We start from the raw sequence: 42,647 nt of genomic DNA, 5'->3' as shown, positions 1-42,647 counted from the left end.
CCGGGGTCGTCGGCGTAGCCGGGGCCTCCGGCGCGGCCGGGGTCGTCGGCGTAGCCGGGGCCTCCGGCGCGGCCGGGGTCGTCGGCGTAGCCGGGGCTTCCGGTGCGGCCTGGCTCGCCGAGCCGTCGGCCGCCGAGCGGGTCCGGCGGGCCGGGCGCGGAGCTTCGCCTTCCGGCGCGGCCGGGGCCTCCGGCGCGGCTGGGGTCGCTGGCGTCGCCGGGGCCTCCGGCGCGGTCTGGCTCGCCGAGCCGTCCGCGACCGAGCGGGTGCGGCGGGCCGGGCGGGGCGGGGCCTCCGTCGCCGAGGCGTCCGTCGGCTGGGTGGCCGAGCCGTCCGCGACCGAGCGGGTCCGGCGCGCCGGGGCGCCCTCGCGTGGGGTCCGTGCGGCCGCGCCCGCGGCGCGCGGGGTGCGGGCCGGGCGGGCGGGGGCCGGCGGGAGCTGGCCCTTCATCGGGCCCCAGTCGTTGGGGTCCGGGACGCCCGGCGGGAGCATCTGGCGGCGCTTGGGCGCATCCGGATCGTGGGCCTCGCCCGGCTCCTTGGCACCGGGCCAGGCCTTGGCGACCCGCGCGGCCAGGACGAAGTCCTTGCGCAGCGGGTGGCCCTCGAAGTCCTCCGGGAGGAGGAGGTGGACCAGGTGCGGGTGGTCGGTGAAGACGACCCCGAACATCTCGAAGGTCTCGCGCTCGTGCCATTCCGCGCCCGCGTACACGGCGACCGCCGAGGGGAGGGAGGGAACGGCGTGCGGGACGGTCGTGCGCAGCAGGAGGCGGCGTACCCGGTGGTTCTCCAGCGAGACGACGTGCGCGCAGATCCGGAAGCCGGTGCCCGGCTCGTCCACCGCGCTCAGCCAGTCGAAGTACGTGCAGCCCAGCTTGTCCCGGGCGATCTCCAGGGAGGAGATCCAGGAGCCGACCGGGACGTCCACCGTCAGGACGTCGTACGAGGACGAGCCCACGGCCTCTTCGCCGAAGACCGCCGGCGCCGCGTCGGGAAGGGAGTCGTAGAGGTTCACGCGCCGGCCCCAGGGGGTGTGACCAGGCCGCTCGTCAGCTGGGCCACGGACGGACCCGCCGCGTAGCGGTCCGCCAGCGACTCGCGGGCGATCTTCTCCTGGAGCTTGAGGATGCCCTGGAGGAGCGCCTCCGGGCGCGGCGGGCAGCCCGGCACGTAGACGTCGACGGGGATGATCTGGTCGACGCCCTTCGTGACCGAGTACGAGTCCCAGTACGGGCCGCCGCAGTTGGAGCAGGCGCCGAAGGAGATGACGTACTTCGGCTCCGGCATCTGTTCGTAGAGCCGCTTCACGGCCGGGGCCATCTTGTCCGTGACCGTGCCCGAGACGATCATCAGGTCGGCCTGCCGGGGCCCGGGCGCGAAGGGGATGACGCCGAGGCGGATGAAGTCGTGGCGGGCCATCGACGCGGCGATGAACTCGATCGCGCAGCAGGCGAGGCCGAAGTTGAAGACCCACAGGCTGTACCGGCGGCCCCAGTTCAGGACCACCTTCATCGGTTCCGGGGCGAGGCGGGAGAGCACTCCCAGGCGCTTGGGCTCCGGGAGCATCACGGGCTCCGGTGTCACGTCCATTCGAGGACGCCCTTCTTGTACGCATAGAGCAGGCCGACGGCCAGGAAGCCCAGGAAGATGAACATCTCCACCAGCGTCGTGGCGCCGTAACCGGCGGCGCCGAACACCGTCGCCCACGGGAACAGGAAGATCGAGTCGACGGCGAAGATGACGTAGAGGAAGGCGTAGACGTAGTAGCGGACCTGGGTGTGCGCCCAGCCCTCGCCGACCGGGTCCACGCCGCACTCGTAGGTCAGCAGCTTCTCGGGGGTCGGGACCGCGGGCCGCAGCAGGCGGCCGGCGCCGAAGGCCACGGCCACGAAGAGCACCCCGATGAGCGCCAGCAGGCCGACGACCGAATAACTCCGGAAGTAGTCCGCCGCGAGCACGGTTACGGTCGATACCGTTGGTTCAGGCACGTCCGTTCCTCGCTCCTCGGTCACTGTCGACGATCTGTTACACGCGGGAGTCTAGGGCCTGCCTCACACGGGGTGGGGTTATCCCCCGTTCACAGCACCCCGGCCACCCCATGGCATGAGCGGACGGTACTTGGCAGGCTGTCCCGCATGACCACCAGCCAGGCCATCCCCGACAACGACCGGCCTCCGCCCGTCCGCGCCGTCTTCAGCGCCGTGACGTGGAAGGAGATCGCCTATCTGGTCAGCAATTTGCCGCTGGCGATCGTCGGATTCGTTTACGCAGTTGTCATGGTTGCGGGCACGGGCGTGCTGTCCGTGACCGCTGTCGGACTTCCGCTGCTCGCATGTGGTCTCTATCTGTCTCGGCAGTTGGGACGGCTGGACCGGGCGCGGGCCCGGGTGCTGTTGGGCGTACGGGTGGACGAGCCGACGCCGATTCCCGGCCCGCGGCGGGCCGGCGGGTTCTTCCCCTGGTTGTGGACGAGCATCAAGGACCCGGTCGGCTGGCGGACGGTGCTGTACCAGCTGGTCCGGCTCCCGTGGGGGCTGCTCACTTTCACGGTAGCGCTGAGCGGGCTGTTCGTGCTGTGGCCGGTGCTGCCGTACGTGGTGCGGCTGCTGGCGAACGCGGACCGCGCGATGGTGCGGGGGCTGCTGTCGCCGTCCGACGAGCTGGAGCGGCGGATCGCGGAGCTGGAGTCCGACCGGGGCGTGGTCGTCGACACCGCCGCCGCGGACCTGCGGCGCATCGAGCGGGATCTGCACGACGGCGCGCAGGCCCGGCTGGTGGCGCTCGCGATGGGGCTGGGCCTGGCGAAGGAGAAGCTGCTGGAGGACCCGGAGGGCGCGGCGGCGATGGTCGACGAGGCCCACGGGGAGGTCAAGCTGGCGCTCCAGGAGCTACGGGACCTCGCGCGCGGGATCCATCCGGCGGTGCTGACCGACCGGGGGCTGGACGCGGCGCTGTCGTCGGTGGCGGCGCGGTGCGTGGTGCCGGTGAAGGTGGCGGTGGACCTGCCGGCGCGGCCGGCGGAGGCGATCGAGGGCATCGCGTACTTCGTGGTGTCGGAACTGCTGCAGAACGTGAGCAAGCACGCGCGGGCGCAGGGCGCGAGCGTGGAGGTGTGGCGGGCGGGGCCGCGGCTGCTGATCCGTGTGTCGGACGACGGGCGGGGCGGGGCCAGTACCTCCGGCGGGAGCGGGCTGGCGGGGCTGGCCGAACGGCTGGGCGCCGTGGACGGGATCTTCGTCGTGAACTCTCCCGAGGGGGAGGGGACCGTGGTCACGGCGGAGCTGCCGTGGCGCGACCGCGCGTAGCCGGGCCTTCGCTTTCAGGTAGCCGGGCCCCTCGTTTCAGATCGGGACCCCCGTCCGGGTGGGCGGGGGTCCCGTCGCACGTCCGGGTGCGGCGCCGTTTCCGGGGGCTGCGCCCCCAGCCCCTCCCCAGGCCCTCCCCAGCCCCTCCCCCAGGCGAGGCCGAAACGCCCCGGGGCCCCGGGGTGGGGTTAACCCCCCTTCCGGGAGACCGACCCGCCGCATGGTTCGCGTCGGGAGCAGGCGACAGGGTGGTGGGGTAACGAGGAGACGGGAAGGGCGGGTCGGGATCATGGGCAACGGCATGGACACGGGCGGTGGGATCGGCGCGGTGCTGCGGGCCCCTGTCGAACGGCGGACCTGGCGCGAGTTCGGGTACCTGCTGATCGGGCTGCCGCTGAGCATCCTGTACTTCGCGCTCGCCCTCACGGGCCTGAGCCTCGGCGCCGGGCTGCTCGTCACCTTCCTCGGGGTCCCGGTCCTCGCCGGCGTGCTCGCCATGTGCCGCGGGTTCGGCCACCTGGAGCGGGCCCGGGTGCGCGGCCTGCTCGGGACCGCCATCGCCGATCCGGCGCCGATCCGGGCCAGGAAGAGCGGCCCCCTCTCCGCGATGGGGGCGCTGCTCAAGAGCGGGAGCGCCTGGCGGCACGCGCTGTACTCGGTGATCCACTTCCCGTGGGCGGTGTTCAGCTTCTGTGTGGCACTGACGTTCTGGGCGGCAGGGTGGGCCTACCTCCTGTACCCGGTCTGGTTCTGGGTCTTCCCCGCCTTCACCGACCAGCCCGGCCTCCAGCTCTTCCAGAACGACGGCTACTCCTTCTTCCTGGACTCGCCCGTGGAGATCGCCCTCACCTGTCTTGTCGGACTCGCCTTCACGCTCGCCACCCCCTGGGTGATCCGGGCCCTGACCACAGTCGACCGGGTCATGGTCGGCGGGCTGCTCGGGCCGTCCCGGCTGGACAGCCGCGTGAGCGAGCTGGAGTCCGACCGGGGCGTGGTCGTGGACACCGCAGCCGCCGATCTGCGGCGCATCGAGCGCGATCTGCACGACGGGGCGCAGGCCCGGCTGGTGTCCCTCGCGATGGATCTGGGGCTGGCCAAGGAGAAGGCCACGGAGGATCCGCGGGCCGCCGCGCGCATGGTGGACGAGGCCCACGGTGAGGTGAAGATCGCCCTCCAGGAGCTGCGCGACCTGGCCCGGGGCATCCACCCGGCGGTACTGACCGACCGGGGTCTGGACGCGGCGCTGTCCTCGGTGGCCTCGCGGTGCGCCGTTCCGGTACGGGTGACCGTGGATCTCCCGGCCCGGCCGGCGGCGTCGATCGAGGGGATCGCGTACTTCACGGTCTCCGAGCTGCTGCAGAACATCAGCAAGCACGCGCGGGCGCGGGTCGCGAGCGTGGAGGTGTGGAAGTCCGGGGAGCGGCTGCTGGTCCAGGTCGCCGACGACGGCCGGGGCGGGGCGAGCGCCGGGGCGGCCGGGGCCGGGACGGGGCTGGCGGGGCTGGCCGAGCGGCTGGACGCCGTGGACGGGGTGCTGGTCGTCGACTCCCCCGTCGGGGTGGGGACCACGGTGACCGCCGAGCTCCCTTGGCGGTCCTAGCGAGCCTCCGGACGCCTGCCGGAAGACGCCCCGGCACCCGGCAGGCGTCCCCGTACGTCCCCGGCAGGCGCCCCGGTACGTCCCCGACAAGCGCACCGGCACGTCCCGACAGGCGTCCCGGTACGCTCCCCGACAGGCGTCCCCGGCACGTCCCCGGCAGGCGTCCGGGTACGTCCCCGGCACGTCCCCGACAGGCGTCCCCGGCACGTCCCGGCGGGCGCCCCCGTACGTCCCCGACAGGCGTCCCCGGCAGGCGCCCCGGCACGTCCCCGTACGTCCCCGGCAGGCGCCCCCGTCCATCCCCGGAAGACGTCCCCGGCACGTCCCGGCGGGCGCCCCGGCACGTCCCGACAGGCGCCCCGGCACGTCCCGGTGGGCGTGCCCGACGCCCCCGGCGGGCGCCCCGGCACGTCCCCGGCACGTCCCGGTGGGCGTGTCCGTACGCCCCGGCGGGCGCCCCGGCATCTCCCGGCTCCCCTCCCGTGTTCGAAAACTCCCCCCGTACGCCCACTCGTTGGTCCGGCCCTGCCTTGATCCGGCCTTGAGGCTGGGATGCTTGGCTGTGCCAGGGAGTGCGGTAACGAGTGGACGCGGGAGCTGCTGAATCGTGAACGACAGGGTGCGGGTGGTCATCGCCGAGGACTCGGTGCTGCTACGTGAGGGCCTGACCCGGCTGCTGACCGACCGGGGGCATGACGTCGTGGCCGGCGTCGGGGACGCGGAAGCCCTGATCAAGACGGTGGCGGAGCTGGCGGCGCAGGACGCGCTGCCGGATGTGGTGGTGGCCGACGTGCGGATGCCGCCGACGCACACCGACGAAGGAGTACGTGCCGCCGTACAGCTGCGGCGCGACCACCCCGGGATAGGCGTGCTCGTGCTGTCCCAGTACGTGGAGGAGCAGTACGCCACCGAACTGCTGGCCGGTTCCAGCACGGGGGTGGGGTATCTGCTCAAGGACCGGGTGGCCGAGGTCCGGGAGTTCCTGGACGCGGTGGTACGGGTGGCCCGGGGCGGTACCGCCCTGGACCCCGAGGTCGTCGCCCAGCTGCTCGGCCGCAGCCGCAAGCAGGACGTGCTGGCGGGTCTGACCCCGCGCGAGCGCGAGGTGCTCGGCCTGATGGCCGAAGGCCGTACCAATTCCGCCGTCGCGAAGCAGTTGGTCGTGAGTGACGGAGCGGTGGAGAAGCACGTCAGCAACATCTTCATGAAGCTGGGCCTGTCGCCGAGTGACGGGGATCACCGGCGTGTACTGGCCGTTCTCACCTACCTGAAATCTTGATCGACTGACACTCTGTCAGATATGGCATACCGGTCGGGCCGTCTCGATGGGCGGTCCAACGGTCCAGAATGTGGCCGCCCCCTGAGCGCCGACCGACGTAGGGTTGGTTCTGGGGGTGCCCACGCCTCGAAGGAGGTCCAGTTCAGTGACCAGCCAGGTCAGTAGCCCGGCCGAGCAGGCCGACGGGGCTGGGGGTGCGGTTGTCGGTGGACAGCGCACCCCGGCGAGTCCGGGTGGCAAGGAAATCCGTCGGCTCGATCGCGTGATCATCAGATTCGCCGGCGACTCCGGTGACGGTATGCAGCTCACCGGTGACCGCTTCACCTCGGAGACGGCGTCGTTCGGCAACGATCTGTCCACGCTCCCGAACTTCCCCGCCGAGATCCGCGCCCCTGCCGGAACCCTGCCGGGCGTGTCGTCCTTCCAGCTGCATTTCGCGGACCACGACATCCTCACGCCCGGTGACGCCCCGAACGTGCTGGTCGCGATGAACCCGGCCGCCCTGAAGGCGAACATCGACGACGTTCCGCGCGGCGCGGAGATCATCATCAACACCGATGAGTTCACCAAGCGCCCCATGGCCAAGGTCGGCTACCAGACCTCTCCGCTGGAGGACGGCTCCCTCGCCGCGTACAACCTCCACCCGGTCCCGCTGACCACCCTCACCGTCGAGGCGCTGAAGGATTTCGGGCTGTCCCGCAAGGAGGCCGAGCGCAGCAAGAACATGTTCGCGCTGGGCCTGCTGAGCTGGATGTACCACCGGCCGACGGAGGGTACGGAGAAGTTCCTGCGGCAGAAGTTCGCGAAGAAGCCGCAGATCGCGGAGGCGAACGTGGCCGCGTTCCGGGCGGGCTGGAACTTCGGGGAGACGACAGAGGACTTCGCGGTCTCCTACGAGGTCGCCCCCGCCAGCCAGGCCTTCCCGACCGGCACCTACCGCAACATCTCGGGGAACCTGGCCCTGTCCTACGGGCTGATCACCGCCGCCCAGCAGGCCGACCTGCCGCTCTACCTGGGCTCGTACCCGATCACCCCGGCCTCGGACATCCTGCACGAACTGTCGAAGCACAAGAACTTCGGGGTACGGACCTTCCAGGCCGAGGACGAGATCGCCGGCATCGGAGCCGCCCTCGGAGCCGCCTTCGGCGGGTCCCTGGGCGTGACCACCACCTCCGGCCCGGGTGTGGCGCTGAAGTCCGAGACGATCGGCCTGGCCGTCTCCCTGGAGCTGCCGCTGCTGATCGTGGACATCCAGCGCGGCGGGCCCTCCACCGGACTGCCCACCAAGACCGAGCAGGCCGACCTGCTGCAGGCGATGTACGGGCGCAACGGCGAGGCCCCCGTCCCCATCGTCGCGCCGCGCACCCCCGCGGACTGCTTCGACGCGGCGCTGGACGCGGCCCGGATCGCGCTCACCTACCGGACCCCGGTCTTCCTGCTCTCCGACGGCTACCTCGCCAACGGATCCGAGCCCTGGAAGATCCCCGACGTCGCCGACCTGCCCGACCTCAAGGTCAAGTTCGCGACCGGGCCCAACCAAGCCCTCGCCGACGGCACCGAGGTGTTCTGGCCGTACAAGCGCGACCCGGAAACCCTGGCCCGCCCGTGGGCGGTCCCCGGCACCCCGGGCCTCGAACACCGCATCGGCGGGATCGAGAAGCAGGACGGCACCGGAAACATCTCGTACGACCCCGCCAACCACGACCTCATGGTCCGCACCCGGCAGGCCAAGATCGACGGCATCGAGGTCCCCGACCTCGACGTCGACGACCCGGACGGCGCGCGCACCCTCGTCATCGGCTGGGGCTCCACGTACGGCCCCGTCACCGCCGCGGTGCGCCGTCTGCGCGCGGCCGGACACCCCATCGCGCAGGCGCACCTGCGCCACCTCAACCCCTTCCCGGGGAATCTCGGAGAGGTCCTGAAGCGTTACGAAAAGGTAGTGGTGCCGGAGATGAACCTCGGGCAGCTCGCAACCCTGATCCGGGCGAAATACCTGGTCGACGCCGAGTCGTACAACCAGGTCAACGGAATGCCGTTCAAGGCGGAGCAGCTCGCGAATGTTCTCGAGGAGGCCATCAATGACTGAGGTGACCGACGCCCCCACCCTGCTGTCGCTGGTGCCGAAGGCCGAGGGCGTGCAGTCGGCGAAGGACTTCAAGTCGGACCAGGAGGTCCGCTGGTGTCCCGGCTGCGGTGACTACGCCGTGCTCGCGGCCGTCCAGGGCTTCATGCCCGAGCTCGGCCTCGCGAAGGAGAACATCGTCTTCGTCTCCGGCATCGGCTGCTCCTCCCGTTTTCCGTACTACATGAACACCTACGGGATGCACTCCATCCACGGCCGCGCCCCGGCCATCGCCACCGGCCTGGCCACGTCCCGGCGCGACCTCTCCGTGTGGGTCGTCACGGGTGACGGCGACGCCCTCTCCATCGGCGGAAACCACCTCATCCACGCCCTGCGGCGGAACGTCAACCTCAAGATCCTGCTCTTCAACAACCGGATCTACGGTCTGACCAAGGGGCAGTACTCCCCCACCTCCGAGATCGGCAAGATCACCAAGTCGACGCCGATGGGCTCCCTGGACGCGCCCTTCAACCCGGTGTCCCTGGCGATCGGCGCGGAGGCCTCCTTCGTGGCGCGGGCGGTGGACAGCGACCGCAAGCACCTCACCGAGGTGCTGCGCGCGGCCGCCGACCACCAGGGGACGGCGCTGGTGGAGATCTACCAGAACTGCAACATCTTCAACGACGGGGCCTTCGACGCCCTGAAGGACAAGGACCAGGCGCAAGAGGCCGTGATCCCGCTGCAGCACGGGCAGCCGATCCGCTTCGGGGCGGACGGGAACAAGGGCGTCGTACGGGACCCCGCCACCGGCGACCTGCAGGTCGTCGCGGTCACTCCGGAGAACGAGTCGCGGATCCTGGTCCACGACGCGCACGGCGCCAGCCCGACGACCGCTTTCGCGCTGTCCCGCCTCGCCGACCCCGACACCCTGCACCACACGCCCATCGGTGTCTTCCGCGACGTCGAACGGCCCGTCTACGACACGCTCATGTCCGAGCAGCTCGACACGGCCATCGACCGCAACGGCAAGGGTGACCTCGCGACCCTGCTGACCGGCAACGACACCTGGACGATCGTCGGCTGACACCAGGCGGCGCCACCGCTCTCCCGCACGAAGCGAAGCCCGGATCTCCCAGGAGATCCGGGCTTCGGCATACCCCCCGACAGCTAGCGCTTTCAAAAAGTTAGCGCTTACCGTAGGGTGGCGATACCGTCCAGCGAGGAGAGCACTCATGAGCATCGTCATCACCGGAGCCACCGGAGCCCTCGGCCGCCTCGTCGTCGAGGAACTGCTGGCCCGCGTCGACGCCGACCGCGTCGCCGTCGTCGTCCGCGACGAGGAGAAGGCCGCCGACCTGGCCGAGCGCGGGGTCGAGGTACGCGTGGCCGACTACGACGACCGGGCCGCGCTGTCCGCCGCCTTCCGGGCCGGCGACCGGGTCCTGCTGATCTCCGGCAACGAGATCGGCCGCCGCGTCGCACAGCACACCGCCGTACTGGAGGCCGCGCAGGCAGCGGGCGTGGCGCAGCTCGCCTACACCGGCATCCTCGGCGGCCCCGAGGCCGATTTCGACCTGGCCGCCGAGCACCGGGCCACCGAGCAGGCCATCCTCGACTCCGGGATCCCGTACACCTTCCTGCGCAACGGCTGGTACCACGAGAACTACACCGGGAACCTGTCCAGCGTCCTGGAGCACGGCGCGGTCGTCGGCAGCGCGGGTGAGGGCCGGGTCGCCTCCGCGGCGCGGGCCGACTACGCGGCCGCCGCTGCCGTGGTGCTCACCGGCGAGGGACACCTGAACCGGGTCTACGAGCTTTCCGGCGACACCGCGTGGAGCCTGGCGGAGTACACGGCCGAGCTGTCGGCGCAGACCGGCAAGGAGATCGCGTACGCGCAGGTGCCGGCGGCGGAGCACCTGTCGGTCCTGACCGGCGCCGGGGTCCCCGAGGGCTTCGCGGCGATCATCGTCGACGTTGACGCGGCGATCGCGCGCGGCCGGCTGGCGGGGACCAGCGGCGACCTGGCGCGCCTGATCGGGCGGCCGACGACCCCGGTGGCCGAGGCGATCGCCGCCGCGCTGGCCTGAGGCCGCCACGCAACCCCCAGCAGATGTCATGAGTATCTCCCGGAAACGGGCATGACATCCGGCCCCTCCGGCGATACCGTCGTCAAGTTGGCTTGAAGTCGTACAGGAGGCCCCGTGAAGGCGGAGAACGAGCAGCGCACGGGTTTGCTCTACGGATTCGGCGCATACGGGATGTGGGGGCTCGTCCCCCTCTTCTGGCCGCTGCTCAAGCCTTCCGGGGCCGTCGAGATCCTCGCCCACCGCATGGTGTGGTCCCTGGCCGTGGTCGGGGTGGCCCTGCTCGCGCTGCGCCGCTGGGGCTGGGTGCGGGAGCTGCTCCACCAGCCGCGCAAGCTCGGCCTTACCGCCCTGGCCGCCTCGGTGATCAGCGTGAACTGGGGCCTGTACATCTGGGCCGTCAACAACGGCCAGGTCGTCGAGGCGAGCCTCGGCTACTTCATCAATCCCCTGGTCAGCATCGCGATCGGCGTACTGGTCCTCGGTGAGCGGCTGCGCCGCGCACAGTGGGCGGCGGTCGGCATCAGCTTCATCGCCGTGCTGGTGCTCGCCATCGGCTACGGGCGGCCGCCGTGGATCTCGCTGATCCTGGCCTTCTCCTTCGCGACGTACGGGCTGATCAAGAAGAAGCTCAACATGGGCGGGCTGGAGTCGCTGACCGCCGAGACGGCGGTACTCTTCCTGCCCGCCCTCGGCTACCTGCTGTGGCTGGGCGCGCAGGGCCAGTCCAGCTTCGCCTCGCACGGCGTCGGCCACTCGCTCCTGCTGGCCGCGACCGGGCTGGTCACCGCGATCCCGCTGGTGTTCTTCGGGGCCGCGGCGATCCGGGTCCCGCTGTCCACCCTCGGGCTCCTCCAGTACATGGCCCCGGTCTTCCAGTTCGGGCTCGGCGTCCTCTACTTCCACGAGGCGATGCCGCCCGAGCGCTGGGCCGGATTCTCCCTGGTGTGGGCCGCCCTCGCCGTCCTGACCTGGGACGCGCTGCGTACGTCCCGTCGCTCCCGGGCAGCGCTCGCCATGGCGCCGGCCCCCGCCGTGACACCGGCGCGCGAGCCCGCGTAGGACTCCCGGGCAGCGCTCACCCGGCTCCCACGATCCCCGGTACGGAAACCCGTACCGGGGATCGTCCGTTTTCCGAACTCCCCTGACCGAAATCTGGTCTTGACGGACAGTCATACTCTCGCTGAACATCAGGCTCGCACAGACGCACTATCGCTCACCTGCTCTATACCGCCAGTTCCGTCAAATCCCCGCGGAATCCCCGGAGCCCCCACATGAGCCTGTCCGTCTCACGGCGCCTTGCTGCCGTGACCGCTTTCGCGGTCGCCGGCCTGTTCGCCGCCACCACTCCTGCCGCGCTCGCCACCCCCACGGCGGCCCCCGCGGCACCGACACCGCCCGACATCCCGCTGGCCAACGTCAAGGCCCACCTCACGCAGCTCTCCACCATTGCCGCCAACAACGGCGGCAACCGCGCCCACGGCCGGACCGGCTACAAGGCCTCGATCGACTACGTGAAGGCCAAGCTCGACGCGGCGGGCTTCACCACCACCCTGCAGACCTTCACCTCCAGCGGCGCCACGGGCTACAACCTGATCGCCGACTGGCCGGGCGGCGACCCCAACTCGGTCCTGATGTCCGGTTCACACCTGGACTCGGTGACCGCCGGCGCCGGCATCAACGACAACGGCTCCGGTTCCGCAGCCGTCCTGGAGACCGCGCTCGCCGTCTCCCGTGCGGGCCTGCAGCCGACGAAGCACCTGCGCTTCGGCTGGTGGGGCGCGGAGGAGCTGGGCCTGATCGGCTCGAAGTACTACGTCAACAACCTGCCGGCCGCCGAGAAGGCGAAGATCTCCGGCTACCTGAACTTCGACATGATCGGCTCGCCGAACCCGGGCTACTTCGTCTACGACGACGACCCGACCATCGAGCAGACCTTCAAGAACTACTACGCCGGCCTCGGCATCGCGACCGAGATCGAGACCGAGGGCGACGGCCGCTCCGACCACGCCCCCTTCAAGAACGCGGGCATCCCGGTCGGCGGCCTGTTCTCCGGCGCCGACTACACCAAGACGGCGGCCCAGGCACAGAAGTGGGGCGGCACCTCCGGTCAGGCCTTCGACCGGTGCTACCACTCCTCCTGCGACTCGCTGGCTAACATCAACGACACGGCTCTGGACCGCAACGCCGACGCGATCGCCTACGCGGTCTGGACCCTCGGGGCGGCCACGACGGTCCCGCCGGGCCCGTCCTTCGAGAACACGGCGGACGTGTCGATCCCGGACTCCCCCGCCGCCGCGGTGACCTCGCCGATCACGGTGTCCGGCGTCACCGGCAACGCGCCCGCCACCACCAAGGTCGACGTGAACATCGTCCACACCTACCGCGGTGACCTGGTGATCGACCTGCTCGCGCCCGACGGGACGGCCTACCGGCTGAAGAACTCCTCCAGCTCGGACTCGGCCGACAACGTCATCGCCTCGTACACGGTCAACGCGTCGAGCGAGGTCGCCAACGGGATCTGGAAGCTCCAGGTCAAGGACGTGGCCGGGCAGGACGTCGGCTACATCAACAGCTGGAAGATCACTTTCTGACCGTCTCGTCGGGCAGCTGCGGGTCCTGGATACGGGCCCGCAGCTCCTCGGCGACCGCCCCGATGTCCGCGCGCCCCAGCTTCGCCGCCTCGACCAGATCGCCGAGCTCCTCCGGCGAGGGCAGCTGCTTGGCCCCGGCCACGCGCAGGTACGAGCGGGTCGCGGCGGCGGCGTAGAACTCGTTCATCGGGGATTCCAGCGCCGGGCACACCGCAAGGGTGTGCAGGAACGCGGCGGCCCGCCACGCGGTGTCCGGGGCGGGCTGCTCGGGCACCAGCACGAGGTCGTTCTGGTGCCGGGCGACCGCGGCGGCCACCCCGGAGGGGTCCCACACGGCGGGATCGGACGGGAGATGGTGGGCCAGAGCGGTCCAGGCCCACTCCATGGTGATCTTCAATTGCCGAACCGCTCCTGGAAGTAGCCCCAGTGGTCCGCGAACTCCTCTATGCCGGAAAGGAAGTTCTTCCGGTCGTCGTCGAGTTCGCGTTCCGTGACCTCGGTGATCAGCGCGGTGACCGTCGTTCCCAGCGCCGCCGCGCGCGCCTTGAGGCGTTCGTGGAACTCTTCGTCCAGGCGGATGGTGACGTGTCTCGACATGCACACCACCGTACAGCGGGCCCGCTGTACGCAGGAGGGGAACGACGCAAGGGTGGCCCGGGACACAGGTCCCTGGCCACCCTTGCGCCGTCGGCCGCTACTTCACGGCTACTTCGCGGCGTTCGCCGTCTTCACCAGCTGGTCCTTGGTGACCGCGCCGACGTAGACCTTGCCGTCGTCCGTGATCAGGGCGTTGACCACGCGGGTGGAGAAGATCCGGCCCTCTCCGAACTTCCCGGTGACCTTGTCCCCGAGGGAGCTCATGAACTGCTTGGCCTCCTTGGGCGCGTTCTTGTCGTTCTCCAGATCCTTCAGATTCCGGCCCGCCCCGGTGTCGATCTGCGCGACGGTGGCCCAGCCCTCGCCGAGGACCTTCGTCTCGCCCTTGCCGTTCGCACCGCCGGTCAGGGCGTCCAGACCCGGGAAGGACTCCAGAGCCTTCCAGTGCTTGCCTTCCTGGGCCTTCCCCTTCTCATCACGGCCGTGCCCGTCCGAACCCTCGGTCACCTTGGCGCCCTTGGGCGCGGTGAAGTTGAAGGTGTCGGCGGACGGCTTGGCGAAGTCCACCTTGGTGAAGCCTGCGTCCACGATCGGCTTGCCGCCCTGGGAGGAGAGCAGCTGCACGCGCAGCGGCACGCCGTTCTTGGCGTCGACCGCGATCTGGATCGCGCCGACCGTGGATCCGGCCTGCTTGGGCTTGAGCACCAGCTGGTAGGCGTCGCGCCCGGCCACCTGCGCCGTGTCGCCGACGCCGACGTCCGTGGTCGGGCCCGCGGCCTTCAGGACCTCCTCGGCCAGCTGCTGGGGCGAGGCGGCGAGCCGGTCGGCCGTCCTCTTGTGGTCGGCGCCGCCGTCCTTGCCGGCCTCGGGGGCCGCCTTCTCGTGGAAGACCTCGTTCGACTTGGAGTCGTAGCCCCACACGTCGTTGCCGTTGTGGACGAGGCTGTACTCGTCCTTGCCGTCCAGGAAGGTCAGCTTCTGGCGGTCCGGGCCGTCGGCCGCGACGCGGAAGGTGTGCGTCCCGTTCGCCAGCTGCGCGACCTTGTCCTCCGGAGCCGCGGAGCCCCCCGTGACGCCCGCGCCGCCGAGCAGACCGCTCGCGATCTTCGGCAGGCCCAGGTCGGTGGTGATCCGGGCGGTGCCGGACAGCTCCTGTACGTCGGAAGCCGCGATCTTCTCGATGAGCTGCTGCGCCGTCACCTTCGGCAGGTCGGGTCCGCCGGCGGTGGCGAAGGCCGGGACCATCGCTACGGTCGCCGCGGCCACACCCGCCACCGCGACCGGTACGGCGTACCGGGCGACCTTGCGAGAAGTCTTCGTGTTCGCTGCCATTTCAGTGCCCTGCCCTCTGTGTCGACGGCGGCGAGGCCCGTGTCGCCGCGCTCACCCGATCTGGTGGGGTTGATGACTCCATCTGACCAAATGGGGGACGCGGCGGCGTCAGCCCCCGGACGCAACTGTGTGTACGCCCGTGGGATGACACGCGAAGGCCCCTCCTCCTACGACCCGTAGGGGTCGGCAGGACGGAAGGGCCGTTCCTCTGCTGCGTGCGCCAGGGGTGCTACCCCGGGCGGCCGTTCGGGTGCTGTCCCGCCCGGTGCTATCCCGCCCGGTGCACCACCGCGTCGCACAGTTCCTCCAGCGCCGACTTGGAGGAGCACTCCCGCAGCGGCGCCAGCATGGCCCGCGCGTCCTCGGCGTAGCGGACGGTGTCGCGGCGGGCCTGCTCCAGCGCGGGGTGCGCGCGGAGCCGGGTCAGCACCTCGGCGTGTCGGGCGTCGTCCGTCAGGTCGCCGTCCAGGAGGCTCACGAGTTCCAGGTCGTCCGGGTTGCCGTCGCGGGCCGCCATCTCGCGCAGCCGCAGCACGGGCAGGGTCGGGATGCCCTCGCGCAGGTCGGTGCCCGGGGTCTTGCCGGACTCGTGCGCGTCGGAGGCGATGTCGAGGACGTCGTCGGCCAGCTGGAAGGCCAGGCCCAGCCGCTCGCCGTACTGCGTGAGGATGTCGACGACCATGTCGTCGGCGCCGGACATCATCGCGCCGAAGCGGCAGGAGACGGCGACGAGCGAGCTGGTCTTGCCGGCCATGACGTCGAGGTAGTGGGCGACCGGGTCGCGGCCGTCGCGCGGGCCGGCCGTCTCCAGGATCTGACCCGTCACCAGCCGCTCGAAGGCCTCGGCCTGGATGCGGACCGCCTCCGGCCCGAGGTCGGCCAGGATGTGCGAGGCGCGGGCGAACAGGAAGTCACCCGTCAGGACCGCCACCGAGTTGCCCCAGCGGGTGTTCGCGCTGTCCACCCCGCGGCGTACGTCCGCCTCGTCCATGACGTCGTCGTGGTAGAGCGTCGCCAGGTGCGTGAGCTCCACCACGACGGCGGAGGGCACGATTCCGGGCGCGTACGGATCGCCGAATCGGGAGGCGAGCATCACGAGCAGCGGCCGGAAGCGCTTGCCTCCGGCCCGCACCAGATGCTGTGCGGCCTCGGTGATGAAGGGGACTTCGCTCTTGGTGGCCTCCAGCAGACCCGCCTCGACGGCGGCCAGTCCGGCCTGGACATCGGTCTCAAGAGCCTGGTCCCGCACGCTCAGTCCGAACGGCCCGACGACGGTCACGAGGGGTACTCCTGTCTGCTGACGATCACGCTGACGATCACCTGGATTGTCGATGTGTCGCTGCCATCACTCAAGCCAGCGTATCGGGTCTGTTTTCGATCACCGAGAGCGCCTGTCCGGACGCCACCCGCGCACCGCCCGAACCGCACCGGTATGTTCTTGAGGAGACGAATCAACCGGAGAATGCGTTTTGTCCAGAACCGTCACCGATATAGAGGAACCCGCGGATCCTGCGGCCGGCCGGCCGCCGCCCCGTGACGACCACGCCTTCCTCGGCCGCCCCCGGGGCCTGGCGGCTGAAGGTATGGGAGCGCTTCTCGTTCCTGGGCATGCAGGGCATCCTCGTCCTCTACTTCGCGGACCCGGTGGCGAACGGCGGCCCGGGGATGAACCCGGGCGCCGCGGCCTCGGTCTCGGCGGCGTACGGGACCATGGTCTACCTCGTCTCCGTCGCAGGCGGGTGGCTCGCCGACCGCATCCTCGGTTCGTACCGGGCCGTGCCCTGGGGCGGCATCCTGATCGCCTGCGGCCACTACGCCATGGCCGTGCCGACCGCCGCCATGACCTGGGCGGGCCTCGTCCTGATCGGCGCGGGCACCGGCCTGCTCAAGCGCGGAACGACCGCCGGCCTGATCCAGTACGTCCTGGGCCGCCGCCACCCGGCCGGACGAAATCACTCCGCCGATCACCCACTCGCACCCGCCGCGATGCGCTCAGCCGTGACGAAGATCATCGGCGACTGCCTCGCCTTCGCCGCGCTCGCCACCCTGCCGGCGGACCTCGGACGGCTGACCATGGGCCGCTTCGTCGACCTGCTCTGCGGCGCACCATGCACCCGGTTCACTAAGGCGGTTCGCGCATGATCATCCGTACCGACTTCCCGTACGGGACCACCCGCGAGGACGTGCGGATCCCGATGCCCGACGGCGTCGAGCTCTACGCCCGCGTCTGGCGCCCGGTCACCGACGAGCCCGTTCCGGCGCTGCTGGAGTACCTCCCGTACCGGCTCACCGACTGGACCGCGCCGCGCGACTGGCAGCGCCACCCCTGGTACGCGGGGCACGGCTACGCCTCGGTGCGCGTGGACGTACGCGGCCACGGCTGCAGCGGCGGCCGCCCCGGCGACGAGTACGACGCCCGCGAGCTGGCCGACGGGGTCGCGGTGGTGGAGTGGCTGGCGGCGCAACCGTGGTGCACGGGGGCGGTGGGGATGTTCGGCATCTCCTGGGGCGGCTTCAACAGCCTGCAGATCGCGGCGCTCGCACCCGAGGCCCTCAAAGCGGTCGTCACCGTCTGCTCGACCGACGACCGGTACGACAACGACGTGCACTACGCGGGCGGCTCGGTACTGGCCGTCGACATGCACGCGTGGGCGGCCACCATGCTGGCCTTCGCCTCCCGCCCGCCGGACCCGCAGTTCGTCGGCGACGGCTGGCGGGAGCAGTGGCTGGAACGCCTGGAGGGCGTCGAACCGCTCATCCACACCTGGCTCTCGCACCAGACCCGCGACGGCTACTGGCGCCACGGCAGCGTCTGCGAGGACTACTCGGCCATCCGCGCGGCGGTCCTCGCGGTGGGCGGCTGGCACGACCCCTACCGGGACACGGTCCTGCGCCTGGTCTCGGCCCTCCCCGCGTCCCGGGTACGGGGCCTGATCGGCCCGTGGTCCCACCAGTACCCGGACCGCGGGCTGCCGCCGGGCCCGGCCATCGGCTTCCTCCAGGAGACCCTGCGCTGGTGGGACCACTGGCTGAAGGGCGAGGACAACGACGTGATGGACGAGCCGCTGCTCCGTGCCTGGATCGGCGACACACACCCGCCCGCGACGGTGTACGACGAACTCCCGGGCCGCTGGGTCGGGGAGAAGTCCTGGCCCTCGGCCTCGGTCATCCCGGTCCCGTACGGGTTCCAGGGCGCGCCGGTTGCCGTCGCCTCACCGCAGCACACCGGGATGGACGCGGGCCGGTTCTTCCCGTTCGGCAACGACGCCGACCTGCCGCCGGACCAGCGGGAGGAGGACGCGAAGTCGGCCTGCTTCGAGTTCCCGGTGGCCGCCGGGGAGCCGGTGGAGATCCTGGGCCGGCCCTCGGTGACCCTGCGGCTGCGCCTGGACGTGCCGTACGGGCAGGTCGTGGCCCGGCTGTGCGACGTTGCTCCGGACGGCTCCTCGACGCTGATCACGCGGGGCGCGCTGAACCTGTCCGCCCGCCGGGGCCGGGACCAGGCCGTGCCGTGGCCGGTGGGCTCGTACGAGGACGTCACCTTCGAGCTGAACGGCATCGGTCACGCCTTCCCGCCGGGGCACCGCATCCGCCTCGCGGTGTCCTCGGCGTACTGGCCGTGGATCTGGCCGCGGGCCGGCTCCGAGGCGGGCTGGACCCTGGACCCGGCGGGCAGCGCGCTGACCCTCCCGGTGCGGGCCGCGTCGCCCGGCGGGGAGGGGATCGTCTTCGAGGCGCCGGAGCAGGCGGAGCCGCTGGGAGTGGTGTACCCGGCCACGCTGGACGAGCCGCGGCCGGAACGGCTGGTCGTACGGGACGTCGCGCGCGGGACCTGGCGGCTGGAGGTGGACCCGCGGTACGGGGGCACCCGGGTGTACCCGGACGGCCTGGAGTACGGCGAGGACGCGCTGGAGGTGTACGAGATCCAGGACGCCGACCCGCTGTCCGCCCGGACGCGGTCGGACTGGCGGATCCGGCTCCACCGGCCGGAACTGGGCTGGGACGCGCGGATCGAGACCCGGTCGGAGATCAGTTGCGACGAGGGCGGCTTCCTGACCTCGAACGAGGTGGTGTGCCGGGAGGGGGACGAGGTGGTCTTCCACCGGACGTGGGAACGCCGTCTTCCGCGCGCCGCGGGCTGACCTGCCGTCAGCCGAACAACCGCTCAAGCACCACCGCGATGCCGTCGTCCTCGTTCGAAAGGGTGATCTCGTCGGCGACGGCCACCAGCTCCCGGTGGGAGTTGGCCATGGCCACCCCGTGGGCGGACCACGCGAACATCGGGACGTCGTTCGGCATGTCCCCGAACGCGATCGTCGCCGACGCGGGCAGCCCCAGGACCTCCGCCGCCCGCGCGAGGCCGCTGGCCTTGTCGATGCCCGGTGGCTGGAGTTCCACCGTGTGCTCCCCCGCCATCGTCACGTTCACCAGGTCGCCGACCACCGACCGGGCCACGCGCGTCAGCTCGTCGTCGTTCAGCCGGGGGTGCTGGAGCAGCACCTTGTTGATCGGGGCCGGCCACAGGTCCGACCGCCTCGGCACGCGCACCGTCGGCAGGTGCGGGTGCCACATCCGGTAGCCCGGCCCTATCAGCATCTCCGCGTCCACCCCCTCCTGGTTGACCGCCGCGTAGACCTCGCCGATCTCCGCCTCGATCTTGCCGAGGGCCACCTCGGCCAGCCCCCGGTCCATGCAGACGGAGTGCAACAGGCGCCCGCGCGCCGCGTCGTACACCTGCGCGCCCTGCCCGCACACCGCGAGCCCCGTATATCCAAGGCCGTCCAGGACGTGCCGTACCTGCGGGACCGGGCGGCCGGTGACGATGATGTGCTGGGCGCCGGCCGCGCGGGCCGTCGCGAGCGCCGCGGACGAACGGGCGGAGACGGCGTCCCCGGCACGCAGCAGAGTCCCGTCCAGGTCGGTGGCGATCAAGGCATAGGGGAGGGCGGAAGTCACGGCGTCAAGGATACGGACCCTGTTGGACAAGTCCTACAAATAGCGCCCGAATCCGCCCTCCCGCAGCCCCCACCAGCCACGTAACGTGTCAACAAGCCCCCGGGACACCCCCGGACCGCGTCGAAAGCGAGGCAGCACCCCATGCCCCAGCAGAGCCCCCTCGATGTACCCGAGGGCGACCCGTTCGGGCCGCACAACCTCCCGTACGGCGTCTTCTCGACCGCCGGGGAGAGCCGGCGCCGGATCGGTGTGCGGATCGGCGGACACGTGCTCGACGCGGGGGCGGCCGCGGCCGCGCTCGGTTCCCCGTACGCCGGGCTGCTCGGGCAGTCCTCCCTCAACCCGCTGCTCGCCGCCGGTCGCACCGCCTGGCGCGACGTGCGCCGCGCGCTGACCGCCTGGGTCACCGACCCCGGGCACCGGCCCACGGTCGAGCCGCACCTGCTGCCGCTGGACGAGGTCGAGCTGCACCTGCCGTACGAGGTCGCCGACTACGTCGACTTCTACGCGAGCGAGCACCACGCCACCAACGTCGGGCGGATGTTCCGCCCGGACGGGGACGCGCTGACCCCCAACTGGAAGCACCTGCCCATCGGTTACCACGGCCGTTCCGGCACGATCGTGGTCTCCGGGACCGACGTCGTACGGCCCAGCGGGCAGCGCAAGGCGCCCACCGACCCGGCGCCCGTGTTCGGCCCGTCCGTCAAGCTCGACATCGAGGCCGAGGTCGGCTTCGTCGTCGGCACCCCGTCCGAGCTGGGCAGCCCGGTGGCGCTGGGCGAGTTCGAGGACCACGTCTTCGGGCTCTTCCTCCTCAACGACTGGTCGGCGCGCGACATCCAGGCCTGGGAGTACGTGCCGCTCGGCCCCTTCCTCGGCAAGTCCTTCGCCACCTCCGTCTCCGCCTGGGTGACCCCGCTGGAGGCCCTGGACGCGGCCCGCGTCGCCCCGCCCGCCCGGGACTTCCCGCTGCTGCCCTACCTCGACGACTCCGCCGTCGAGGTCCCCGGCGGCTTCGACCTGCGCATCACCGTGTCCATCAACGGGCAGGAGGTGGCGCAGCCGCCGTTCTCGTCGATGTACTGGACCGCCGCCCAGCAGCTCGCGCACATGACCGTCAACGGCGCCTCCCTGCGCACGGGCGACGTGTACGGCTCCGGCACCGTCAGCGGCCCCGAGACGGGCCAGCGCGGCTCGCTGCTGGAGCTGACCTGGAACGGGCGCGACGCGATCGAGCTCGCCGACGGCAAGCGGACCTTCCTGGAGGACGGGGACACCGTCACCCTCACCGCCTGGGCTCCCGGCACGGACGGTACGCGCGTGGGTCTCGGCGAGGTCACCGGCCGCATCGTGGGATCCCGCTAGTCCGGATCCCGGGACGGACGGCTTCGGCGCGGTGGCGGATCTTCTCCCCGCCCCGCCGAAGCCGCAGCTCAGAGCCGTGCGGATGCGCCGCCCGGTGGCGCAACACTGCGGCAACACCATCACCGCCCCACCCCCGGTACGTTCCCTGCCATGCCAGCCGAACGCACCGTCACGCACACCGTCCCGGTCGCCGCCGCGCGCCGTCGGCGACTGCGCGCGGACCAGGCGCGACAGCTCGCCGACCTGCTGCGCCACCAGATCCTGGCGGGCGGCTACCCCGGCGGGGTCCTCCCCCTGGAGGACACCCTCGCCGCCGACTACGGCGCCGGCCGCAACACCGTCCGCCAGGCCCTCGATTTGCTGCGCGGCGAGCGGCTGGTGGAACGCCGGCCCGGTGTGGGCACCGTCGTCGTCTGCGAGAAGTACCCGCACGGCCTGGACCGCCTCCAGGGCCTCGCCGAAACCCTGCACGAGCACGGCCGGGTGACGAACGAGGTCCGCACCGCCGGCCCCGTGCGCGCTCCCGCCCCGGTCGCCGGCCGCCTCGGCCTGCCCGAGCACGAGGACGTGCTCTACATCGAACGGCTGCGCCGCCTGAACGGGCTGCCGCTCTCCCTCGACCTCACCTACGTCCCGATGGACATCGGCGCCGGACTGCTGGGCTGCGACCTGGAGAACACCGACGTCTTCCGGCTCCTGGAACAGCTGACCGGGCAGCCGCTCGGCCACGCCGAGATCACCCTTGAGGCCGTCAACGCCGACGCGCACTCCGCCGCCGTCCTCCAGGCCCCGCGCGGGGCCGCCGTCCTGATGCTGGAACGCCTCACCCACCTGGGCAACGGCCGGCCCGTGGACCTGGAGTTCATTCGCTTCCGCGGGGACCGCATCACGATGAGCGGCCTGCTGCGCCGCTCGCTCTGAGCCACCGCTCACCCCCTTGCCCTCCTGCCCTCCTGCCCTCCTGCCCTCCTGGAGACAGCCATGCCTCTGGTCCCCCAGCGCGGCGACGTGCCCGTGACCATCGACGAGTCCCTGTGCATCGACGGCTGCACCCTCTGCGTCGACATGTGTCCGCTCGACTCGCTCGCGATCCGCGAGGACAACGGCAAGGCGTACATGCACGTGGACGAGTGCTGGTACTGCGGCCCGTGCGCCGCCCGCTGTCCCACCGGCGCGGTCACCGTCAACATGCCCTACCTGCTCCGGTGAAAGGTCCCGCCCCCATGCGTGCCATCCCCTCGAAGGCGCTCGCGCCCGCGCTCGTCCTGCTCCTCGCCCCGCTCGCCACCGCCTGCGGCGACGCGTCCGGGGCGTCCGGCCCGAAGACGGTCACCGTGACCGTCGGCTACCAGTCCAAGACCATCAACACCGTCACCGCCGGCACCCTGCTGCGCTCCCTCGGCTACTTCGAGCAGGAGCTCGCGGCGCGCGGCAAGAAGGACGGCGTCACGTACAAGGTGGACTGGCAGGACTACGCCACCGGCGCCCCGATCACCGCCCAGATGACCGCCGGGAAGATCGACATCGGCTCGATGGGCGACTTCCCGCTGCTGATCAACGCGGTGCGCGGCCGGGAGCTGAAGCAGCCCACCCGCCTCGTGTCAGTGACCGGCTACAACCTGCGCGGCGGCCTCAACACCGTGGTCACCGCGCCGGATTCGAAGCTGGAGTCCCTCACCGACCTGCGCGGCAAGAAGGTGTCGACCAGCGTCGGCTCCGCCGCCGACGGCACCCTCGTACGGGCACTGCAACGAGCCGGGATCGACCCTTCGAGCGGCATCGAGAAGCTCAACCAGCAGCCCAGCGTGGGCGCTTCGGCACTCCAGGCGGGCAGTGTCGACGCGCTGTCGCAGTTCGTGGCGTGGCCGGGGCAGCTGGCCTACGAGGGGCGGGCGAAGGCCTTGTACGACGGCGCCGAGCTGAACCTGCCGACCTTCCACGGAGTCACCGTCCGGGAGAAGTTCGCGCGCGAGCGGGCCGGTCTGCTGGAGGACTTCCTGCGGGCGCAGCGCAAGGCGACCGACCACCTGCGCGCGGAACCGGTGGCGGCCGCCGAGTCAGTGGCCAAGGAGACCGGCCTGCCGGCGGAGGTGGTGTACCTCTACAACGGTGCGGGCGGCATCGCGACCTTCGACCCGGCCCTGCGCCCGGAGCTGGTCGAGGCGCTGAAGGCGGACGTGCCGGTGCTGAAGGAAGCCAAGCTGGTCGGCGACGTGGACGTGGACGGCTTCCTTGACCCGGAGCCGCTGAAGCGGGCCGTGGGCGGCGCACCCGAGTACCCGCAGGCGACGGCCGCCCGTCCCGAGCTGTGGCTCAAGGGGCAGGCCCGTACGCAGAGCTTCGCCACCCCGCGCGAGCTGCTCAGGGCCGCGCGCGGCGCGGACGTCCGGGCGGCGTACGTACCGGACGCGGTGACGGGCACCCTCTGGTTCGCCGACAAGGCGGTGTGGGTGGCGGAGGGGCCGGAGCTGCGCGCCTTCGTAACGGGCGCGGGCGCGAAGTCGTACGTCGACCGGCACAGGGGATCCGGGGCGCGGATCGTGAGCTTCGCCGAAGCCGGGGCCCTGGCCTCATGACGGCCGGTCGTTGGGCGCTGCGGGCGGCTTCGCTCGGCGCGGCCCTGCTGGTGTGGCAGGCGCTGACGTCGCTGGACGTGAACCTGTGGCTGCGCTTCGAGCAGTTCCCGACGGTGGGCGAGGTGGCATCGACGTTCGCGGAGCGGGCCGGGGCCGCGGCCTACTGGCAGGACCTGGGATTCAGCCTGCGCCGGATCGTGGCGGGCTTCGCGCTCGCGGCGGTCCTGGGGATCGCGGTGGGCACGGCGGTCGCCCGGTCACGGATCGCGGAGGACCTGCTGGGCCCGCTGCTGGAGGTGCTGCGGCCGATCCCGGCGATCGCCCTCGTGCCGGTGGCGATCCTCCTCTTCCCCTCCAACGAGCAGGGGATCGTGTTCATCACCTTCACGGCCGCCTTCTTCCCGGTGCTGGTCTCGACGCGGCACGCGGTGCGGGCGCTGACGCCGGTGTGGGAGGAAGCGGTGCTCACGATGGGCGGCGGCCGCGGACGGATCCTCTTCTCCGTGGTCCTGCCCGGCGCCCTGCCGGGCATCTTCGGGGGCCTGTCGGTGGGCATCGGGGTGTCGTGGATCTGCGTGATCTCGGCGGAGATGATCTCGGGCGAGTACGGGGTCGGCTACCGCACCTGGCAGGACTACACGGTGGTGGACTACCCCGGCGTGTTGGTCGGCATGGTCACGATCGGCGCGCTGGGCTGGCTGACGTCCACGGCTGTGGAGCGGGCGGGTCGCCGCCTGACGCGCTGGCTCCCCTCGCGCGACTCCTCCGGCCCCGCACCGTCCTCCGCCGCCCGGACCCGGGCGGGGCGGGGCCCGAAGCGCCCGCCCCGGAGGGCACTCCCGTCCCCGGGACCGGTGAAGCCGGGCGGCCCGCGTGATCACGCCGTGGCGGCCGGTGCGGCTGGTGCGACCGGTGCGGCCTCAGGGCAACGGTCCGGCGCAGCCGTCCCGGTTTCCGGGCCGGACTCCTTCCCGAAGCGGACCCGAGAGGTGGCCCCATGAGCCTGACCCAGACCGATGCACGAACCGGTACCGGCGGCGCGGCGCACGCCGGGCCGCCCGGGGCCCGGCTCGTACTGAGCGGGGTGCGGCTGGGGCACCGCGGGAACGTGGTGCTCGACGAGGTCGGCCTGACGGTCGAGGCCGGCGAGGTGCTGACCGTCGTGGGCCCCTCCGGCTGCGGGAAGTCCACGCTGCTGCGCACCCTGGCCGGGCTGCTCCCGCCGCTCGGCGGCGCCGTCGAGCAGGACGGCGCCCCGGTGACCGGGCCCGACGCCGACCGAGCCCTGGTGTTCCAGGACGACGCCCTGCTCCCCTGGCGCACGGTCCGGGCCAATGTCGAACTCCCGCTCGCCATCGGGCGCTCGTGGGGCCGGACCGGGCGGGCCGGGCGGCGGCTCGTCGCCGAGGAGTGGCTGGAGCGCGTGGGCTTGGCCGGGCACGAGCACAAGCTCCCGCACCAGCTCTCCGGCGGGCAGCGCCAGCGCGTCCAGCTGGCCCGCGCACTCGCCGCGCGCCCCCGGGCCGTCCTCATGGACGAACCCTTCGGCGCACTGGACGCCCAGACCCGCGCCGAGATGCAGGACCTCCTCGTGGACGTCCTCGCGGGCACGGGCGCGACCGTCGTCTTCGTCACCCACGACGTGGACGAGGCGCTCTTCCTGGGCGACCGCGTCGCCCTGCTCGGTACGGGCACGGTCGTGCCCGTACCGGCCCCGCGGGATCGCGGCGCCTCGCCCGCCGGACTCCGGCAGCAGATCATCAACTCACTCTGAAGGGCCGCACCATGGACATCCCCGCGATCTGCGACGCCGAGGAACTCTCCTGCGACGTCCTCGTCATCGGCGGCGGCACCGCCGGCACGATGGCGGCGCTCACCGCCGCCGAGCGCGGCGCGCGGGTCCTGCTCCTTGAGAAGGCCCACGTACGCCACTCCGGTGCCCTCGCCATGGGCATGGACGGGGTCAACAACGCCGTCGTCCCCGGCCGCGCCGAGCCCGACGACTACGTCGCCGAGATCACCCGCGCCAACGACGGGATCGTCGACCAGTCCACGGTCCGCCAGACCGCCACCCGCGGGTTCGCGATGGTGCAGCGCCTGGAGTCGTACGGTGTGAAGTTCGAGAAGGACGAGCACGGCGAGTACGCCGTCCGGCAGGTCCACCGCTCCGGCTCCTACGTCCTGCCGATGCCCGAGGGCAAGGACGTCAAGAAGGTCCTCTACCGGCAGCTGCGGCGCCGCGAGATGCGCGAGCGGATCCGGATCGAGAACCGGGTGATGCCGGTACGGGTCCTCACCTCGCCCGACGACGGCCGGGCGATCGGCGCGGCCGGCTTCAACACCCGTACCGGCGCCTTCGTCACCGTCCGCTCGGGGGCGGTGATCCTGGCGACCGGCCCGTGCGGGCGCCTCGGACTGCCGGCCTCGGGATACCTCTACGGCACGTACGAGAACCCGACCAACGCGGGCGACGGCTACGCCATGGCGTACCACGCGGGCGCCGCGCTGACCGGGATCGAGTGCTTCCAGATCAATCCGCTGATCAAGGACTACAACGGGCCGGCGTGCGCGTACGTCGCCAACCCCTTCGGCGGCTACCAGGTCAACCGGCACGGCGAGCGCTTCGTGGACTGCGACTACTGGTCGGGGCAGATGATGTCGGAGTTCGCGACCGAACTCGCCTCGGACCGGGGGCCGGTGTACCTGAAGCTGAGCCACCTCCCGGAGGAGTCGGTGGCCTCCCTCGAATCGATCCTGCACACGACGGAACGGCCGACGCGCGGCACCTTCCACGCGGGGCGCGGCCACGACTACCGCACGCACGACGTCGAGATGCACATCTCGGAGATCGGACTGTGCGGGGGCCACTCCGCCTCCGGCGTCCGCGTCGACGACCACGCACGCACCACGGTCCCGCGCCTGTACGCGGCCGGTGACCTGGCCTCCGTACCGCACAACTACATGATCGGGGCGTTCGTCTTCGGCGACCTGGCGGGCGCGGACGCCGCCCGGTACACCGCGTACGAGGGGGAGCTGCCGCAGCGGCAGCTGGCGGAGGCGCACGAGCTGGTCTACCGGCCGCTGCGCAACCCGGACGGGCCGCCGCAGCCGCAAGTGGAGTACAAGCTGCGGCGGTTCGTGAACGACTACGTGGCGCCGCCGAAGACGGGCGCGAAGCTGTCGCTCGCCGTGGCGGCCTTCGACCGCATGACCGGCGAGATCGCGCAGATGGGCGCGACCACCGCGCACGAGCTGATGCGGTGCGCGGAGGTGTCCTTCATCCGGGACTGCGCGGAGATGGCGGCCCGGTCCTCGCTGGCCCGGACGGAGTCCCGCTGGGGCCTCTACCACGAGCGCCTCGACCATCCGGAGCGGGACGACGCGGGCTGGCTGCACCACCTGGACCTGCGCAAGTCGGCCTCGGGGACGATGGAGTTCACCGCCCGGCCCGTGGAGCCGTACCTGGTCCCCGTGGACGGGTTCACCCCGGCGGGCGGCCCCGAACGGCATCTCGGCGAGGTCGGACTGGTCCCGGTGGCGACGGCCGGCCCGCGCCGGACGCCTCCGGCGGCGCGTACGGCAGCGCCTCTCGCCCCGGAGGAGGCCGCGGCCGCCGGTCCCGCCCGCGCCACCGGACCCGCCCGCGCCACCGGACCCGCCCGCGCCGCCGGACACTCCCCGCGGATCCTCGAACTGCTCGCCCTCGCCGAGGAGTCGCCCGACCTGCCCGCCCTGCTCCCCTACCTCGGCGACCCCGACCCGGCGGTCCGGGCCGCCGCCGTGGCCGCGCTCGGCGAGACGGTCCCGGCGGGCGCCGGGCCCGCGCTGGCGCTCCGGCTCGCGGACGCGGACCGCGCCGTACGGGCGGCCGCGGCGGGCGCGCTGCGGGAGCTGGTGGAGGTCCTGCCGGGCGGTCCCGACCTGGCGGCCGGGTTGCGGGCGGCCCTGGCGGTGGGCGACCCGGCGGTGCGCTCGGCCGCGCTGGAGGTCCTGCGGGCGCTGCGCCTCGGCGACGCGGAGCTGTACGCGGCCGCGCTGGCCGACGCCGAGGTGGACGTACGGATCCACGCGATACGGGGACTGGTGTCCGTGGACGCGGCGACGGAGCTGGCCGCGGCCGCCGGGGACCCGGCCCGTGAGGTCCGGGTCGCCGTCGCCAAGGGCCTGGCCGCGATCCGCGATCCGGCACCGGCGCCGCTGGACCCGCTGCTCTCGGACACCGACCCGCTGGTGCGGGGTGCGGCGCTGGGCGCGCTGGCCTCGGCCGGCTGCCCGGACGGGTACGCCCGTACCGCGGTGGCGGCGCTGGACGACACGGCCTGGCAGGTCCGCGCGGGGGCGGCGGCCGGGCTGTCGGCGGCCGTCGCGGAGGCGGCCGTGCCGGCTCTGGCCAAGGCCCTGGCCGACGCCGACGCGGACGTCCGCAAGGCCGCGGTGTTGTCCCTGCTGGCCCACCGGGCCTGCGCGGAGGCCCGGGCGGCACTCGCCACGGCGGTCGGCGACCCCGACGCGGACGTCAGGGCGTACGCGGCCCGCGCCTAGGGGCCCCGTTCGGAGGCGCGCCGCGTGCGGCGCAGGGTGGGGGCCGGGATGGTGGACGGACGAATGGAAGCAGGAGCCCGTACCCCGTACCCCCATCACGAGGAGCCGCAGCCATGACCGTGCGCAGCCTGAAGACCGTCCTCACCTGCGCGGCCGCCGTGTCGCTCGGCCTGGCCGCCGTGGCCCCGGCCCACGGGGTCGAGGGGCCCGCGCCCGACCCGCACGACCGCAAGGCCATGAGGGACATGGCGACGGCGATCGCGGTGACGGCCAGGTACGCGGACGAGCGGGAGGCCCTCAAGGACGGGTACGTCCCCCACGGCCATGAATGCATGAGCAACCCGTTCGGGGTGGGCGCCATGGGCTACCACTACGTCAAGGAGGCCAACTGGGGTTCGAAGGACCCCAGCAGGCCGACAGCGCTCCTCTACAGCACGGCGAAGGACCGCAACGGCCGTCGCATGCTCCAGACGGTGGAGTGGATGTCCACCGACCGGGACCAGGACCTTAAGACCACCGATGACAGGCCGAGCATGTTCGGGCTGCCTTTCGACGGACCCATGCCGGGCCACTGGGCGGGCATGCCCAAGCACTACGACCTGCACATGTGGGCCTACAAGGAGAACCCGGCGGGGCGTTTCCACAACTGGAACCCCGCGTTGACCTGCCCGGGCAAGGCGGCTGCCCCGGCGAAGCCCGGGCACGCGCACGGCCGCTAGGCCCTGTCGACCCGGCCCGCGCCGTCCGTTCATGCCGAAGGGCCCGGCTCCCCCTTGAGGGGGCCGGGCCCTTCCGTGTGCCGTGCGGACCGGGTCAGCGGACGAACGTGCTCGCTTGCCCCGCCAGGTCCAGGAAGTACTGCGGCGCCACGCCCAGGACCAGGGTGACCGCGACGCCCACCGCGATGGTCGTCATGGTCAGCGGCGAGGGGACGGCCACGGTGGGGCCGTCGGCCTTCGGCTCGCTGAAGAACATCAGGACGATCACCCGGATGTAGAAGAACGCGGCGATCGCGGACGAGATGACACCGATCACGACCAGCGCGCCCGCGCCGCCCTCCGCCGCCGCCGTGAACACGGCGAACTTGCCCGAGAAGCCCGAGGTCAGCGGAATGCCGGCGAAGGCCAGGAGGAACACCGCGAAGACGGCCGCGGTCAGAGGCGAACGCCGTCCCAGACCGGCCCACTTGGACAGGTGCGTCGCCTCGCCGCCCGCATCGCGCACCAGGGTGATCACCGCGAAGGCGCCGATCGTCACGAAGGAGTACGCGGCGAGGTAGAAGAGGACCGACTGGACGCCCTCCGCCGAGGTCGCGATCACACCGGCCAGGATGAAGCCCGCGTGTGCGATCGAGGAGTACGCCAGCAGCCGCTTGACATCCGTCTGGGTCACGGCGATCACCGCGCCCGCGAGCATCGTGACGATCGCGACGCCCCACATCACCGGCCGCCAGTCCCACCGCATGCCCGGCAGGACCACGTAGAGGAGACGCAGGAGGGCGCCGAACGCGGCCACCTTCGTCGCCGCCGCCATGAAGCCCGTGACCGGAGTCGGGGCGCCCTGGTAGACGTCCGGGGTCCACATGTGGAAGGGGACCGCGCCGACCTTGAAGAGCAGGCCCATCAGGATCATCGCCATGCCGATGAGCAGCAGGGCGTCGTTGCCCATGGTGGAGGCCAGCGCCGGGTCGACCTTCGAGAGCGTGCCGTCGACCACGTCGGAGATCACCGCGTAGGAGACCGAGCCCGCGTACCCGTAGAGCAGCGCGATGCCGAAGAGGAGGAAGGCGGAGGAGAAGGCTCCCAGCAGGAAGTACTTCACCGCGGCTTCCTGCGACATCAGCCGCTGGCGGCGGGCGACGGCGCAGAGCAGGTACAGCGGGAGGGAGAAGACCTCCAGCGCGATGAACAGCGTCAGCAGGTCGTTGGCCGCCGGGAAGATCAGCATCCCGGCGATCGCGAACAGGGCCAGCGGGAAGACCTCGGTGGTGGTGAAGCCGGCCTTGACGGCGGCCTTCTCGCTGTCGCTGCCCGGTACGGACGCCGCCTGCGCGGCGAAGGAGTCCACCCGGTTGCCGTGTGCGGCCGGGTCGAGCCTGCGCTCGGCGAAGGTGAACACCGCGATGATCGAGGCCAGCAGGATGGTGCCCTGCAGGAACAGCGCCGGGCCGTCCACCGCGATGGCGCCCATCGCCGCGATGTGCGCCTTGGTGCTCCCGTACCCGCCGGCCGCGAGGCCGACGACCGCCGCGAAGGCCGAGGCCAGCGCGGCGACGGTGAGGAACACCTGTACGTAGTAGCGGGACTTGCGGGGCACGAAGGCCTCGACGAGGATCCCGAGGACCGCCGCGCCCACCACGATCAGCGTGGGCGCGAGCTGCGCGTACTCGATGACCGGCGCCGGGATCCGGTCGACCGGTCCGTCGGCCGCCAGTGTCCACAGGCTGTGGGCGGAAGTCAGTGTGCTCACTTCGCCGCCTCCCCGTTCTTGGCGTGCTCGGCTTCGACGTTGACCTCGGGCTTGGGGTCCGTCTGCTGGACATCCGACATGGTGTGCTCCACTGCCGGGTTGACGATGTCGGTGAGCACCTTCGGGTAGACGCCCAGTCCGATCAGCAGTGCGATCAGCGGGGCGACCACCAGCACCTCCCGCAGGCGCAGGTCCGGCATCGTGCGGACCTGCTCCTTCACGGGGCCGGTCATCGTGCGCTGGTAGAGCACCAGCGTGTAGAGCGCCGCCAGCACGATGCCGATGGTGGCGATGATGCCGATCACCGGGTACCGGGCGAACGTGCCGACCAGGACCAGGAATTCACTGACGAAGGGCGCGAGCCCCGGCAGTGAGAGGGTGGCGAGGCCGCCGATCAGGAAGGTGCCGGCGAGGACCGGGGCCACCTTCTGGACGCCGCCGTAGTCGGCGATGAGCCGCGAGCCGCGCCGCGAGATCAGGAAGCCGGCCACCAGCATCAGCGCCGCCGTCGAGATCCCGTGGTTGACCATGTAGAGCGTCGCACCGGACTGGCCCTGGGAGGTCATCGCGAAGATGCCCAGGATGATGAAGCCGAAGTGCGAGATGGAGGCGTAGGCGACCAGCCGCTTGATGTCGCGCTGCCCGACCGCGACCAGCGCGCCGTAGACGATGCTGATCAGGGCCAGGACGAGGATCACCGGCGTGGCCCACTTGCTGGCGTCGGGGAAGAGGCCGAGGCAGAAGCGGAGCATCGCGAAGGTGCCGACCTTGTCGACGACCGCGGTGATCAGTACGGCGACCGGGGCGGTGGACTCGCCCATCGCGTTCGGCAGCCAGGTGTGCAGCGGCCACAGCGGGGCCTTCACCGCGAAGGCGAAGAAGAAGCCGAGGAACAGCAGCCGCTCGGTGTTGGTCGCCATGTCGAGCGTGCCCGCGGCGCGGGCGGCGGTGATCTCCTGGAGCGAGAAGTTCCCGGCGACCACATACAGCCCGATGACGGCGGCCAGCATGATCAGGCCGCCGACCAGGTTGTAGAGGAGGAACTTGACCGCCGCGTACGAGCGCTGCGCGGTCGCGTTCTCGTCGGAACCCGAGTGCGCCCGGTCCCCGAAGCCGCCGATGAGGAAGTACATCGGGATGAGCATGGCTTCGAAGAAGATGTAGAAGAGGAAGACGTCGGTGGCCTCGAAGGAGATGATCACCATCGCCTCGACCAGCAGGATCAGGGCGAAGAAGCCCTGCGTCGGCCGCCATCGGGAGGATTGGGTTTCGAGGGGGTCGGCGTCGTGCCAGCCGGCCGCGATCACGAAGGGGATCAGGAGCGCGGTGAGGCCGATGAGCACCACCCCGATCCCGTCCACCCCCAGCTCGTAGCGGACGCCGAAGTCGGCGATCCAGGGGCGGGATTCGGTGAGCTGGTAGCGGTCGCCACCGGGCTCGAAGCGGATCGCGACGAGCGCGGCCAGGGCCAGGGTCGCCAGTGAGAAGAGCAGGGCGAGCCATTTGGCGGCGGTTCTGCGGGCGGCCGGGACGGCCGCCGTCAGGATCGCACCGGCCGCGGGGACCGCGGCCGTCACCGTCAGAAGCGGGAAACTCATCTCACACCGCCCTCATCAGCAGGGTCGCGGCGATCAGGATCGCCGCGCCCCCGAACATCGAGACCGCGTAGCTGCGGGCGTAGCCGTTCTGCAGCTTGCGCAGCCGGCCCGAGAGCCCGCCGACCGAGGCGGCCGTCCCGTTGACCACCCCGTCGACCAGGCTGTGGTCGACGTACACGAGCGAGCGGGTCAGGTGCTCCCCGCCGCGCACCAGCACGACGTGGTTGAAGTCGTCCTGGTACAGGTCCCGCCGGGCCGCCCGGGTGAGGAGCGAGCCGCGCGGGGCGACGACCGGGACGGGCCTGCGGCCGTACATCGACCAGGCGATGGCGACGCCGACGACCAGGATCGCCATGGTGGCCAGCGTCACCGTCATGGCGCTGACCGGCGAGTGGCCGTGCGCGTACCCGGTGACGGGCTCCAGCCAGTTCAGGAAGCGGTCGCCGATCTCGAAGAAGGCGCCGGCGAAGACTGAGCCGAACGCCAGGATGACCATCGGGACGGTCATGGACTTCGGGGACTCGTGCGGGTGCGGCAGCTCGCCGGGGTGCACCTCGACGCCGGGCTCGATGCCAGGAGTCGTGTCCGGGTCCGGGGCGGGCTGCCAGCGCTTCTCGCCGAAGAAGGTGAGGAGCATGACGCGGGTCATGTAGAAGGCGGTGATGCCGGCGCCCAGCAGGGCGACCCCGCCGAGGATCCAGCCCTCGGTGCCGCCCTTCGCGAAGGCCGCCTCGATGATCATGTCCTTGGAGAAGAAGCCGGACAGGCCCGGGAATCCGATGATCGCGAGGTAGCCGAGGCCGAAGGTGACGAAGGTGACCGGCATGTACTTCCTGAGCCCGCCGTACTTGCGCATGTCGACCTCGTCGTTCATCCCGTGCATCACGGAACCGGCGCCGAGGAAGAGGCCCGCCTTGAAGAAGCCGTGCGTCACCAGGTGCATGATCGCGAAGACGTAGCCGATCGGACCGAGGCCCGCGGCGAGGATCATGTAGCCGATCTGCGACATCGTCGACCCGGCGAGGGCCTTCTTGATGTCGTCCTTCGCGCAACCGACGATCGCACCGAAGAGCAGCGTGACCGCGCCCACGACCGTGACCACCAGCTGCGCGTCCGGCGCCCCGTTGAAGATGGCGCCCGAGCGGACGATCAGGTACACGCCCGCCGTCACCATCGTCGCCGCGTGGATCAGGGCCGAGACCGGGGTCGGGCCCTCCATCGCGTCACCGAGCCAGGACTGCAGCGGTACCTGGGCCGACTTGCCGCAGGCGGCCAGCAGCAGCATCAGGCCGATCGCCGTCAGCTTGCCTTCCGACGCCTCGCCGACCGCGCCGAACACCGGCCCGAAGGTGAACGTACCGAAGGTGGTGAACATCAGCATGATCGCGATCGACAGGCCCATGTCGCCGACGCGGTTGACCAGGAAGGCCTTCTTCGCGGCCGTGGCCGCGCTGGGCTTGTGCTGCCAGAAGCCGATCAGGAGGTACGAGGCGAGGCCCACGCCCTCCCAGCCGAAGTACAGCAGCAGGTAGTTGTCGGCGAGGACCAGCAGCAGCATGGCCGCGACGAACAGGTTGAGGTAGCCGAAGAAGCGGCGGCGGCGCTCGTCGTGCTCCATGTACCCGATCGAGTACACGTGGATGAGCGTGCCCACCCCGGAGATCAGCAGGACGAAGGTCATCGACAGCTGGTCGAGCTGGAAGGCCATGTCCGCCTGGAAGCCCTCGACGGGGATCCAGGTGTACAGGTTCTGGGTCAGCGTGCGGTCGTCGGCGCTGCGCCCCAGCATGTCGGCGAACAGAGCGACGCCGATGCCGAATGAGACGGCCGCGAGCAGGGTGCCGATCCAGTGGCCGGTCTTGTCGAGGCGCCGGCCGCCGCAGAGCAGCACCACCGCTCCGAGCAGGGGCGCCGCGATCAGCAGCGCAATCAGGTTATCCACAGCGACCCCTTACAGCTTCATCAGGCTGGCGTCGTCGACCGAGGCCGAGTGGCGGGTACGGAACAGCGACACGATGATCGCGAGGCCCACCACGACCTCCGCGGCGGCGACGACCATCGTGAAGAACGCGAAGATCTGGCCGTCGAGGTTGCCGTGCATCCGCGAGAAGGTGACGAAGGCGAGGTTGCAGGCGTTGAGCATCAGCTCGATGCACATGAACAGCACGATCGCGTTCTTGCGGATCAGCACACCGGCCGCGCCGATGGTGAACAGCAGGGCCGCCAGGTACAGGTAGTTGACCGGATTCACTTCGAGGCCTCCTCTCGGCCGAGGCGCTCCGCCGACCGCTGCTCCAGCGCCTTCAGGTCGTCCAGCGCCTCGCCGGAGACGTCCCGGATCTGGCCGCGGGCGCGCAGCGTCTTGCTGACCGTCAGCTCGGAGGGGGTGCCGTCCGGCAGCAGGCCGGCCACGTCCACCGCGTTGTGCCGGGCGTAGACGCCGGGCGCGGGCAGCGGCGGGAGCTGGACGCCCTCGCGGACGCGGCGCTCGGCCAGTTCGCGCTGGGTGGCGGCCCGCTCGGTGCGCTCGCGGTGGGTGAGCACCATCGCGCCGACGGCCGCGGTGATCAGCAGCGCACCGGTGATCTCGAAGGCGAAGACGTACTTGGTGAAGATCAACTGGGCCAGGCCCTCGACGTGCCCGGCCGAGTTGATCCGGCCGAGCCCGTTGAAGTGGGTGAGGTTGGCGTGGCCGATGCCGGCGATCAGCAGGATGCCGAAGCCGAGACCGCACAGGACCGCCAGCCAGCGCTGCCCCTTGATGGTCTCCTTCAGGGAGTCGGCGGCGGTGACGCCGACGAGCATGACCACGAAGAGGAAGAGCATCATGATGGCGCCGGTGTAGACGATGACCTGGACGACGCCCAGGAAGTACGCCCCGTTGGCGAGGTAGAAGACCGCCAGGACGATCATCGTTCCGGCCAGGCTGAGGGCGCTGTGCACGGCCTTCTTCATCAGGATCGTCGCGAGTGCGCCGATGACGGCGACCGTGCCGAGGACCCAGAACTGGACCGCCTCGCCCGTCGAGGTCAGGGTGGCGGCGGCGATGGCGCTCATGCCTGCACCTCCTCGTCGTCTTCCGCGGCCTCGCCCTTGGCCACCTCGCCCTTGGAGACGGCCACTTGCCGGACCGTGCCGGGAGCGGCCCCCGTCACCAGTCCGCGGTAGTAGTCCGTGTCCTCGGTGCCGGGGAACATCGGGTGCGGTGCCTCGACCATGCCCTCGGTGAGACCGGCGAGCAGCTGCTCCTTGGTGTAGATGAGTGACTCGCGGCTGGCATCGGCCAGTTCGAACTCGTTCGTCATGGTCAGCGCCCTGGTCGGGCACGCCTCGACGCACAGCCCGCACAGGATGCAGCGGGCGTAGTTGATCTGGTAGACCGCTCCGTACCGCTCTCCCGGGGAGTAGCGCTCCTCCTCGGTGTTGTCCGCGCCCTCCACGTAGATGGCGTCGGCGGGGCAGGCCCAGGCGCACAGTTCGCACCCGATGCACTTCTCCAGACCGTCCGGGTGCCGGTTGAGCTGGTGCCGTCCGTGGAAGCGCGGGGCGGTGGTCTTGTGCGTCTCCGGGTACTGCTCGGTGAGGCGCTTCTTGAACATGGCCTTGAAGGTCACGCCGAAGCCGGCCACCGGGTTCTGCCACTTTTCGTCAGACATGTCTCAACCCTCCTCTCGGTCACTGTCAGTATTCGCTCCGCCACTGACAATCAGCTCTCGCTCTCCGCGAGGCCGTCGGCGCGGTACGGGTGCCAGGTGCTGGCCCGGCTTGGGCGGTACGGGGAATCCGCCCGCCAGCGGGTCGAAGGGCTCGGCCGCGGCGGCCTTGCCGGCCTCCTCGGCGGAGGCCTTCTCGCGCTTGTCGCGGAAGATGTCCGCGACGAAGGAGACGAGCAGCACCGCCACGACGGCGCCGCCGACGTACAGGACGATCTCGCTGAAGTCGTACGACTCGTTGCGCAGCGCCCGGACGGTGGCGACCATCATCAGCCAGACCACGGAGACCGGGATCAGGACCTTCCAGCCGAGCTTCATCAGCTGGTCGTAGCGCACGCGCGGCAGCGTGCCGCGCAGCCAGATGAAGAAGAACAGCAGCAGCTGGACCTTGATGACGAACCAGAGCAACGGCCACCAGCCGTGGTTCGCGCCCTCCCAGAAGTGGCTGATCGGGTAGGGGGCACGCCAGCCGCCCAGGAAGAGCGTGACCGAGACCGCCGAGACGGTGACCATGTTGACGTACTCGGCGAGCATGAACAGCGCGAACTTGATGGACGAGTACTCGGTGTTGAAACCGCCGACCAGGTCGCCCTCGGACTCCGGCATGTCGAAGGGGGCGCGGTTCGTCTCGCCGACCATCGTGACGACGTAGATGATGAAGGACACCGGCAGCAGGACGATGTACCAGCGGTCCGCCTGGGCTTCCACGATCGCCGAGGTCGACATCGACCCGGAGTAGAGGAAGACCGAGGCGAAGGCCACGCCCATCGCGATCTCGTAGGAGATCATCTGCGCGCAGGAGCGCAGGCCGCCGAGGAGCGGGTACGTCGAGCCGGAGGACCAGCCCGCCAGCACGATGCCGTAGATGCCGACCGAGGCCACCGCGAGGATGTAGAGCATCGCGATGGGCAGGTCGGTCAGCTGCATCGTGGTGCGCTGGCCGAAGATGGAGACCTCGTCGCCGGGCGGGCCGAAGGGGATCACCGCGATGGCCATGAAGGCCGGGATCGCCGCGATGATCGGGGCCAGGACGTAGACGACCTTGTCGGCCCGCTTGACGATGACGTCTTCCTTGAGCATCAGCTTGACGCCGTCGGCGAGCGACTGGAGCAGGCCCCAGGGTCCGTGCCGGTTGGGGCCGATGCGCAGCTGCATCCAGGCGACGACCTTGCGCTCCCACACGATGGAGAAGAGCACGGTCACCATCAGGAAGGCGAAGCAGAACACCGCCTTGAGGACGACCAGCCACCAGACGTCCTTGCCGAACAGGGACAGGTCCTCGGCGGCAAGTTGTACGAGATCACCGTGTACCGCGTTCACGCGCCCACCTCCGCAGTGGTGTCGCCCGCTCCGGCCGGTGTCGCCGGGCCGATGCGTACGAGGGTGCCCGGGCGGGCACCGGTGTCGGCGAGGACGCCCGAGCCGGTGGAGTTCAGCGGGAGCCAGACCACCCGGTCGGGCATCTCGGTGATCCGGAGCGGGAGTTCCACGGAGCCGGCCGGGCCCGTGACCGCGAGGACGTCCCCGTTCTTGACGCCCGTCTCGGCGGCCGTGGCCGCCGAGAGCCGGGCGTTCGCCTCGTGCCGGGTACCGGCCAGGGCGTCGTCGCCCTCCTGGAGCCTGCCCTGGTCGAGGAGGAGCCGGTGGCCCGCGAGGACCGCCTCGCCCGCTCCCGGGCGGGGCAGCGTCGCGGTGTCCGCGGACTGCTCGGCGGCGCGCTCCCCGGTCCACGGACCGAGGCCGTCGAGCTCCCGGCGTACGGCGTGTACGTCGGGCAGCGCGATCGGCCGGTCGGCCGCGTCGGCCAGCATGTGCAGCACGCGCCCGTCGGCGGGGGCGAGCCGGCGGGTCATCTGGTCGGGCTTGAGCGCGGCCTCGAACGGCCGGACCCTGCCCTCCCAGTTGATGAAGGTGCCCGCCTTCTCGGCCACCGCGGCGACCGGGAGGACCACGTCGGCGTGGTCGGTGACCTCGCCGGGCCGCAGTTCCAGGGAGACCACGAAGGCCTCCTGGAGCGCGATCCGGGCGCGGGCCGGGTCCGGCAGGTCCGCGACCTCGACGCCCGCCACCAGCAGGGCGGACAGTTCGCGCCCGGCGGCGGCCTCGACGATCTGGCCGGTGTCGCGGCCGTAGCGGTGCGGGAGTTCGTCCAGGCCCCAGGCGGTGGCGACCTCGTCACGCGCCCGCGGGTCGGTGGCCGGACGGGCGCCTGGCAGCAGCGACGGCAGCGCACCGGCCTCGACTGCGGCGCGCTCACCGGCCCGGCGCGGGATCCACACCAGGGCGGCCCCGGTCGCGGTGGCCGCCCGTACGGCGGCGGTCAGCGCACCGGGCACCCCGGCGAGGCGCTCCCCGACGACGATGACGGCGCCCTGCGCCCGCAGCGCGTCGGCGGCCTCCCCGCCGCCGGCCTCCAGGCCGGTACGGGAGGCGAGTGCGTCGAGCCACTCGGGCTCGGTGCCGGGAGCGGCGGCCAGCAGGGTGCCGCCCGCCTTCTCCAGGCCGCGGGTGGCGAAGGGCGCGAGGGCGAAGGTCCGCTGCTTGTGCTTGCGGTGGGCCTTGCGCAGCCGCAGGAAGACCCCCGGGGCCTCCTCCTCGGCCTCGATGCCGACGAGCAGCACCGCGGGCGCCGCCTCCAGCGAGGAGTACGTGACCCCGTCGCCGCCGAGGTCCTTGCCGGTGCCGGCCACGGTGGCGGCCAGGAAGTCGGCCTCCTCCGCGCTGTGCACGCGGGCCCGGAAGTCGATGTCGTTGGTGTCGAGCACCACCCGGGCGAACTTGGAGTACGCGTAGGCGTCCTCGACGGTGAGCCGGCCGCCGGTCAGCACTCCGGCCCGGCCGCGGGCGGCGGTCAGGCCGTTCGCCGCGGCCTCCAGGGCCTCGGGCCAGCTCGCCGGCTCCAGGACCCCGGCGGCGTTGCGCACCAGGGGGGTGGTGAGCCGGTCCCGCTGCTGCGCGTACCGGAAGCCGAAGCGGCCCTTGTCGCAGACCCATTCCTCGTTGACCTCGGGGTCCTCCGCGGCCAGCCGGCGCAGCACCTTGCCGCGGCGGTGGTCGGTCCGGGTCGCGCAGCCGCCCGCGCAGTGCTCGCACACGCTCGGGGAGGAGACGAGGTCGAAGGGGCGGGAGCGGAAGCGGTACGCGGCGGAGGTGAGCGCGCCGACGGGGCAGATCTGGATGGTGTTGCCGGAGAAGTACGACTCGAACGGGTCGCCCTCGCCGATGCCGACCTGCTGGAGCGCGCCGCGCTCCAGCAGCTCGATCATCGGGTCACCGGCGATCTCGTTGGAGAAGCGGGTGCAGCGCGCGCAGAGCACGCACCGCTCGCGGTCCAGCAGCACCTGCGTGGAGATCGGGACGGGCTTCTCGTAGGTGCGCTTCTTGCCCTCGAAACGCGATTCCGCGTTGCCGTGGGACATCGCCTGGTTCTGCAGGGGGCACTCGCCGCCCTTGTCGCAGACCGGGCAGTCCAGCGGGTGGTTGATGAGCAGCAGCTCCATCACCCCGCGCTGGGACTTGTCGGCGACCTCGGAGGTGAGCTGCGTCTTGACCACCATGCCGTCGGTGCAGGTGATCGTGCAGGAGGCCATCGGCTTGCGCTGGCCCTCGACCTCGACGATGCACTGGCGGCAGGCGCCGGCCGGGGAGAGGAGGGGGTGGTCGCAGAACCGGGGGATCTCGATGCCGAGCTGCTCGGCCGCCCGGATGACGAGGGTGCCCTTGGGGACCGACAGCTCGACGCCGTCGATGGTGAGGGACACCAGGTTCTCGGGCGGTACCGCAGCCCCTCCGCCACCGGCGGGAGCGTTACTGGCGACGGTCATGCGTTCACCTCCGTGTCAGCCCAGAGGGTCGACTTCTTGGGGTCGAAGGGGCAGCCCCTGCCCGTGATGTGCCGCTCGTACTCCTCGCGGAAGTACTTGAGCGAGGAGAAGATCGGGCTGGCCGCGCCGTCGCCCAGCGCGCAGAAGGACTTGCCGTTGATGTTGTCGGCGATGTCGTTCAGCTTGTCGAGGTCGGACATGACGCCCTTGCCGGCCTCGATGTCGCGGAGCAGCTGGACCAGCCAGTACGTGCCTTCGCGGCACGGGGTGCACTTGCCGCAGGACTCGTGGGCGTAGAACTCGGTCCACCGGGTGACGGCCCGCACCACGCAGGTCGTCTCGTCGAAGCACTGGAGGGCCTTGGTGCCGAGCATCGAGCCGGCCGCGCCGACGCCCTCGTAGTCGAGCGGGACGTCCAGGTGCTCGTCCGTGAACATCGGGGTGGAGGAGCCGCCCGGGGTCCAGAACTTCAGCCGGTGTCCGGGCCGCATCCCGCCGCTCATGTCGAGCAGCTGGCGCAGGGTGATCCCGAGCGGGGCCTCGTACTGGCCGGGCCCGGCGACGTGCCCGGAGAGCGAGTACAGCGTGAAGCCGGGGGACTTCTCCGTCCCCATCGACTTGAACCAGTCCTTGCCCTTGTTCAGGATCGCGGGAACCGAGGCGATGGACTCGACGTTGTTGACGACAGTGGGGCACGCGTAGAGCCCCTCGACGGCAGGGAAGGGAGGACGCAGCCGGGGCTGACCGCGCCGGCCTTCGAGGGAGTCGAGCAGAGCCGTCTCCTCGCCGCAGATGTACGCGCCCGCCCCCGCGTGCACCGTGATGTCGAGGTCGAGCCCGCTCCCCAGGATGTCCTTCCCGAGGTAACCGGCCTCGTACGCCTCGCGCACCGCCTCGTGCAGGCGCCGCAGGACCGGGACCACCTCGCCGCGCAGGTAGATGAAGGCGTGCTGCGACCGGATCGCGTAGCAGGCGATGATCATTCCCTCGATGAGGGAGTGCGGGTTGGCGAAGAGAAGGGGGATGTCCTTGCAGGTTCCCGGTTCCGACTCGTCCGCGTTCACGACGAGGTAGTGCGGCTTTCCGTCGCCCTGCGGGATGAACTGCCACTTCATTCCGGTGGGGAAGCCCGCGCCGCCGCGTCCGCGCAGACCCGAGTCCTTCACGTAGGCGATGAGGTCGTCCGGGGTCATCGCGAGGGCTTTGCGCAGGCCTTCGTAGCCCTCGTGGCGCCGGTACGTCTCCAGCGTCCACGACCGGGGCTCGTCCCAGAACGCCGACAGGACGGGTGCGAGGAGCTTGTCCGGGCTCGAGCCTCCGCCGGACTGTGGCCGGGAGGCACCCCCATTGCTCAGTTCAGACGACACCGTCATCACTCCCCTCCCTCGGTGGTGGTCTCGCCAGGGGCTTCGCCACGCGGGTGGACGATCGGGGTGTGGGGGGATTCCCCACGGGCGATGCGCAGCCCGATCAGGGAGGCGGGGCCGGCGCCGCCGGTTGCCTCGACCGCGCCCTCGCGCTCGTCCGGGAAGCCGGCCAGGATCCGGGCCGTCTCCTTGTACGTGCACAGCGGCGCGCCCCGGGTCGGCGAGACCTCGCGGCCCGCCAGCAGGTCGTCGACCATGGCCTTGGCGGACTCGGGCGTCTGGTTGTCGAAGAACTCCCAGTTGACCATCACCACGGGGGCGAAGTCGCAGGCCGCGTTGCACTCGATGTGCTCCAGGGTGACCTTGCCGTCCGGGGTGGTCTCGTTGTTGCCGACCCCGAGGTGCTCCTTGAGCTCCTCGAAGATGGCGTCGCCGCCCATCACCGCGCACAGGGTGTTCGTACAGACGCCGACCTGGTAGTCCCCGGAGGGCCTGCGCCGGTACATCGTGTAGAAGGTGGCCACGGCCGTGACCTCGGCCGTGGTCAGGCCCAGTACGTCGGCGCAGAAGCGGATGCCGGTGCGCGAGACGTGGCCCTCCTCCGACTGGCACAGGTGCAGCAGGGGCAGCAGCGCGGAGCGGCTGTCGGGGTAGCGGGCGACGACTTCCCGCGCGTCCGCTTCGAGCCGGGCGCGCACCTCGGCCGGGAAGTCGGGGGCGGGAAGCTGGGGCATCCCCAACTGGATGTCGGTCATCGGTCGACGCCTCCCATCACGGGGTCGATGGAGGCGACGGCGACGATGACGTCGGCGACCTGGCCGCCCTCGCACATCGCGGCCATGGCCTGCAGGTTGGTGAAGGACGGGTCGCGGAAGTGGACCCGGTAGGGGCGGGTGCCGCCGTCGGAGACGACGTGCACGCCGAGCTCGCCCTTCGGCGACTCGACGGCGCTGTACGCCTGCCCGGCCGGTACCCGGAAGCCCTCGGTCACCAGCTTGAAGTGGTGGATGAGGGCCTCCATGGAGGTGCCCATGATGTTCTTGATGTGGTCGAGCGAGTTGCCGAGGCCGTCCGGGCCCATCGCCAGCTGCGCCGGCCAGGCGATCTTCTTGTCGGCGACCATGACCGGTCCCGGCGCCAGCCGGTCCAGGCACTGCTCGACGATCCGCAGCGACTGGCGCATCTCCTCCAGGCGGATCAAGAACCGCCCGTAGGAGTCGCAGGTGTCGGTGGTCGGCACGTCGAACTCGTAGTTCTCGTAGCCGCAGTACGGGTCCGACTTGCGCAGGTCGTGGGGCAGGCCCGCGGAGCGCAGGATCGGTCCGGTGGCGCCGAGCGCCATGCAGCCGGTGAGGTCGAGGTAGCCGACGTCCTGCATGCG

36 protein-coding genes and 1 pseudogene (1 of these 37 cut by a window edge) are annotated in these 42,647 nt (G+C 71.3%); 18 read left to right on the top strand and 19 right to left on the bottom strand.

Annotated elements, in window-relative coordinates; all coding sequences use genetic code 11:
• The 3 genes from ACFYOB_RS29905 to ACFYOB_RS29895 form a co-directional block, all read right to left on the bottom strand.
• The coding region (locus tag ACFYOB_RS29905; protein ID WP_388564864.1) for an NADH-quinone oxidoreductase subunit C at positions 1-1,015 on the bottom strand (1,015 nt) is incomplete at its 3' end.
• Entirely contained in the window at positions 1,012-1,590 is a 579-nt protein-coding gene (locus tag ACFYOB_RS29900) for an NADH-quinone oxidoreductase subunit B (RefSeq protein ID WP_388564861.1), read from the bottom strand. The genes ACFYOB_RS29900 and ACFYOB_RS29905, both read right to left, overlap by 4 nt.
• The gene (locus tag ACFYOB_RS29895) at positions 1,581-1,988 is read right to left on the bottom strand and encodes an NADH-quinone oxidoreductase subunit A (protein WP_388564858.1); all 408 of its coding nucleotides are present in this window, start codon (positions 1,986-1,988) and stop codon (positions 1,581-1,583) included. The genes ACFYOB_RS29900 and ACFYOB_RS29895 overlap by 10 nt, the downstream gene beginning before the upstream one ends.
• Positions 1,989-2,135: 147 nt before the next feature.
• Between ACFYOB_RS29895 and ACFYOB_RS29890 the strand changes: the two genes are divergently transcribed.
• The 8 genes from ACFYOB_RS29890 (at position 2,136) to ACFYOB_RS29855 (ending at position 12,927) form a co-directional block, all read left to right on the top strand.
• The gene (locus ACFYOB_RS29890) at positions 2,136-3,305 is read left to right on the top strand and encodes a sensor histidine kinase (RefSeq protein WP_388564856.1); all 1,170 of its coding nucleotides are present in this window, start codon (positions 2,136-2,138) and stop codon (positions 3,303-3,305) included.
• Positions 3,306-3,606: 301 nt separating this feature from the next.
• The gene (locus tag ACFYOB_RS29885; RefSeq protein WP_388564853.1) at positions 3,607-4,905 is read left to right on the top strand and encodes a sensor histidine kinase; all 1,299 of its coding nucleotides are present in this window, start codon (positions 3,607-3,609) and stop codon (positions 4,903-4,905) included.
• 619 nt (positions 4,906-5,524) lie between these two features.
• A complete protein-coding gene (locus ACFYOB_RS29880; protein ID WP_388564925.1) occupies positions 5,525-6,184 on the top strand; it encodes a LuxR C-terminal-related transcriptional regulator in 660 nt (219 codons plus the stop codon).
• A gap of 145 nt (positions 6,185-6,329) precedes the next feature.
• On the top strand, positions 6,330-8,273 hold the full coding sequence (locus ACFYOB_RS29875; RefSeq protein ID WP_388564851.1) for a 2-oxoacid:acceptor oxidoreductase subunit alpha: 1,944 nt from the start codon (positions 6,330-6,332) through the stop codon (positions 8,271-8,273).
• On the top strand, positions 8,266-9,333 hold the full coding sequence (locus ACFYOB_RS29870) for a 2-oxoacid:ferredoxin oxidoreductase subunit beta (RefSeq protein ID WP_388564849.1): 1,068 nt from the start codon (positions 8,266-8,268) through the stop codon (positions 9,331-9,333). Before ACFYOB_RS29875 ends, ACFYOB_RS29870 begins: the two co-directional genes overlap by 8 nt.
• Before the next feature lie 148 nt (positions 9,334-9,481).
• Positions 9,482-10,336: an SDR family oxidoreductase gene (locus ACFYOB_RS29865; RefSeq protein WP_388564846.1), complete on the top strand. Its 855-nt coding sequence runs from the start codon at positions 9,482-9,484 to the stop codon at positions 10,334-10,336.
• A gap of 114 nt (positions 10,337-10,450) precedes the next feature.
• Positions 10,451-11,395 (top strand): EamA family transporter RarD, encoded by a 945-nt coding sequence (rarD, locus tag ACFYOB_RS29860; RefSeq protein WP_388564844.1) that lies wholly within the window; start codon positions 10,451-10,453, stop codon positions 11,393-11,395.
• Between the two features lie 212 nt (positions 11,396-11,607).
• Positions 11,608-12,927, top strand: a complete 1,320-nt coding sequence (locus tag ACFYOB_RS29855) for a M28 family peptidase (protein ID WP_388564842.1) — start codon at positions 11,608-11,610, stop codon at positions 12,925-12,927.
• Here the strand turns inward: ACFYOB_RS29855 and ACFYOB_RS29850 are convergent.
• From ACFYOB_RS29850 to ACFYOB_RS29835, 4 genes are all read right to left on the bottom strand, one after another.
• Entirely contained in the window at positions 12,917-13,324 is a 408-nt protein-coding gene (locus tag ACFYOB_RS29850) for a hypothetical protein (protein ID WP_388564839.1), read from the bottom strand. The genes ACFYOB_RS29855 and ACFYOB_RS29850 overlap by 11 nt on opposite strands.
• Complete coding sequence (locus ACFYOB_RS29845; protein ID WP_251055898.1) at positions 13,321-13,524, bottom strand: ribbon-helix-helix domain-containing protein; 204 nt, start codon at positions 13,522-13,524, stop codon at positions 13,321-13,323. Before ACFYOB_RS29845 ends, ACFYOB_RS29850 begins: the two co-directional genes overlap by 4 nt.
• A 108-nt stretch (positions 13,525-13,632) precedes the next feature.
• Complete coding sequence (locus ACFYOB_RS29840) at positions 13,633-14,856, bottom strand: outer membrane lipoprotein carrier protein LolA (RefSeq protein ID WP_388564835.1); 1,224 nt, start codon at positions 14,854-14,856, stop codon at positions 13,633-13,635.
• Between the two features lie 268 nt (positions 14,857-15,124).
• Positions 15,125-16,135 (bottom strand): polyprenyl synthetase family protein, encoded by a 1,011-nt coding sequence (locus tag ACFYOB_RS29835; protein WP_388564833.1) that lies wholly within the window; start codon positions 16,133-16,135, stop codon positions 15,125-15,127.
• Between the two features lie 211 nt (positions 16,136-16,346).
• Between ACFYOB_RS29835 and ACFYOB_RS29830 the strand changes: the two are divergent.
• Positions 16,347-16,953, top strand: a pseudogene (locus ACFYOB_RS29830) (MFS transporter); the annotation flags it as partial.
• A 41-nt stretch (positions 16,954-16,994) separates the two neighbouring features.
• A complete protein-coding gene (locus ACFYOB_RS29825) occupies positions 16,995-18,998 on the top strand; it encodes a CocE/NonD family hydrolase (protein ID WP_388564830.1) in 2,004 nt (667 codons plus the stop codon).
• Between the two features lie 7 nt (positions 18,999-19,005).
• Here ACFYOB_RS29825 and ACFYOB_RS29820 read toward each other — a convergent pair whose 3' ends face one another.
• Positions 19,006-19,812, bottom strand: a complete 807-nt coding sequence (locus ACFYOB_RS29820) for a Cof-type HAD-IIB family hydrolase (protein ID WP_388564827.1) — start codon at positions 19,810-19,812, stop codon at positions 19,006-19,008.
• A gap of 141 nt (positions 19,813-19,953) precedes the next feature.
• Between ACFYOB_RS29820 and fahA the strand changes: the two genes are divergently transcribed.
• The 8 genes from fahA to ACFYOB_RS29780 all read left to right on the top strand — a co-directional run bounded on the left by fahA (position 19,954) and on the right by ACFYOB_RS29780 (position 29,014).
• Entirely contained in the window at positions 19,954-21,177 is a 1,224-nt protein-coding gene (gene fahA / locus ACFYOB_RS29815) for a fumarylacetoacetase (protein WP_388564825.1), read from the top strand.
• Positions 21,178-21,327: 150 nt separating this feature from the next.
• Positions 21,328-22,098, top strand: coding sequence for a GntR family transcriptional regulator (locus ACFYOB_RS29810; RefSeq protein ID WP_388564823.1), 771 nt, complete (start codon positions 21,328-21,330; stop codon positions 22,096-22,098).
• Between the two features lie 60 nt (positions 22,099-22,158).
• Complete coding sequence (locus ACFYOB_RS29805) at positions 22,159-22,386, top strand: ferredoxin family protein (protein ID WP_030710222.1); 228 nt, start codon at positions 22,159-22,161, stop codon at positions 22,384-22,386.
• Between the two features lie 14 nt (positions 22,387-22,400).
• Entirely contained in the window at positions 22,401-23,753 is a 1,353-nt protein-coding gene (locus tag ACFYOB_RS29800; protein ID WP_388564820.1) for an ABC transporter substrate-binding protein, read from the top strand.
• Positions 23,750-24,754 carry an ABC transporter permease gene (locus tag ACFYOB_RS29795; RefSeq protein ID WP_388564817.1) on the top strand — a complete coding sequence of 335 codons (1,005 nt, stop codon included), beginning with the start codon at positions 23,750-23,752 and terminating at the stop codon, positions 24,752-24,754. Before ACFYOB_RS29800 ends, ACFYOB_RS29795 begins: the two co-directional genes overlap by 4 nt.
• Positions 24,751-25,527 (top strand): ABC transporter ATP-binding protein, encoded by a 777-nt coding sequence (locus ACFYOB_RS29790; RefSeq protein WP_388564815.1) that lies wholly within the window; start codon positions 24,751-24,753, stop codon positions 25,525-25,527. Before ACFYOB_RS29795 ends, ACFYOB_RS29790 begins: the two co-directional genes overlap by 4 nt.
• A gap of 11 nt (positions 25,528-25,538) precedes the next feature.
• Positions 25,539-28,295 carry a fumarate reductase/succinate dehydrogenase flavoprotein subunit gene (locus tag ACFYOB_RS29785; RefSeq protein WP_388564811.1) on the top strand — a complete coding sequence of 919 codons (2,757 nt, stop codon included), beginning with the start codon at positions 25,539-25,541 and terminating at the stop codon, positions 28,293-28,295.
• Between the two features lie 113 nt (positions 28,296-28,408).
• Entirely contained in the window at positions 28,409-29,014 is a 606-nt protein-coding gene (locus tag ACFYOB_RS29780) for a hypothetical protein (RefSeq protein ID WP_388564808.1), read from the top strand.
• 94 nt (positions 29,015-29,108) lie between these two features.
• Here ACFYOB_RS29780 and nuoN read toward each other — a convergent pair whose 3' ends face one another.
• The 11 genes in view from nuoN to ACFYOB_RS29725 are tightly spaced (at most 9 nt apart) and all read right to left on the bottom strand, a layout consistent with a single transcriptional unit that may run on beyond the window.
• Positions 29,109-30,755, bottom strand: a complete 1,647-nt coding sequence (gene nuoN / locus ACFYOB_RS29775) for an NADH-quinone oxidoreductase subunit NuoN (RefSeq protein ID WP_388564923.1) — start codon at positions 30,753-30,755, stop codon at positions 29,109-29,111.
• Positions 30,756-30,760: 5 nt separating this feature from the next.
• Entirely contained in the window at positions 30,761-32,362 is a 1,602-nt protein-coding gene (locus tag ACFYOB_RS29770; RefSeq protein WP_388564805.1) for an NADH-quinone oxidoreductase subunit M, read from the bottom strand.
• A gap of 1 nt (position 32,363) precedes the next feature.
• Complete coding sequence (gene nuoL, locus ACFYOB_RS29765) at positions 32,364-34,304, bottom strand: NADH-quinone oxidoreductase subunit L (RefSeq protein ID WP_388564803.1); 1,941 nt, start codon at positions 34,302-34,304, stop codon at positions 32,364-32,366.
• Positions 34,305-34,313: 9 nt separating this feature from the next.
• On the bottom strand, positions 34,314-34,613 hold the full coding sequence (gene nuoK, locus ACFYOB_RS29760; RefSeq protein WP_388564801.1) for an NADH-quinone oxidoreductase subunit NuoK: 300 nt from the start codon (positions 34,611-34,613) through the stop codon (positions 34,314-34,316).
• Positions 34,610-35,419, bottom strand: a complete 810-nt coding sequence (locus tag ACFYOB_RS29755) for an NADH-quinone oxidoreductase subunit J (protein ID WP_388564799.1) — start codon at positions 35,417-35,419, stop codon at positions 34,610-34,612. Before ACFYOB_RS29755 ends, nuoK begins: the two co-directional genes overlap by 4 nt.
• Positions 35,416-36,018: an NADH-quinone oxidoreductase subunit NuoI gene (gene nuoI, locus ACFYOB_RS29750; protein ID WP_388564795.1), complete on the bottom strand. Its 603-nt coding sequence runs from the start codon at positions 36,016-36,018 to the stop codon at positions 35,416-35,418. Before nuoI ends, ACFYOB_RS29755 begins: the two co-directional genes overlap by 4 nt.
• 3 nt (positions 36,019-36,021) lie before the next feature.
• Entirely contained in the window at positions 36,022-37,395 is a 1,374-nt protein-coding gene (gene nuoH / locus ACFYOB_RS29745) for an NADH-quinone oxidoreductase subunit NuoH (protein ID WP_388564792.1), read from the bottom strand.
• Complete coding sequence (locus ACFYOB_RS29740) at positions 37,392-39,899, bottom strand: NADH-quinone oxidoreductase subunit G (RefSeq protein WP_388564790.1); 2,508 nt, start codon at positions 39,897-39,899, stop codon at positions 37,392-37,394. Before ACFYOB_RS29740 ends, nuoH begins: the two co-directional genes overlap by 4 nt.
• Positions 39,896-41,272 (bottom strand): NADH-quinone oxidoreductase subunit NuoF, encoded by a 1,377-nt coding sequence (nuoF, locus tag ACFYOB_RS29735; protein ID WP_388564787.1) that lies wholly within the window; start codon positions 41,270-41,272, stop codon positions 39,896-39,898. Before nuoF ends, ACFYOB_RS29740 begins: the two co-directional genes overlap by 4 nt.
• Positions 41,272-42,021, bottom strand: a complete 750-nt coding sequence (gene nuoE / locus ACFYOB_RS29730) for an NADH-quinone oxidoreductase subunit NuoE (protein WP_388564784.1) — start codon at positions 42,019-42,021, stop codon at positions 41,272-41,274. The genes nuoF and nuoE overlap by 1 nt, the downstream gene beginning before the upstream one ends.
• Positions 42,018-42,647 carry the 3' end of an NADH-quinone oxidoreductase subunit D gene (locus ACFYOB_RS29725; RefSeq protein ID WP_388564781.1) on the bottom strand. 726 nt of this gene lie beyond the right edge of the window, so only the last 630 of its 1,356 coding nucleotides appear in the window; the start codon falls outside the window, past its right edge; its stop codon occupies positions 42,018-42,020. Before ACFYOB_RS29725 ends, nuoE begins: the two co-directional genes overlap by 4 nt.

It is taken from the genome of Streptomyces sp. NPDC006463 (assembly GCF_042870715.1).
GTDB lineage: Bacteria > Actinomycetota > Actinomycetes > Streptomycetales > Streptomycetaceae > Streptomyces.
This window is presented reverse-complemented; position numbering and strand designations above follow the sequence as displayed.

What these genes read in the sequence shown, in the direction of transcription:
- ACFYOB_RS29755 (WP_388564799.1), bottom strand. Translation starts at nt 35,419, where the DNA reads ATGAGCGCCATCGCCGCCGCCACCCTGACCTCGACGGGCGAGGCGGTC.
- ACFYOB_RS29855 (WP_388564842.1), top strand. Translation starts at nt 11,608, where the DNA reads ATGAGCCTGTCCGTCTCACGGCGCCTTGCTGCCGTGACCGCTTTCGCG.
- ACFYOB_RS29780 (WP_388564808.1), top strand. Translation starts at nt 28,409, where the DNA reads ATGACCGTGCGCAGCCTGAAGACCGTCCTCACCTGCGCGGCCGCCGTG.
- ACFYOB_RS29840 (WP_388564835.1), bottom strand. Translation starts at nt 14,856, where the DNA reads ATGGCAGCGAACACGAAGACTTCTCGCAAGGTCGCCCGGTACGCCGTA.
- ACFYOB_RS29770 (WP_388564805.1), bottom strand. Translation starts at nt 32,362, where the DNA reads ATGAGTTTCCCGCTTCTGACGGTGACGGCCGCGGTCCCCGCGGCCGGT.
- ACFYOB_RS29885 (WP_388564853.1), top strand. Translation starts at nt 3,607, where the DNA reads ATGGACACGGGCGGTGGGATCGGCGCGGTGCTGCGGGCCCCTGTCGAA.
- ACFYOB_RS29795 (WP_388564817.1), top strand. Translation starts at nt 23,750, where the DNA reads ATGACGGCCGGTCGTTGGGCGCTGCGGGCGGCTTCGCTCGGCGCGGCC.
- ACFYOB_RS29890 (WP_388564856.1), top strand. Translation starts at nt 2,136, where the DNA reads ATGACCACCAGCCAGGCCATCCCCGACAACGACCGGCCTCCGCCCGTC.
- ACFYOB_RS29790 (WP_388564815.1), top strand. Translation starts at nt 24,751, where the DNA reads ATGAGCCTGACCCAGACCGATGCACGAACCGGTACCGGCGGCGCGGCG.
- ACFYOB_RS29900 (WP_388564861.1), bottom strand. Translation starts at nt 1,590, where the DNA reads ATGGACGTGACACCGGAGCCCGTGATGCTCCCGGAGCCCAAGCGCCTG.
- ACFYOB_RS29865 (WP_388564846.1), top strand. Translation starts at nt 9,482, where the DNA reads ATGAGCATCGTCATCACCGGAGCCACCGGAGCCCTCGGCCGCCTCGTC.
- ACFYOB_RS29805 (WP_030710222.1), top strand. Translation starts at nt 22,159, where the DNA reads ATGCCTCTGGTCCCCCAGCGCGGCGACGTGCCCGTGACCATCGACGAG.
- ACFYOB_RS29785 (WP_388564811.1), top strand. Translation starts at nt 25,539, where the DNA reads ATGGACATCCCCGCGATCTGCGACGCCGAGGAACTCTCCTGCGACGTC.
- ACFYOB_RS29800 (WP_388564820.1), top strand. Translation starts at nt 22,401, where the DNA reads ATGCGTGCCATCCCCTCGAAGGCGCTCGCGCCCGCGCTCGTCCTGCTC.
- nuoE (WP_388564784.1), bottom strand. Translation starts at nt 42,021, where the DNA reads ATGACCGACATCCAGTTGGGGATGCCCCAGCTTCCCGCCCCCGACTTC.
- ACFYOB_RS29810 (WP_388564823.1), top strand. Translation starts at nt 21,328, where the DNA reads ATGCCAGCCGAACGCACCGTCACGCACACCGTCCCGGTCGCCGCCGCG.
- nuoI (WP_388564795.1), bottom strand. Translation starts at nt 36,018, where the DNA reads ATGTCTGACGAAAAGTGGCAGAACCCGGTGGCCGGCTTCGGCGTGACC.
- ACFYOB_RS29870 (WP_388564849.1), top strand. Translation starts at nt 8,266, where the DNA reads ATGACTGAGGTGACCGACGCCCCCACCCTGCTGTCGCTGGTGCCGAAG.
- fahA (WP_388564825.1), top strand. Translation starts at nt 19,954, where the DNA reads ATGCCCCAGCAGAGCCCCCTCGATGTACCCGAGGGCGACCCGTTCGGG.
- ACFYOB_RS29740 (WP_388564790.1), bottom strand. Translation starts at nt 39,899, where the DNA reads ATGACCGTCGCCAGTAACGCTCCCGCCGGTGGCGGAGGGGCTGCGGTA.
- ACFYOB_RS29845 (WP_251055898.1), bottom strand. Translation starts at nt 13,524, where the DNA reads ATGTCGAGACACGTCACCATCCGCCTGGACGAAGAGTTCCACGAACGC.
- ACFYOB_RS29825 (WP_388564830.1), top strand. Translation starts at nt 16,995, where the DNA reads ATGATCATCCGTACCGACTTCCCGTACGGGACCACCCGCGAGGACGTG.
- nuoF (WP_388564787.1), bottom strand. Translation starts at nt 41,272, where the DNA reads ATGACGGTGTCGTCTGAACTGAGCAATGGGGGTGCCTCCCGGCCACAG.